The 57,671-nt window shown below is 67.8% G+C and carries 38 protein-coding genes and 1 pseudogene (1 of these 39 cut by a window edge); 20 read left to right on the top strand and 19 right to left on the bottom strand.

Features of this window, described 5'->3' with window-relative positions; translation table 11 throughout:
- On the top strand, window positions 1-15,623 hold the 3' portion of the coding sequence (locus ACWDPV_RS01545; protein WP_449741482.1) for an amino acid adenylation domain-containing protein. 2,011 nt of this gene lie to the left of the window's left edge; the window shows 15,623 of its 17,634 coding nt (coding positions 2,012-17,634); its start codon lies beyond the left edge, outside the window; the stop codon is at window positions 15,621-15,623.
- Window positions 15,620-18,079, top strand: a complete 2,460-nt coding sequence (locus ACWDPV_RS01540) for a DUF4012 domain-containing protein (RefSeq protein ID WP_449741481.1) — start codon at window positions 15,620-15,622, stop codon at window positions 18,077-18,079. The genes ACWDPV_RS01545 and ACWDPV_RS01540 overlap by 4 nt, the downstream gene beginning before the upstream one ends.
- Window positions 18,080-18,726: 647 nt before the next feature.
- Here ACWDPV_RS01540 and ACWDPV_RS01535 read toward each other — a convergent pair.
- Window positions 18,727-18,969, bottom strand: coding sequence for a hypothetical protein (locus ACWDPV_RS01535; protein ID WP_449741480.1), 243 nt, complete (start codon window positions 18,967-18,969; stop codon window positions 18,727-18,729).
- A gap of 224 nt (window positions 18,970-19,193) precedes the next feature.
- On the opposite strand from ACWDPV_RS01535, the gene ACWDPV_RS01530 reads away from it, so the two are divergent.
- From ACWDPV_RS01530 to ACWDPV_RS01520, 3 genes are all read left to right on the top strand, one after another.
- The gene (locus ACWDPV_RS01530) at window positions 19,194-22,559 is read left to right on the top strand and encodes an AMP-binding protein (RefSeq protein ID WP_449741479.1); all 3,366 of its coding nucleotides are present in this window, start codon (window positions 19,194-19,196) and stop codon (window positions 22,557-22,559) included.
- 420 nt (window positions 22,560-22,979) lie between these two features.
- Window positions 22,980-23,426, top strand: a complete 447-nt coding sequence (locus ACWDPV_RS01525) for an Hsp20/alpha crystallin family protein (protein ID WP_449741478.1) — start codon at window positions 22,980-22,982, stop codon at window positions 23,424-23,426.
- 537 nt (window positions 23,427-23,963) lie between these two features.
- Window positions 23,964-24,170, top strand: a complete 207-nt coding sequence (locus ACWDPV_RS01520) for a hypothetical protein (RefSeq protein WP_348805011.1) — start codon at window positions 23,964-23,966, stop codon at window positions 24,168-24,170.
- Between the two features lie 15 nt (window positions 24,171-24,185).
- Here ACWDPV_RS01520 and ACWDPV_RS01515 read toward each other — a convergent pair whose 3' ends face one another.
- From ACWDPV_RS01515 to ACWDPV_RS01505, 3 genes are read right to left on the bottom strand one after another with little or no spacing between them, the layout of a single operon-like run.
- Window positions 24,186-25,106: a metal ABC transporter permease gene (locus tag ACWDPV_RS01515; RefSeq protein WP_348805010.1), complete on the bottom strand. Its 921-nt coding sequence runs from the start codon at window positions 25,104-25,106 to the stop codon at window positions 24,186-24,188.
- Window positions 25,103-25,870, bottom strand: a complete 768-nt coding sequence (locus ACWDPV_RS01510; RefSeq protein WP_449741477.1) for a metal ABC transporter ATP-binding protein — start codon at window positions 25,868-25,870, stop codon at window positions 25,103-25,105. Before ACWDPV_RS01510 ends, ACWDPV_RS01515 begins: the two co-directional genes overlap by 4 nt.
- The gene (locus ACWDPV_RS01505) at window positions 25,867-26,796 is read right to left on the bottom strand and encodes a metal ABC transporter substrate-binding protein (RefSeq protein ID WP_449741476.1); all 930 of its coding nucleotides are present in this window, start codon (window positions 26,794-26,796) and stop codon (window positions 25,867-25,869) included. The genes ACWDPV_RS01510 and ACWDPV_RS01505 overlap by 4 nt, the downstream gene beginning before the upstream one ends.
- A gap of 269 nt (window positions 26,797-27,065) precedes the next feature.
- On the opposite strand from ACWDPV_RS01505, the gene ACWDPV_RS01500 reads away from it, so the two are divergent.
- Together ACWDPV_RS01500 and ACWDPV_RS01495 are read left to right on the top strand one after the other, a co-directional pair.
- Entirely contained in the window at window positions 27,066-27,578 is a 513-nt protein-coding gene (locus ACWDPV_RS01500; RefSeq protein ID WP_449741475.1) for a hypothetical protein, read from the top strand.
- A complete protein-coding gene (locus ACWDPV_RS01495; protein ID WP_449741474.1) occupies window positions 27,467-28,492 on the top strand; it encodes an alpha/beta hydrolase-fold protein in 1,026 nt (341 codons plus the stop codon). Before ACWDPV_RS01500 ends, ACWDPV_RS01495 begins: the two co-directional genes overlap by 112 nt.
- A gap of 11 nt (window positions 28,493-28,503) precedes the next feature.
- On the opposite strand, the gene ACWDPV_RS01490 is transcribed toward ACWDPV_RS01495, so the two are convergent.
- The 8 genes from ACWDPV_RS01490 to ACWDPV_RS01455 form a co-directional block, all read right to left on the bottom strand.
- On the bottom strand, window positions 28,504-28,788 hold the full coding sequence (locus ACWDPV_RS01490; protein ID WP_449741473.1) for a helix-turn-helix domain-containing protein: 285 nt from the start codon (window positions 28,786-28,788) through the stop codon (window positions 28,504-28,506).
- Window positions 28,785-29,156 (bottom strand): type II toxin-antitoxin system RelE/ParE family toxin, encoded by a 372-nt coding sequence (locus tag ACWDPV_RS01485; protein ID WP_449741472.1) that lies wholly within the window; start codon window positions 29,154-29,156, stop codon window positions 28,785-28,787. Before ACWDPV_RS01485 ends, ACWDPV_RS01490 begins: the two co-directional genes overlap by 4 nt.
- Before the next feature lie 225 nt (window positions 29,157-29,381).
- A complete protein-coding gene (locus ACWDPV_RS01480; RefSeq protein ID WP_449741471.1) occupies window positions 29,382-30,245 on the bottom strand; it encodes a DUF559 domain-containing protein in 864 nt (287 codons plus the stop codon).
- A gap of 93 nt (window positions 30,246-30,338) precedes the next feature.
- On the bottom strand, window positions 30,339-31,607 hold the full coding sequence (locus ACWDPV_RS01475) for an AMP-binding protein (protein WP_449741875.1): 1,269 nt from the start codon (window positions 31,605-31,607) through the stop codon (window positions 30,339-30,341).
- A complete protein-coding gene (locus tag ACWDPV_RS01470; protein WP_449741874.1) occupies window positions 31,604-32,263 on the bottom strand; it encodes a DUF3349 domain-containing protein in 660 nt (219 codons plus the stop codon). The genes ACWDPV_RS01475 and ACWDPV_RS01470 overlap by 4 nt, the downstream gene beginning before the upstream one ends.
- Window positions 32,264-32,440: 177 nt before the next feature.
- Window positions 32,441-32,752, bottom strand: a complete 312-nt coding sequence (locus ACWDPV_RS01465) for a DUF3349 domain-containing protein (RefSeq protein WP_449741470.1) — start codon at window positions 32,750-32,752, stop codon at window positions 32,441-32,443.
- 54 nt (window positions 32,753-32,806) lie between these two features.
- A complete protein-coding gene (locus tag ACWDPV_RS01460) occupies window positions 32,807-33,094 on the bottom strand; it encodes a hypothetical protein (RefSeq protein ID WP_348805002.1) in 288 nt (95 codons plus the stop codon).
- A 39-nt stretch (window positions 33,095-33,133) separates the two neighbouring features.
- A complete protein-coding gene (locus ACWDPV_RS01455; RefSeq protein ID WP_449741469.1) occupies window positions 33,134-34,384 on the bottom strand; it encodes an anion permease in 1,251 nt (416 codons plus the stop codon).
- A 213-nt stretch (window positions 34,385-34,597) separates the two neighbouring features.
- Between ACWDPV_RS01455 and ACWDPV_RS01450 the strand changes: the two genes are divergently transcribed.
- The gene (locus ACWDPV_RS01450; protein WP_449741468.1) at window positions 34,598-35,656 is read left to right on the top strand and encodes an LLM class F420-dependent oxidoreductase; all 1,059 of its coding nucleotides are present in this window, start codon (window positions 34,598-34,600) and stop codon (window positions 35,654-35,656) included.
- Window positions 35,657-35,852: 196 nt separating this feature from the next.
- Window positions 35,853-37,058 carry an EAL domain-containing protein gene (locus tag ACWDPV_RS01445; RefSeq protein ID WP_348804999.1) on the top strand — a complete coding sequence of 402 codons (1,206 nt, stop codon included), beginning with the start codon at window positions 35,853-35,855 and terminating at the stop codon, window positions 37,056-37,058.
- A 13-nt stretch (window positions 37,059-37,071) separates the two neighbouring features.
- Here the strand turns inward: ACWDPV_RS01445 and ACWDPV_RS01440 are convergent, their stop codons facing one another.
- Together ACWDPV_RS01440 and ACWDPV_RS01435 are read right to left on the bottom strand one after the other, a co-directional pair.
- Window positions 37,072-37,647: a YdcF family protein gene (locus tag ACWDPV_RS01440; RefSeq protein ID WP_449741467.1), complete on the bottom strand. Its 576-nt coding sequence runs from the start codon at window positions 37,645-37,647 to the stop codon at window positions 37,072-37,074.
- 16 nt (window positions 37,648-37,663) lie between these two features.
- Window positions 37,664-38,626, bottom strand: a complete 963-nt coding sequence (locus ACWDPV_RS01435; RefSeq protein WP_348804997.1) for a 1,4-dihydroxy-2-naphthoyl-CoA synthase — start codon at window positions 38,624-38,626, stop codon at window positions 37,664-37,666.
- A 541-nt stretch (window positions 38,627-39,167) separates the two neighbouring features.
- Here ACWDPV_RS01435 and ACWDPV_RS01430 point away from each other — a divergent pair.
- On the top strand, window positions 39,168-40,790 hold the full coding sequence (locus tag ACWDPV_RS01430; protein ID WP_449741873.1) for a sugar transferase: 1,623 nt from the start codon (window positions 39,168-39,170) through the stop codon (window positions 40,788-40,790).
- Window positions 40,791-40,850: 60 nt separating this feature from the next.
- Here the strand turns inward: ACWDPV_RS01430 and ACWDPV_RS01425 are convergent.
- Both ACWDPV_RS01425 and ACWDPV_RS01420 read right to left on the bottom strand, forming a co-directional pair.
- Window positions 40,851-41,258: pseudogene (locus ACWDPV_RS01425) on the bottom strand (O-antigen ligase family protein); the annotation flags it as partial.
- A gap of 796 nt (window positions 41,259-42,054) precedes the next feature.
- Window positions 42,055-43,587 (bottom strand): hypothetical protein, encoded by a 1,533-nt coding sequence (locus ACWDPV_RS01420; protein ID WP_449741466.1) that lies wholly within the window; start codon window positions 43,585-43,587, stop codon window positions 42,055-42,057.
- A gap of 345 nt (window positions 43,588-43,932) precedes the next feature.
- On the opposite strand from ACWDPV_RS01420, the gene ACWDPV_RS01415 reads away from it, so the two are divergent.
- From ACWDPV_RS01415 to ACWDPV_RS01395, 5 genes are all read left to right on the top strand, one after another.
- Window positions 43,933-45,264: a polysaccharide pyruvyl transferase family protein gene (locus ACWDPV_RS01415; RefSeq protein WP_449741465.1), complete on the top strand. Its 1,332-nt coding sequence runs from the start codon at window positions 43,933-43,935 to the stop codon at window positions 45,262-45,264.
- A gap of 22 nt (window positions 45,265-45,286) precedes the next feature.
- Window positions 45,287-46,819, top strand: coding sequence for an oligosaccharide flippase family protein (locus ACWDPV_RS01410; protein WP_449741464.1), 1,533 nt, complete (start codon window positions 45,287-45,289; stop codon window positions 46,817-46,819).
- The gene (locus ACWDPV_RS01405) at window positions 46,816-48,039 is read left to right on the top strand and encodes a GNAT family N-acetyltransferase (protein ID WP_449741463.1); all 1,224 of its coding nucleotides are present in this window, start codon (window positions 46,816-46,818) and stop codon (window positions 48,037-48,039) included. Before ACWDPV_RS01410 ends, ACWDPV_RS01405 begins: the two co-directional genes overlap by 4 nt.
- Before the next feature lie 74 nt (window positions 48,040-48,113).
- Window positions 48,114-48,293: a hypothetical protein gene (locus ACWDPV_RS01400; protein ID WP_449741462.1), complete on the top strand. Its 180-nt coding sequence runs from the start codon at window positions 48,114-48,116 to the stop codon at window positions 48,291-48,293.
- 44 nt (window positions 48,294-48,337) lie between these two features.
- Window positions 48,338-48,994: a PaaI family thioesterase gene (locus ACWDPV_RS01395; protein WP_449741461.1), complete on the top strand. Its 657-nt coding sequence runs from the start codon at window positions 48,338-48,340 to the stop codon at window positions 48,992-48,994.
- 63 nt (window positions 48,995-49,057) lie between these two features.
- Here ACWDPV_RS01395 and ACWDPV_RS01390 read toward each other — a convergent pair whose 3' ends face one another.
- The 3 genes from ACWDPV_RS01390 to ACWDPV_RS01380 are packed head-to-tail and all read right to left on the bottom strand — an operon-like array spanning window position 49,058 to window position 52,181.
- Entirely contained in the window at window positions 49,058-50,389 is a 1,332-nt protein-coding gene (locus tag ACWDPV_RS01390) for a saccharopine dehydrogenase family protein (protein WP_449741460.1), read from the bottom strand.
- A 31-nt stretch (window positions 50,390-50,420) separates the two neighbouring features.
- The gene (locus tag ACWDPV_RS01385) at window positions 50,421-51,503 is read right to left on the bottom strand and encodes an AbrB family transcriptional regulator (protein WP_449741459.1); all 1,083 of its coding nucleotides are present in this window, start codon (window positions 51,501-51,503) and stop codon (window positions 50,421-50,423) included.
- 54 nt (window positions 51,504-51,557) lie between these two features.
- Window positions 51,558-52,181: a class I SAM-dependent methyltransferase gene (locus ACWDPV_RS01380; RefSeq protein ID WP_449741458.1), complete on the bottom strand. Its 624-nt coding sequence runs from the start codon at window positions 52,179-52,181 to the stop codon at window positions 51,558-51,560.
- A gap of 252 nt (window positions 52,182-52,433) precedes the next feature.
- Here ACWDPV_RS01380 and ACWDPV_RS01375 point away from each other — a divergent pair, with 252 nt between their 5' ends.
- The 5 genes from ACWDPV_RS01375 to ACWDPV_RS01355 all read left to right on the top strand — a co-directional run bounded on the left by ACWDPV_RS01375 (window position 52,434) and on the right by ACWDPV_RS01355 (window position 57,603).
- Window positions 52,434-53,315, top strand: coding sequence for a hypothetical protein (locus ACWDPV_RS01375; protein WP_449741457.1), 882 nt, complete (start codon window positions 52,434-52,436; stop codon window positions 53,313-53,315).
- A 46-nt stretch (window positions 53,316-53,361) separates the two neighbouring features.
- Window positions 53,362-55,020: a 2-succinyl-5-enolpyruvyl-6-hydroxy-3-cyclohexene-1-carboxylic-acid synthase gene (menD, locus tag ACWDPV_RS01370; RefSeq protein WP_449741456.1), complete on the top strand. Its 1,659-nt coding sequence runs from the start codon at window positions 53,362-53,364 to the stop codon at window positions 55,018-55,020.
- A gap of 40 nt (window positions 55,021-55,060) precedes the next feature.
- A complete protein-coding gene (locus ACWDPV_RS01365; RefSeq protein WP_449741455.1) occupies window positions 55,061-55,618 on the top strand; it encodes a hypothetical protein in 558 nt (185 codons plus the stop codon).
- A 112-nt stretch (window positions 55,619-55,730) separates the two neighbouring features.
- Window positions 55,731-56,897 carry a glycosyltransferase family 4 protein gene (locus tag ACWDPV_RS01360; RefSeq protein WP_449741454.1) on the top strand — a complete coding sequence of 389 codons (1,167 nt, stop codon included), beginning with the start codon at window positions 55,731-55,733 and terminating at the stop codon, window positions 56,895-56,897.
- 10 nt (window positions 56,898-56,907) lie between these two features.
- Window positions 56,908-57,603 carry a demethylmenaquinone methyltransferase gene (locus ACWDPV_RS01355; RefSeq protein ID WP_449741453.1) on the top strand — a complete coding sequence of 232 codons (696 nt, stop codon included), beginning with the start codon at window positions 56,908-56,910 and terminating at the stop codon, window positions 57,601-57,603.
- Window positions 57,604-57,671: the final 68 nt, after the last annotated feature.

The following is a 57,671-nucleotide window of genomic DNA, read 5'->3' as shown; positions in this document are numbered from 1 at the left end:
CGTTTGATATCGCTCACTTCGAGATGCTGGTGTGCGCCGGCCTCGGGTACACGCTCGTCCCCATGCCGGAAGTGGGTGCCGGTCTGGGTGATCGCCTCGTTGAGCACAATGTCTCGCATCTGTATGCGACGCCGTCGCTGATTGCGCGCATCCCCACCGAACAGTTGCCGCCGACCGTCTGCACCATCGGTGAGGCACTTCCGCCGCCGGTGGCCAAGCAGGTCGCGGAGGTCAGCACACTCCGCAACACCTACGGGCCTGCCGAAGCGACGCTGTATGCCACGGTCGCCGAGATCGGCGCCGACGTCCTGCAAGACCGGCCTACGTCCATCGGGTTGCCGGTGCAGGGAATGGCGGCGTATGTCCTTGACCACAAGCTGCGGCCACTGCCACCCGGCATTCTCGGCGAGTTGTATCTTGCCGGAGCGCAACTCGCGCTCGGCTATGTCGAGCGCACCGACCTCACCGCATCGCGTTTCGTCGCGTGTCCGTGGAATCCCGGACAACGGATGTACCGCACCGGTGACGTCGTTCGCATCGACCCCACCTCGCGACAGTTGGAGTTCCACGGCCGCAACGACGATCAGATTTCCGTGCACGGCGTCCGAATAGAACCCGCCGAGATCGAACGCCTCGCTGCCGAAGTGGACGGCGTTGACGCCGCGGTGGCCGTTCCCGCCCAGACCGAGCACGGCACCAGCATCGAAGTTGCCCTGACCGCGCAGCCCGGTGCAAATCCAGCGGCCCTGGCCACCGCCGTCCGCCATCATCTCTTCGGCACGCTGCCGTCGGTGATGTGGCCCCGGCGCGTCCTCGTCATCGACTCGCTGCCATTGGGCACCACCGGAAAGCTCGACCGCCGCGCCATCGCCGAACACTTTGCCGCCACCCCCATCGAACCCGTCGCCTACCAAGCACCGAATACCGACACCGAACACACAGTGGCCCAGACTGTCTCGCAGATCCTGAGCATCGACGACCCGTCGATGCTCGCCTCCGTCATCGACCTCGGCGGCACCTCACTGGCGCTCATGGAAATCGTCGGACGCCTTGGCACCGCCACCGGCCGCACGCTACGTATCGCCGACATCACCGTCGCCACCACCCTCGCGGACGTCGCCGCCACCATCGACGCCGCACCCACCATCACGGCATCCGCAGACACGGCACCGGCCGTGTCGCCGACCCCCGTTCTCACCCCCGCCCAACAACAACTCTGGCTGCTCAACCGCCGCGATCCGCGCATCGCCGCCTACCACCTGCCCGCACACCTGACTCTCGACGACGGCATCGACACCGGCACCGTCACTGCAGCACTGACCGACGTCACCGCTCGCCATGACGCCCTACGCATCGTCTTTCCTGCCGCCGCTGACGGAACCGCCACCGCCCGTGTAATTTCCGTCGACTCCACCGATCTGCCCATCACCGTCGGGCCGCTCAGCGACACCGATATTCACGCGGTGGCCACCGCACCGTTCGACCTCACCGTCGAGCCGCCGTGGCGCGCCGCCATCGACGACTCCGCCTCGCAGCTATCCCTGGTGCTGGTGGCCCACCACATCGCTATCGACGCCACCTCCATGCCGATCGTGATCGCCGACTTCCTCACCGCCCTCGCCGCCCGCCGCGAAGGGCGAGCGCCGATGTGGCCCGCGCCCGCGGCAATGGGACTCGAAGTGTCCGACAGCATCGACATGGCTGAGTCGGACGCGTACTGGCGCGAGTACCTTGCCGGTGCGTCCGACCGGTTGGCGCTTCCCGAACCCGCAACCGAGACCACCGGCGGCGTCGTCGGAGCATCGGTGAGCCACCGCCATCGTCGTCTCGACGCCGCTCACCGCGCCGCGTTGGCCGAGACCGCCACCGCATGCGGTGTCACCCCGCACACCCTGCTGCGAGTGGCGCTCGCCGCGGCGCTGGCCGCACACACCGGCACCGATGACACGGTGGTGTCGATACCGACCAGCGGACGATCCGGGACCGATGATCTCGCCCGTGTCGGTATGTTTGTGCGAACGGTCCCATTGCGGCTGAACGGGATTCGCGATCTTCTGCTGAGTGAAGCTGCACACCAGGCTGATGATGCTCTGGCCCAGGCAATCCCGCATGCCGATGCCGCGCCACCCGGATTGGCCGACGTGCTGCTCACACTCGACGTGCCGGTACCGACATCGCTTCCCGGGGTGGTGCACTCCGCGGCGATGCTATCCACCGGATCTGCGCGCGCCGCACTCGAATTCATCGTCACCGACACCGCCGAACACGCTGGCAGCGGCAACCTCGATATCCGAATGACCGTCGCCCACCACCACGTCGACGCCACCGGCGCTGAACGCATCCTCGACACCCTGCTCGCCACCCTGACGCGCATCGCCGCCGCCACCCCCGACACCTTCGTCGATGCCTGCCTCCCGCCAATCCCATCTCCGGCGAGCACGCCACGACACACCCGCGCCATCGATCCCATCCGCGCACTCATCCCGCATACCACCGAGACACCGCACGCCGCGGCCGTTGTCCACGACGACACCACCCTCAGCTACGCCCAACTCGCCGCCCAAGCACGACGCCTCGCCCTCGACCTGCAGAAGCACGGCGTGCGCGACGGTGACCGCGTCGCCCTGCTGATGGGACGCTCCACCGACACCATCGTTGCGATGGTCGCCGTGCTGATGGCCGGCGCCGCCTACGTCCCCATCGACCCCGAGTACCCACCGAGCCGCATCGACACGCTCATCGACGCCACCGCACCCACGGTGATCCTCCGCGACGGCCTGCACATCGGGACGGTTGATGCCACCCACGCTGCGCACCAACGGATTCCGGGAGCCGCGTACCTCATCCACACCTCCGGGTCCACCGGCGACCCCAAGGGGGTGGTGGTCAGCCGAGACAACCTTGCCGCGATGCTTGGGGCCACCCTGACGGAGATCGGCGCCGGGCCTGCCGACGTGTGGAGTTGGGCGCACTCCTACGCCTTCGACTTCTCGGTATGGGAAGTGTTCGGCGCGTTGGCCTCCGGCGGCACCATTGTCGTACTCGACCGAGACACCGTCCGCGACCCGTGGCAACTGGCCACCGCGCTCGACACCCACGCGGTGACCGTGCTCTCCCAGACGCCGACCGCCTTCGCCCGACTCGCCGACCCCACCATCGCGGCGACCCTCCCGAGTGCACTGCCCGCGCTGCGCTGCGTCGTCTTCGGTGGCGAACCACTGCGCCCGCCGACGCTGCGAGATTGGGCCGCAACACATCCCGCTGTGCGATTGATCAACATGTACGGCATCACCGAGACCACCGTGCATCTGACGGCCGGCGACGTGGACGTCGACGATGCACGCAGCATGGTCGGCGCACCACTGGACGGCGTGCAGTACTCCGTACGCGACGCTCGGCTGCGGCGGACACCTGTCGGCGGGCGCGGCGAACTCTACGTGTCCGGGGCGCAGGTCTCCTTGGGCTACCTCGGCGCACCCGCCGGTACGGCCCTGCGCTTTGTGGCCGACCCCGACCATCCGGGCCGACGCATGTACCGCACCGGCGACGTCGTGCGACTGCACTCCGACGATCGGCTGCAGTATCTGGGCCGCGCCGATGATCAGATCCAGTTGCGGGGCCACCGCATCGAACCCGGCGAGATCGCCGCGGTCCTGCGCCGCGCCCCCGGAATACGGGATGCGCGGGTACTGGTGGCGCCCGGCGCCCGAGACGGCGATGAGCAGTTGGTGGCGTTCGTCATCGGAGCCGAGGCAGTGCCCGGCGTCGACGCCGACACCAGCCCTGACAACGACGCCGTCCTGGCGACCTGCGTCGCGCAGCTCCCCGCGCACGCGGTCCCGTCGGTGGTGCGCTCGGTGACGCGATGGCCCACCACCGACACCGGCAAACTCGACCGATCCGCCCTGCTCGCCACCCTGGACGCGACCACCACGCCCGCCGAGCCGCTGAGCACCACCGAACACCGCGTGGCCGCCGTGGTCGGTGAGGTGATCGGCCGCGACGCACTCACGGGCGCGGACGCCAATTTCTTTGCGGTGGGCGGCACCTCGCTGTCGGCGGCGCGGCTGGCCGCCGCGCTGTCCACCTCGCAGCGGTTGGTGTCGGTGGCCGACGTCTTCGCCCACCCGACGGTGAGCGCGTTGGCCCGACTGATCGAAGGGCCGGGTGCCGACACCGTCGAACTCGCGGCAGACGACCTCACCGATGCCCAACGCGCCCTGTGGTTGCTGAATCGGGCCGAACCCGACTCGCCCGCATACCATCTCGCGGTCCGCCTGACCGTGCCCGCCGACGCCGCGACCGTCCGGGCGGGCCTGCTGGACGTGGCTGCCCGCCACGCGGCGCTGCGCACCGTCTATCCCGACGTCAACGGCACCCCCGTCGTGTCCGTACTCCCCACCGCCGAGGTGACCGACGCGATCCTCGTCGACGACGGGCGCGACGTGGTCTCCACACCGTTCGACCTGACCGCCGAAGTCGCGTGGCGAGCGGCGGTGTCCACCGGGCATTCGTCGGCACTCGATGGCCTCGACGTCCCCGACGCGCAGACGACACTGACCCTCGTCGCCCACCACATCGCCATCGACGGATGGTCACTACCGATCCTGCTGGCCGACCTCACCGTCGCCCTCGACGCACGCCGCGCCGGACGCGCCCCGCACTGGCCGGACACACCCACCCGACCACGCCGCCGCGTCACCACCGCCGACCCCACGTTCTGGGACCGCTACCTCGACGGCATCCCCGAGCACCTGGCGCTGCCCGGACCACCCGACCCGCAACCCGCCGGACTCGCCGGCGGACCCGCGCACCGGGTGACCCGCACCGTGATCGCGCCCCTCACCGACGCCCTGAGCCGCCGCGTCGCCGACGCCGGCACCACCCTGTACCCGGCGCTGTGGCTGGCGGTCGGCGCCACCCTCGCCGAGATCACCGACTCCGACGACGTCGTCGCCGGCATCCCCGTCGCCGGCCGCGACGATCCCACCACCCACGGATACGTCGGGATGCTCGCCCACACAATCACGCTGCGGGCCACCGGCATCGGGGATCTCCTCCTCGACGACGACAATCTCGACGACAACAATCTCGATGCCGCCCTCACCCGCGCCCACGACGGCATCACCGACGCCATCGCCCACGCCGACACCGCGCCCGCCACGCTGCCGGAGGTAATCCTCGACTACCAACCCGACCTCTCCGCCATCCTCGGCGCACCCGGGATGCACGTCGAGGAGATCGACACCGGATACGTCCGTGCCGCAACCGAAGTCACCGTGCGCCACGCCGACGGGGGCCTGACCGTGAGCGTCGCCGTCGCCCGCCACCGCGTCGACCCGGCCGCCGCCGACATCATCGCCGACCGCACCCTCGCCTGGCTGCACCGCATCGCCGCGACTGATACCACCGCCACCGTCGACGAGCATCCCGCGTCACCTCACCGCGACGCCACCGATGTGCTGACACGTATCCGGGCCGCCGCACAGCTGGCGCCGAGTGCCGTCGCCGTCTCCGATGATGGCGCCGACCTCACCTACACCGACCTGCTCACCCGCGCCGACGAGCTGGCAACACGATTGCGGGATAACGGGGTTCACGCCGGTGACCGCGTCGCGCTCTACCTCGACCGCGACCCGCGGGCCGTCATCGCGATCGTCGGGGCCCTCATCGCCGACGCCACCTTCGTTCCCCTCGATCCCACACAGCCGACGGCCCGGCACCGCACCATCCTGGACGACACCACCCCCACCGCCATCGTCACCACCGACCTGCAGATACACCCCGGCCCGGCCGATGCCGCCGCATCCCGCGACCCCGACCTCGCGTACCTCATCCACACCTCGGGATCGACCGGAAAACCCAAGGGCGTCATGGTCACCCGCGCCGGACTGGCCGCGATGTACACCGCCACCGCCGACCTCGTCGGCACCGACGCCCACTCCGTCTGGGCGTGGACCCACGCACCCACCTTTGACGCGTCGGTGTGGGAGATCCTCGGCGCGTTGGTCACCGGCGGACGCCTCGCCGTCATCGCTCGCGACGACGTCCTCGACCCGCCCGCCTTCGCCGAAGCCCTGGCGCGGCAGGGGGTCACCATGCTCACTCAGACCCCCACCTCCTTCCTGCGGCTCACCACCGACAGCATCGCCACGGCACACCCGGACGCCTTTGCCGCGCTGCGCTGCCTGATGATCTGCGGTGAACCCGTCGACCCCACCCTGCTGAACGAGTGGGCCACACGCCATCCCGACGTTCGCATCCTCAACGCCTACGGTCCCACCGAGACCACTGTGCAGGTGGCCGGCACCGTCTCCGACCTCACCGACCACCGACCCATATTCGGTACCGCACTCCCCGGCGTCGGGTTGGAGGTCCTGGACCGGCGCCTGCGACCCGTCCCACCCGGGGGCCGCGGTGAACTGTACGTGTCCGGCATCCAGGTGGCGCGCGGATATCTGCGCGACGCCGCCCTCACTGGTGCCCGATTCATCGCCGGGCCCAACGGAATCCGCCGCTACCGCACCGGCGACCTCGTTCGACTGCTACCCGACGGCCGGCTGTGCTACCTCGGCCGCAGCGACGACCAGATTCAACTCCGCGGATTCCGCGTCGAACCCGGCGAGATCACCGCCGTGCTGCAGTCGGTGCCCGGAGTGCGTGACGCGCGGGTCCTCGCCATCGACGGCGCCACCCCCGCCGACCGGCTGCTCGTCGGCGCGGTGCTCACCGACACCGGTGGCCCGGAGAACGCGGGCACGGATGCGGAACTCACCGAAGCCGCGCTGCGGGATGCCTGTGCCGCACAGCTGCCCGCGCATCTGGTGCCGGCCCGCATCACCGTGCTCACCCACTGGCCGCTGACCGCGCACGGCAAACTCGACCACCGAGCACTGCGCGCCCAGCTCGCCACCCCCGACACGTCCGGTCGACCCCGCACCCCCGACGAGGATGCGGTGGCCGCGGCCATGGCGGCCGTCGTCGGCGTCGAGGACACCCAGGGCTGGGGACCAGGGACCAACTTCTTTGCGGTGGGCGGTCATTCACTGTCGGCGGCCCGGCTGGCGGCGACCCTCTCGACTGGCGGACGACGCGTCGCGGTTTCACAGATCTTCGCCCACCCCACCATCGAAGGCCTGACCGCGGCGATCGATGCCGCCGACGGCACTGTGGCCGGCGGTGGCGTGGCACTGCCGGAGCTGGGCTCTCATCTGGGTGACGTCGGACCCCGCTCCGCGCGACTGCCCCTGTCTCCCGAACAAGAAGACCTGTGGCTGCGGTGGCGCGCCCAACCCGACCTGACCGGCTACCTGCTCACCGGTGCCGCACCCGTGACTGACGTGTGGGACGGCACCCTGGACGAGCTGCGGGCCGCTATCCGACGCCTCGCCCTGCGCCACGATGCGCTGCGCACCAGCTTCCCCGACTCCGACACCGGCCCCTACCAACGACTCTGGACCGACGACGAGGTGCTCACCCATCTCGGTGACCTGCCCGTCGAGACGATCGACGGCAGCGTCGCAGACAGTTCCGGCACCGACGCGATGACCGCGTGGCTGCGGACGCCACTGCACCTGGCCGAGTCGCTGCCGTGGCGGGTCCGCCTCGTCGAGCACGACGGCACACCATGGATTCTGGTCACCGCCCACCACATCATCGCCGACGGTGAATCGTTGCCGATCATGCTGCGGCAGTTGACCGCTCCCGCCGACACCGCTCCGGTGATCGGCTACCGCGAGTACACCCGGTGGCGGCTCGCAACGCTCGACGCGCGTCGCACCGAGCTTCGCGAGCACTGGGCAGCGGTGTTCACCGAACCCGTCACGGGCCTGCACCTACCCGAATTAGACTTCGCTGCTGTGGGTTCCGGTGCGTCGCGGGATCACCGCACGGCGCTGACCGTCGCGAACACCGACCGCCTTGACGCGCTGGCCACCGCGCATCGCACCACTCCGTTCATGGTGGCGCACGCGGCGCTGGCCGCGGTGCTCGCCCGCCACGCCGGAACCGACCTCATCACCATCGGCACCGCGGTGTCCGGACGGATCGACCCGTGCCTCGACGAGGTACCCGGCCTGTTCGCACGAGCCGTGCCCCTGCACACCAAGATCGACCTCACTCGGCCGTTCACCGACCTGCTCGCCGACGTCACCGCCGCCGACCTGGCGGCATTCGCGCACGCCGACCTGCCGCTCGCCGAGATCGGCGCCCTCGCCGACCCACAACGAGACCGCGTGGGCCGCCCCCTGTTCGACGTCGTGTTGGGGATGGGCACATCACCGGCCCCGACAGCCGACGGAGTCGCCGCGCGCACGTCCGGGAACGGGGCCGGCAGTCTCTTCGGCCTCGACATCATGACGCACCGCACCGGCGGACAACTCCATCTCACGCTGACCTGCGGGACGCGCGTGGCCGACGCCGACCGGCTGACCGCGTTCGGTGAGTTGCTCGTCGACACACTGGGACGTGTACTCGACCAGCCGGACGCGCCCACCGTCGACCTCATCGTCGGCCGTTCCGATCCTGATGGGTTGCCCGACACCGACCATCCCGATGCACGCCCGGCCGCGGTACCGCAAACTCTTGACGCCCTCCTCCGCCACACCGATGATCCCGATGCGGTGGCCGTCTCCGACGGTGCCACCACCCTGACCCGCGGGCACCTCGACCGCGCCAGCGGCGCGCTGGCCTGGCGTCTCCGAGACCTCGGTGTCGGACCGGGAGACGTCGTGGCACAACAGGTACCGCGTTCGGTGGAGGGCGTGATCGCCACCGTCGCGGTGGCTCGCACCGGTGCCGCATTCGTCAACATCGCCCCCGCCGATCCGCCGTCCCGGCGCGCCGACCTGATCTCCCGCGCCCACGCCCGTGTCGTCGTGACCCGTGACGGCGACACGTCTCGGGCTGTTGGCATCCCGACGGTCGCCGTCGACACGTCCGACCCCGACGGCGGTGATCGTCCCGCGTTCACGCCGGAGGACCGGGCCCGCCCGCTACACCTCGACGACCTCGCCTACCTGACCTTCACCTCCGGCACCACCGGCGCCCCCAAGGGGGTGCACCTCACCCACCGGGGACTGTCGGCCTGGGCCGGCGACGTCGTGAGCCGCCTGCGCGTGTCCGCCGCCGACCGCGTACTGCACACATACGCACCGGGATTCGACGCCCACCTGATGGGTCTGGTACCGGTCCTGATGGCCGGTGCCGCCATCCAGATCTGCCCCGTGGACGTCGTCGGCGGTGCCGAACTCGCCGACGTCGTCACCACCACCGGTGTCACCGTGCTGCTGACCACACCATCGGTGCTCGCGACCCTCGATGCCACCGCGATACCGCAGGTGCGTCACATCGGCGTCGGCGGTGAAGCGCTGGCACCGCGACTCGTCGCCGACTGGTCGGCCGGGCGGACCCTGAGTAACGAGTACGGGCCCACCGAGACGACTGTCGCCGTCAGCAGCGCCGAGTACCGCTCGGCCAGCGGCCCCGTGGTGACCATCGGGGCACCCATGCCGGGTGTCGGCGCCGCGATCCTCGACGACACACTGCACGCGGTGCCCGACTACACCATTGGGGAGCTCTACCTCAGCGGCGACGGCCTGGCCCGCGGCTATTTGGATGATCCGGCGGCCACCGCGTCGGCATTCGTCGCCGGCGGTGACGGCCGACGGCGGTATCGGACCGGCGATCTCGTGCACCGCCGCGCCGACGGCAGTCTCGTCATCCACGGTCGCCGCGACGACCAACTGAAGGTACGTGGCATCCGCATCGAACCCGCCGAGATCGAGTCCGCCCTGGCCGCGGTGCCCGGCGTCGCCGCCGCCGTCAGTGGTGTCCTCACCACCCCGACCGGTGAACACACCCTCGTCGCCTGGGTGACCGCACAGCCCGGCGTCACCCTCGATGGACGCAGTGTGCGGGAACACTCGCGAACTCGGCTGCCCCGCAGCCTCGTTCCCGGGACCGTGACCGTTCTGGATCGACTTCCGTTGGGGCCCAACGGGAAGGTGGATCGACGTGCACTCACGGTGCCGGAGCCGGCGCCGTCGGGGGCCGCGCCGGGTACCGAGATGGAACACGCCGTCGCCGACATCGTCGCCGAGGTGCTGGGCATCGACGCATCCACGCTGACCGCCGATTCCGACTTCTTTGCCCTCGGTGGCACGTCACTGAGTGCGACGCAGGTCAGTTCGCGACTGGCCGAGCGCACCGGACGTGACATCGGGGTGGCTGCCGTCTTTGACACCCGCACCGTCGCGGCGCTGGCCCACCGCATCACCGAGAGCCCCGGCGCCACCACGCGGCCCCGGCCCATCGCCGGACCGCGACCCGCCGTCCTTCCACTGGCATATCCGCAGCGACGCATCTGGATTCACCACCGCATCGACCCCACTTCCACGGCCTACCACGTGCCCGTCGTGGTGCGGTTGACCGGGAATATCGACCTCGACCGGTTGAGTGCGTCGCTCGCCGACGTGCTCGCCCGGCACGACACCCTGCACACCCTGCACCCCGACACCCCGGATGGCCCCGTACAGCGACTCGGTGACCCCGACGACGTGTGGATCGTGCACACCGACGACCCGACCGCCGCCATCCGCGCGGAGATCACCCGACCCTTCGACCTCGACACCGGGCTGCCGGTGCACGCCACCGTGCTCACCACCGACGACGACCAGTCCACGGGTGCGGTGTATCTGGTGCTCACCCTGCATCACATCGCCGTGGACGGATGGTCGGTGCGACTGCTCCTCGACGACCTCGTACAGACCTACCACGGCGTCACCGTCGCGCGGCCGCCGTTCACCTACGCCGACTTCACCCAGTGGCAGGCCGACGTCCTCGGCGACCCCGCCGACGCCGACAGCCTCTTCGCCCGGCAACTGACGCACTGGCGCGGCGTGCTCGACGGTGTGGGCGCACCGGTCCGCCTGCCCGGCGTATCGGCCGTCGACGTCGGCCCGGGCGGTCGGGTATCGACGCAACTGGACAGCCACACCAGTGACGCGATAATCATTGCCGCACAACGACTCTCGGCCACTACCTTCCAGGCAACCCATGCGGCCCTGGCGGCGGTGATCTCTCGCTGGAGTGATCGCGACGACCTCGTCATCGGTGTCCCCGTGCACGGGCGGTCGGCACCCGAGTGGGAATCGGTGGTCGGCATGTTCGTCAACACCGTCGCCCTGCGCACACATCACCGACCCGACACCACCATCCGGCAGGCCATCGTGGCGTCGCGTGATGCCGCACTCGACGCCGACGCCCATGCCGACATCCCGTACGAGGTGGTGGCCCGCGCCGTCCGCCCGGACGCCCGCGGCGCGGGTGACCCGCTGACGTCGATCCTGCTCGTCGGGCAGGACGTGATGCCCGCCGTCACCGAACCGCTGACCCTCGAGGTCGACGGAACAATGCTGACCGCCGAACCCGTTGACCTCGACGGCGATGAGATCGCCGCGAAACTTGATGCGGAACTGGTTCTCTCGACGGTCGAGGGCCAACTACACCTGACCGTCGTGTACTCACGCCGTATGCCGAGAGAGGTGGCCGAGGCCCTACTCGATGGTGTGGTGGCCGCGGTGTCGGCGGTCGGCGGGGACATCGACGTGCCGTTCCCGGTCGGAGTGGGTGTGGGCGTTGCCGATGTGACGTCCGCGGCTCCGTCCGTGGTTGGTGTGGTTGCTGCGCAGGCAGATCCGATGACGGTGAGTCGCGTCGTCGCCGGTATCGCCGCCACCCTGAAGATCGACCCCGCCGACGTGGGGGAGGACGCCGACTTCTTCGACCTCGGTGGTACCTCACTCTCGGCGACACAGCTGGCCGGCACCCTCGGTGAGCGCATCGGGGTGCGGGTGCCCACGCGGATGATCTTCGACCACCCCGCCGTGGCGGACCTGGCCGCGGCCATCACCGCGCTGACGGTGGAATCGGAGGTGGGTGATGCCTCTGTCACCGCGGTGGCGGACAGCGTCGATGATGCCGCGGCGGCGGACAGTGTCGATGATGAGGACGACGGGGTGGACGAGGGCGGCGATCTCCCGCTCGCGCCTACTCAGCGTCGGATGTGGGTGGCCGCACACACCGTGGGCAACACACCCATGTATGTGGTGCCCATCGTCATCGCGGTACCCGACGGCACGACGATGTCGCGGGTGAGTGCCTCGGTCGACGCGCTGATCGCCCGACACGACGCTTTGCGCACCATCTACCCGGCCACCGCCGACGGCCCGCGGCAACACGTCCTGCCCGACTGGCGCCCCGACCTGCACTGGCTCGACGCCGACGCGCTCACCCCCGCGCTGATCGGTTCCCTGATGCGCACACCGTTCGACGTGACCACCGTCCCGCCGGTGCGGGCGTATGCGCTGCTCGGCGACACCGCGGCCGGTCCGGGGAGCCCGCTGGCCGTCGCACTGGTGATCCATCACATCGCCATCGACGGTGACTCGGCCACCTTCCTCGACGCCGACCTCAGCGCGCTGCTCTCCGGGCACGGAACAGGCATCGCCGCACCACAATTCAGTGACGTCACTCGTGAACTACTCGCCGCCGAACGGGCCGCGCGTGCCGACGAGCTCGCGTTCTGGGCTGACACGCTGCGCGGTTACGACGACGATCTCGACCTGGTGGCGAGTCGCCCTACCGTCCGCGACCACACCACCGCAATCGTTCACCGTGACCTCGACGACGGCCTGGCCACCGCGCTCGCCGCCGCCGGACGCCACCACCACGTCACCGGTTTTCACCTCATGCACGCCGCACTCGCCTGGGCGTTGGGCGTGCACACCGGCACCGACGACGTCGCCATCGCCACCACCACCTCGCTGCGGCGCCGTGCCGAATGGCGGGATGCGGTCGGTATGTTGGTGTCGACGGTGGTGTTGCGCAGCAGGATTCGTGGGGGAGTGGCTGTCGACGACTATCTCACCGAGGTGCGGGATGCCGATCTCGCCGCGCTCGACCACGCGCTCGTCGCCTTCGACGACGTCGTCGCACACGTCGGGGCGCGCCGCGAACCCGGCCGCAATCCTCTCGCCCAGGTCGCGCTGACCGTCGACGCGGGCGTTGACTCGGGTGTCGACGGTGCGGCTGCCGACGAGGGCGCCACACCACAGTCCGAGTTCGACATCCGGGTCAGCGTCACCGAGAACGCCGACACGCACACCGTGCGGTTCCTCTATGCCGCAGACCTTTTCGACGCCGCCACCGTGCAGCGGCTCGCCGACCGGATGACGGCGGCCCTGCGGGTGCTCGCCGGTGATCCCACACATCGGCTGGACGGTGCCGACCTGCTCAGCGCCACCGAGACCGCCCTGATCGGCGCGGCAGCCGACGCCCCCGCACCTGCCGAACCGCCGTCGCTCGGCGCACTGTTCGACGCACCCGCACAGCGCACCGGCGGCTGGCTCGCGCTGGACGATGGACGCCGTGCACTCACCTACACCCAACTCGCCGACTGGGTATCCGTCACCGCCCACGCCCTGGTGGACAAGGGAATCCGGCCCGGGGATGCAGTGACCGTGGAGATCCCACGGTCGATCGAATCGATGGTGGCCGTCCGTGCGATCGCGCGTCTGGGTGCGGTGTATGTGCCCGTCGACGTCACGAACCCACCCGAGCGCATCGCGGCGATCCGCGCCGCCACCGGCGCCACCGCCCTTAGAGTCGCGGATATTCCACCGCGACCCGACGCGACCGCCGCACCGGAGCAGGGGATCATCCCGTTCCCACCCGCCGCGGTGCGTCCCGATGATCTGGCGTACATCATCACCACCTCGGGAACCACTGGCCAACCCAACGCGGTGGCGGTGAGTCACTCTGGGCTGCACCGGTTGTCGTCGGTGGCACGCATCGATGCGTTCGACCGGGTCGCTGCGATGGTCAGTCCCGGTTTCGACCCGTCGATCATGGAGATGGTGCTGCCGTTGGACTCCGGTGCGACGTTGGTGGTGGTGCCGCCGGAGATCATCGGTGGTTCCGACCTCACTACGTGGCTCGCGAAGGCGGGTGTCACGGTGTTCATTGCCACGCCGTCGGTGCTGGCCACCCTCGACCCCGAACCGCTTCACCTGCTGCGGATGGTGTTCGTCGGTGGCGAAGCGTTGCCCGCCGATCTGGCCGACCGGTGGGCGTCGCACTGTGCACTGATCAACACTTACGGACCCACCGAGGCCACGGTGGCCGCGACGGCCGGACAGCACCGGTCGGGTCGGCCGGTGACCATCGGTACCCCGGTCGACGGAGTCGGCGTTGTGGTCCTCGACCGCGCATTGCGTCCGGTGCGGCCGGGTGTGACTGGTGAGCTCTACCTGTTCGGAAGTTCGCTGGCCCGAGGCTATCTCGGCGATCCGGCGTTGACGGCGGCACGGTTTGTCGCCGCACCCGACGGCCGTCGGATGTATCGCACCGGTGACCTCGTCCGATGGGTGGACGTCGAGGGCCGGTGGGAACTGGCCTACCGAGGACGGGTCGACCGGCAGGTCAAGATCCGTGGACAACGCGTCGAACCCGCCGAGGTGGATGCGGTCCTTCGACGCTCCGGTGCGCGGCACGCCGCCACCGTGATCGGCGATGGCCCCGGCGGTCCGGTGCTGCTGGCGTACGTCGTCGTCCCCGATGCGGTGAGCGTCGACGACCTCCTCGACGCGTGCCGGCGGACGTTGCCGCGGCACATGGTGCCCGCCCGGATCATTGAGGTCGAGTCCATTGCGCGGACATCGTCGGGCAAGATCGACGAGTCGGCGTTGCCTCGCCCGGACTGGTCGGCGTCGGGGCGCGCCCCGGTTACCCCGATCGAATATGGAGTTGTCGACGCCTTCCGGGCGGTCCTGCACACGCACGTTGGCATGGACGACGACTACTTCGCCGCGGGCGGCAACTCGTTGAGCCTGGTGTGGTTGCGTGACGAGATCGCCGACCGCACCGGATGGCGGCCCGCCATCGCCGACCTGTACGCGCACACCACCCCCGCCGAGGTCGCAGCACTCATCGACACACCGCGAGCCCTCGACGACCGACGGACCGTCGAACTGTCGGCGCCCGCCGCTGACCGACCCATCCTGTGGGTGGTGCACCTGGTGAGCGGGGTGGTCACCCCGTATCGCGCGCTGGCCGCTGCGCTGCCCGGCTATCGGGTTGTGGGACTGCAGCTTCCGGAGCTGATCGACGGCGGCACATTGCCCTCGTCGCTCTCGGAGATCGCGGCACTGCATGTCGCGGCGATGCGCTCGGTCCAACCGACCGGCCCCTACCGGGTGGCCGGCTGGTCGGTCGGTGGTGTCATCGCCCACGAGATCGCCCGGCAGATCGTCGAGGCCGGCGGTAGTGTCGCCGACCTGATCCTGCTCGACCCGCGGACCCCCGACACGATGTCCGACGCACCCGCCGAGGAGGCCGCGGGGGTGGCACCGCAGATCGTGGCGGCGGTCCGCTCGCATCGTGGTGGCACGGTGCCTGTCGGTAAGGTCCTCTACATTGCCGCGTCCGACACACCTGGTCCCATCGGTTGGGACCGATTCATCGACGGTGCCGTCGATGTGATCGCTCTGCCGGATGCGCACCGTGATTTCGGCGATCCCGACGTGATGCGACGGATCGCCCACATTCTCGAGGAGGAGATGTGAGCGAACCGACCGGTCGGCCGTCGACGATCCTGTTTGTCTGCACCGGCAACATCTGCCGGTCGCCGATGGGGGAGCGGATTCTGCGGGCGATGGCGTCGCGCGGCGACGTTGACGTGACCATCACCAGCGCCGGTGTGGGCGCCCAGAACGGGCAGCCCATGCACACGTCGGCGGAGCAGGTCCTCGAAGAGCACGGCTACGACGCAACCGATTTCGCGGCCCGCTACCTGCGCCCACAGATCCTCGAAGGTGCCGACCTCGTCATCACCATGACGCGTGAGCACCGCGCCGCCTGTCAACGGATGCTGCCCGCGCGGTGGAAGCGGATGCTCACGCTCACCGAGCTGGTGCAGCTGCTCGACGTGCTCGGCGACGATGCGTCGATGCAGGATGTCATCGACTCGCGGGGGCGGGTCGACACGAATGCCGAATCCCTCGACATCGTCGACCCGATGGGACAGCCGAAAGAAGCCTTCGAGCGGGTGTTCGGCGAGATCGAGCCGAAGGTGGGGCGCGTCGCGGAGTGGTTGGGGGTGCCCGGCGACTCAGTTCCCCACACCGACCCTCCCCTCGCCGGCACTCCACCTACCGCGGGTCGAGTAGGTCCGAGGGACGAGGGCCGTATCGAGGCCACCCAACCGTCAGACGACACCGCACCCCCACCACCCGACGACCCCGCAGACACCGACAACGATCACCCCCCACACCCCCGCAAATCCCACCGCAAACTCTGGATCACCCTCGCGGTGATCATCACCCTGATCATTCTCGCCATCCTCTGGCTGGCTTTCTCCGCGTTCAAGACCAAAGGCGACTTGGAAGCAGCAAAAACCGATGCCCAACAAGCGAAGACGCTGATCGTCAAGGGCGACGAGAGCGGAGCGAAACGAGCCGCCCAGTCCGCCGCCGACGAGGCGTCGAGCGCCGCCGACCGCACCCACGGCATCATCTGGTCAGCCGCGGCGGCCGTCCCGTGGCTGGGTGACCCGCTGGACTCGGTGCGGCAGATGAGTGACGCCGTGTCGGACTATGCCAACGACGTTCTGCTGCCGTCTGCCGACTTGGCGTCGGTGCTCAGCCCATCGCAACTGCGTTCCGGTGACACCATCAACACCGCCCCGCTGCAGCGGGCGCAACCCCAATTGGCTGCCCTCGCAGCGCGATCCAGCGCCATTAGTGACCAAGCGCGGTCCATCGAACCGTCGTGGCTGGGTACCGTGGCCGACGCCCGCAATCAGCTTGTCGACGTCATCGACCGCGCCGACGCGACCATCAATGGCACCAACGTTGCCGCGCAACTGGTTCCGGGAATGGTCGGTGCCGACGGGGCGCGCAACTACTTCTTGGCGATCCAGACGCCGTCAGAATCACGTGGAACGGGTGGCCTCGTCGGTGGGTTCGCCATCGTCAACGCCACTGACGGGCACGTGACCACACCAACCCTCGGTGCCAACAACGAGTTCCGCAATCCGGCTCGCCCGCAAGTGGACCTCGGTGACGAGTACAACCTTCTCTACTCGCAATTCCATCCGTACACCGATTTTCGTAACGGCAACATCGACGCGGACTTCCGTGACGCCGCCCAGATCTGGCTGGCCAACTGGAAATCCCAGACCGGGCAGCAACTCGACGGGGCGATCGCCGTCGACCCGATCGCGATGAGTTACGTCCTCAAGGTGACCGGTCCGGTGACGCTGCCGAACGGTGAGAAGATCACCGCCGACAACATCGTGCCGATCACCCTGTCGACGTCGTACGAACGGTTCGCGAATAACAACGACGCGCGAAAGGCGTACCTGCAGGTAATTTCGCGGGCTATCGTCGACCAGGTCTCGACGTTCGACGGTGATACCAGCGGTCTGCTCGAGGCGTTGGGTCGGGGAGTGCATGAGCGTCGCATCATGGTGTACAGCACAGACCCGCAGGAGCAGGCGATTCTGGAGACCACCGAACTCGGCCATCAGATCTCGGACACCGACAGTCCGTACCTGCAAGTGGCGTTGGGTAATGCCGGCGGCAACAAGCTCGACTACTACCTGCGTCGCGACATCTCCTACGTGTCCGGGCAGTGCACCGGCGACATCAGGGAGAGCACGGTGGCCGTCACACTCACCAACACCCTCACCGACCTGTCATTGCCGGACTACGTGATCGCGCCCAACGGCACCGACCTCGGTGTCGAACGCGGCACCGACCTCGTCAACGTCGAAATGCTGACCACGAAAGGCGCGACGCTGAAATCGTTGACCGTGGATGGTGAACAGGCCCTGCGCATCGATCAGACGCTGCATGGCCGGCCGTACATGGCGACGATGGTGCAGGTCCCGCCCGGGCAGACTGTCACCGTCGAGATGACGATCGAGGAGCCCACGTCGGCGCACGGGGCTGCGGAGGTACCGATCCAGCCACTCGTCGATGACCCGAATGTCACTGTTGATGTGCCGGTGTGTGGGTGAGGATAGATCGGTGATGCGGAGCGGTCGCCGACGCGCGTTATGCCCCGATCGCTCAGTGCCTAGTCCAGCAGATGTGGGGATGAGCCCCCGCCCATAACGCTACGTATGCGTAGACGCCGCTTCGGGCATGTGGACCGCCCGGCGACAGATACACGCCGTCGCGCAGCGCGTGCCGGAACCTGTCGCATTGATGACCGCCGAGGCCCAGAGTCCACGGTGACGACGATGTAGTAGAACGTTGCGCCCTGGGGTGACGTTCTACTACATTTCTGTTTTGATCGACGGTGACTAGGGCTCGTGGGTTCGCTTGCCGTGAGTCGTTCTGGGACAGCATCATTCCGACATGGCCCGTGGCGGTACGACTCACTCGTGAGGTCGGCGTTGCGCTTCCCGTCCGGGGTGGCTTCTGAGGGGTCCTTCGACGGCGCCTGTTCCAGCCCCGCGGCAATCAACGCCCATCGGGGTGCCGGCTTCTTCGTCATCTTCGTTGCAGCGATGGCGGCCAGCGCCGCGAGGCGTCGTTCTTCCGGATCACTTGCACGTTTGCTGTAGTCGACAGTGACGCGCTGTCCCCTTCGCTGCTGTTTGTCCGTCCGATGCTGCGCCGTCGGTCTCGGTATCAGCGATATCTGCGCCCATCCTCGAGATCAGCTCCCTGCCAACGGCGTCTCGCTCGCCGTCATCAGCCGCGACTCGGCCAAGATGGCGATCACCCGCCACCCATCGCGCCGCTGGTCGCGGTTGGTGCTGTCGGTGGCCTCCATCGTCCACTCGAATCGCGTCCACCACTCGCGACGATTGTCCGCCCGCTGCTTCTGCGTCATCGTCATGATCACACCGATGGCGGCGACCAGTCCGACGATGAGCGTGACCCATGCATGTGCAGGCATGGACGGGTGGTGCCCAGCGTCGCCCGGGTGTTGAGTGCCGGCCGACGCTCGGTGTGCAGAACCATCGGGTACTCCACCGTTACCGGCCACGCCGGCGCACCCGCCCGCCCGACACGCCCATGCCCCGACGACCGGGGTGACATAGGGTTTCTGTGGTCAGAGTGCTCAGAAGTGCGTGGGTCTGGCCCGCAGGGGCCGAGGAAGTGTGAGTGGTGGAGGAATCGGTGACGGGTCCAGCGGAAACGCCGGAAGAGGGCGACGTGGCCGCGTCGCCGGTGACGCCGGTCCGTCGCCCCCCGACACTCGACCCGATCCGCGCCCTCATCCCGCACACGGTGAGCACCCCCGCGGCCACCGCCGTCAGCGACGGGCAGATGGTGTTGTCGTATGCGCAGCTCGCGGCCCGCGCCCGACGCCTGGCCATCGACCTCGGCAAGGGCAGCATCCGATACGGCGACCGCGTCGCCCTGCGCCTACCCCGCAGCGCCGACACCGTCGTCGCCATGGTCGGTGTGCTGATGGCCGGTGCGGCCTACATTCCGCAGGACCGTGACGCCGACGACGACGTTTCGGGTGCGGGTCCGGTCGCGACGATCGGCACCGATCTCGCCATCGACTGGCATCGGGACGACGCGGGTGACCCGCAACCCGGAGACGCCTACCTGCTGCCCGCGGCCGGGTCGGGACGGTGGGTCGGGGTCACCCGCGCCAACCTCACCGCCATGCTCGGCGCCGGCCTCGACGTCGTCGCCGCCGGACCCGCCGACGTGTGGAGTTGGGCGCACCCGCTCACCGCACTGCAGTCGGCCTGGGAAGTGTTCGGTGCGCTTGCCTCCGGTGGTCGGGTGGTGGTGATCGACGACGCCGCCATCGTCGACCCGGCGTTGCTGGTCGCTGCACTGGACACCTACGCCGTCACCATCGTCACCCAGACGCCGTTGGAGATGGCCGGCCTCACCGACCCGGCCGCCGCGGCGACCATCGCCACCGACCTGCCCGCGCTGCGCTGCATCGTCACCGGCGGCGACCCGACACCCATCGCCCACGCCGACTGGTTCACCGCGCACCCCGACCTGCGGCTCGTCGCGCTGCGCGGCCACGCCGAAACCGGCGGATGGTCGGTGGGCGGAGAAGTCGACCCCACCGACGGCGGCGACGTCCACGGATCGGTGCTCGACGGCATCGACTGGTCGGTGCGTGACCCGCACGGCCGCGCCGTACCCCCGGGTGAAGCCGGTGAACTGTATCTCTCGGGAACCCAACTCGCCCGCGGCTATTGGGGTGACCCGGCGGCCACCGCCGCCCACTTTGTTGCCGACCCCGAGCAGGTCGGTGGCCGCATGTTCCGCACCGGCGAGATCGTCGCCGTACGCGCCGACGGGCGGGTCGTGGAGCCTGTGGCGGCGGACCCGGACGCGGTCGATGATGTTGATGTCAGCGCTGTGAACGCTCAGCAGAGCGCTGTCAACGTGACGGAGAGCGCCGTCAGTGTGACGGAGAGCGCTGTCAGTGTGACGGAGAGCGCTGTCAACGGTGCGGTCGCCGATGAGTCTGTCGAGGAGCCGGTCGTCGACGAACCTGACCCTGCTGGCGCTTATGCAGACGACGGCGGTGATGCAGATGACGGCGGTGATGCAGACGACGCTGCTGATGCCGACAGCGATGCCCCCGACACCGACGAACCGACCGAGGACGCCACCGCCGAGCCTGACGCATCCGATGACATCACGGAAGCCGAAGCGCTGCTGCAGTTCTGGGCGCGCACCCTCGACGGATACCCGGGCGACTTCGGCCTCACCGACCGACGACCGGCTGAACGGAAGCCGTCGGCGGGCGTCATCTCCCGGACCGTCGCCGAGGGACTCGTCGGTCTCATCGACCGCACGGCGCGTCGCCATGACGCCACCGTCGTCCATATCTTGCATGCGGCAACCGCTTTCGCGCTCAGTGTGCACACCGGACGGGACGATATCGCCGTCGCCACCCCGATCGGTGCGGGAGACGATGACGCCGATGCGTCGACGGTGGTGTTGCGCACCAGGTTTCCGCGGCCGCTGACCGTCGGCGACATGATCGACGCGGTCCGCGACGCCGACGTCGCCGCTGCCGACCACGCGCAGATCGACCTCGCCGACATCGTCGCCCAGCTGGACTGTCCCGTCGCCGACGGCATGCAACCATTGACGCAGATACAGTTCGCTGTCGGCGACACCGTGCAGGCCGATACACAGGGGTACGACCTGCGGGTCGTCGTCGACCCGAATCCCGAGAGCCGGCAGATCCACCTGGTGTATCCGCTGGACCTGTTCTCCCACAAGCCCATCGAACTGCTTGCCGCCCGCATCGGGCAGGCCTTGCGCATCCTCACCGGTGACCCGGGGGAGCCGGTGCGGTCGCGGATGCTGCTCACCCGTGCCGAACAGGCCTTCATCGCGACCCGCGCCGCCGCCACCCCCGACGACACCGACCCGCCGCTGCTGTCGGACTTGTTCGAGACTGCGGTGCAGCGGTATCCGAACCTCATCGCCGTCGACGACGGCTACCGCACCCTGACGTTCGACGAACTCGACTGGTGGGTGTCGGCCACCGCCCGCCACCTCACCGACAACGGGGTGGGCGCCGGTGATCGGGTGGCGTTGCTGCTCGAACGGTCCACCGAATGGGTGGTCGCCTTCTGGGCCGTGGGGCGCGTCGGGGCGACGTGCGTGATGGTCGACGGTGCCGCGGAGACGGAGGATCTGGCCGGGGTGCTCGAGGCATGCGCGACGCCCTTTGCGCTGACCCACAGCGACATTCCGCCGCTGCCCACCAAACCGATTGCCGCGTCACATGATCCGTGGGTTTCGCCCGATGCGTTGGCATACGTCGTGGTCCGCTCTGCTGACCGTGGTGACGGATTCGCCGCGGAGAGTGTCGGAGTGACCCATCGCGGGTTGCATCGCCTGGCGCGTATCGGTGGCGTCGACGTCCTCGACCGGGTGGCGTTGACCACCGGCCCTGACTCGGACCTGTCGGTGCTGAGCCTGATCCTCGCCGCGGTCGGCGGTGCGCCCGTCGTCGTCGCTCCGGCCGCCCGCGACGACAGTGAACTCGCCGACTGGCTGCGCGGTGCGCACGCCTCGGTGATCATCGCCAATGCCGCTGTGCTGCAGACGCTTCAGCCCGTCGAGCTGCCCGCGGTGCGGCATGTGCTCGTCACCGGCGATGCGCTGCCCGCCGAGCTGGCCGACGCGTGGTCGGCGACGGCGGTCCTCGACCACATCCGCGGCCCGGAGGAGGCCACCGTCATCGGGACAGTGGTGCGGTATCGGCGTGGCGTCGACCCCGATCTGATCGGAAATCCGTTGGCGGGTATGGGTGCTGTGGTGTTGGGTAGTTCGTTGGAGCCGGGCGCGCCGGGCGCGGTGGGCGAACTGTACTTGGTGGGGACCGGACTGGCCCGCGGGTACATCGGCGATCCGGCGCTCACCGCATCACGCTTCGTGGCCGGACCGGGTGGCGGGCGACTGTTCCGGACGGGGCGGCGGGTGCGGTGGGATGTCACCGACGACGGCCCGGGCGGGTTGATCGGGGTTCGGGCATCCGAATGACGACGCCCGACGTCGGTGATATCTCTGGCCGGGTGAGCCCGTCCGTGCCATTCCCTCCGCGACAGGACCGACTGATGCCGCGCAGTTCCACCGCGGTGGTCTCGACTCGCCGCTCGCCCTGGGGGTTCGCGGCGGCTCGACCGACGAGGGGGTGCTCGACCGACGAGGGTCGGCTCGACGACGGTTCGGTCTACCGGACCGGCGGGGTCGGACTCGGCCGACGGAAACCACAGCATGACTGCCGGAGATGATCCGGGTTGGCTCCGACGAGTCATGCTGCACGCGTGCGTAGTTGGGCGAATTTTGCTCCGGAAAGGTCTTGGCACTCGTCACGTGGGAGTGCTAATCTGTCGGCACGCAGTGATGGTGAGTGTGGTGCCGTCAACCTGGCGGCATCCCTGGACATAGGAGGTGTTTGCTGTGCTGCGTGTCGATCCTTTTGCTGCTGTTGATGACTGGGCAAGGGTCCTGTTGGCCGGGGAGCCGGTTGCTACCCGGCGTACTCCCCGGTTCATGCCCATCGACGTGTTCAAGGTCGATGATCACTATTCGCTGGTCGCGGACCTACCCGGTGCAGATCCCGGTTCGATCGACCTGAGTGTGGACAACGGAGTGCTCACGTTGTCGGCACACCGCAGTGCTCGGTCCGACGACGGGGTGCAATGGCTGGCCAGCGAACGATTCTCGGGTACCTACCGCCGTCAGATCACCCTCGGTGACGGCGTCGACCCGGCCAGGATTTCGGCCGCCTACGACAATGGTGTGCTGACCGTGACCATTCCGGTGGCCGAGCAGGCCAAACCCCGCAAGATCGAGATCGGCCATTCCGGGGCAGGGCGCCAGGAGATCACCGCCGGGGCGGGCTGAGGGCCCATCGACTTCCGTTTCTATGGGACGTGAGTTGATCAGTAGAGGTGATGGACATGACGGATTGCCTCGATGTGGTTGTCACGCAAGGACTTCCTGAGATTCTGGAGCCGGAGGAGGCCTGGCTGGCCGCCGAGATCGACGCACTGTTTGCCGCTGCCCACCAACGCCGATGCCGTTGCGTCGCACGGTCCAGAACGACAACAGCGTTCGGTCGTGCGGCTCGGCGGCGGATCGGTGGCACCGAGAATCCCGACGGTGATGGCGGCGGACGGCGGCCGTCGTCGCGCGGTGGTCGGCAGCGCGCACCGCCTAGTCGGTGGTGGATGCCGGACGCCCAAGCCCGTGGAATCGACCGATAGTGGGAGGAGGTGATCGGTGTCGCCGCGTGAAAGCCGGTGACACAGGAAGATTCCGATCGCACAGTGATATCTCGAAGGTCAGGTGAGGTGGTTCCGGGTCGTCGGGACCCGAGAACCCCTCCCTGCCAGAGGTATTCGTTAACGAGTACGGCCTTAGTCGAAAGGTGGGATTCATATGCCAGTCGATCGCTTGCGTGCCTCCGTTGATGCCGACGTGGCGGACGTTGTGGAGCAATGTCTGTCGGTCGATCCGGCCGATGCCGACATCAGCGAGCCCGACATCGACAGCGTGACCGTCGAAGCCGCCGACGCCGACCTGGCCGAACAGGCTCTGCCGGTCGGGTCCGACGACCCGGACGAGTACCGGGACCGCCGTGGATAGTCGATGGTGCGGTTGTCACTGACCAGGGATGCGCGCGGGGGATGTCCCGCGCTCGGGCCGGCGGATACGCCCCCCGTGCCTTGCGGCGGCTCGACTGGCGGAATGAGTGAACCAGCCGGTCACGATCCCGTACTTCGGGCTGAACAGATAGACGAGGGTGAACAAGATGCCCTGTGTCAGAACGACCATGCCGCCGGGTGAGGTGTCCTGATAGTAGGAGATGTAGAGGCCGACGACGCCGCTGACGACTGCGGCGGCTGGGGCGACGATCAGCATCCGGGGGAGCCGGTCGGTCAGCAGATGTGCGGTGGCGCCGGGGATGATGAGCATGGCCACCACCAGGACGATGCCGACCACCTGCAGCGCGGTGACGGCGGTCAGGGCCAGCAGCCCGAGAAGTGTGGCGCCCAGGACTCGTGGGCTCAGGCCGATGGCGAAGGCGTGCGTGGAATCGAAGGCGTACAAGGTGAAGTCGCGTCGTTTGGCGAGCAGGACGACCGCGACGATGCCGCCGAGGATCGCGATCTGCAGCAGGTCGCTTCGGGAGACGCCGAGGAGGTTGCCGAAGATGATGTGGTTGAGATCGGTCTGACTCGGAGTCACCGAGATCAGCACCAGGCCCAACGCGAACAGCGTCGTGAACACGATGCCGATCGCGGCGTCCTCCTTGACACGGCCACGGTCGCGGACCGCGCCGATCAACCCGACGGCGAGGAATCCGAAGATGATGGCGCCCAACGCGAAGGGGGCGCCGAGGATGTAGGCGAGGACGACGCCGGGCAGCACCGCGTGCGAGACCGCGTCGCCCATCAGCGACCAGCCGATGAGCACCAACCAGCACGACAGCAGTGCACACACCACCGATGCGATGATCGTCGCGGACAGCGCGCGGGTCATGAATCCGTAGGCGAACGGGTCGACGAGCAGGTCGATCATCGTCGCTCCCCGGTGACCGGCGCGTCGTCCAGCGGATCGTGTCCGAAAGCGCGAATGAGGTTGTCCGGGGCGATGACTCGCTCCGGCGTGTCATGCACCAGCACCCGGCGCATCAGCAACACGGCCTGATCGGCCAACTGCGGCAGCGCCTGCAGGTCATGGGTGGACACCAGCACGGTGGCGCCGTCGTCGGCGAGTTCCCGCAGGAGCGCGATGATGGTGGCCTCGGTGCGTTTGTCGACACCGGCAAACGGCTCATCGAGGAGCAGAATGGACGCGCCTTGCGCGATACCGCGGGCGACGAACGCCCGTTTGCGTTGCCCACCGGACAATTGGCCAATCTGTCGGTCGGCGAACTCGGTGAGCTCGACGCGGCGCAGCGCCTCGTCGACCGCCTCGTGATCGCGCCGGCGGGGACGACGGGTGAGACCGAGATGCCCGTAACGGCCGGTCATCACCACCTCACGCACCGAGATGGGAAAGCTCCAGTCGATGTCCTCGGATTGCGGTACGTAACTGACGGTTCCGCCGCGGCGGGCCCGCGCCGGGGTGCGACCGTCGATGAGCACGCCACCGGATTGCGGGGTGATCAGACCCATGATCGTCTTGAACAGGGTGGATTTGCCGGAGCCGTTCATCCCGACGAGACCGCATACGGTGCCGGCGTGAAGCCGCAGGGTGGTGTCGTGCAGGGCGAGGACGTCGCCGTAGCGGACGGTCACATCGTCGACGTCGATGGCGTACCCGGCATCCGGCGCGGTCATGACGCGGGCGCCGTTCCGGTGAGGCCGGTGACGATGGTGGTGACGTCGTGGCGGATGAGGTCGAGGTAGGTGGGTACCGGGCCGTCGGCCTCGGACAACGAGTCGACGTAGAGGGTGCCCCCGAAGCGGGCACCGGTGGCCGAGACCACCTGCTGCATCGGCTTGTCGGACACCGTCGACTCGCAGAACACCGCCGGAATACGTTGCTCGCGAACGACATCGATGACACCGGCGACCTGTTGCGGGGTGGCCTGGGATTCGGCGTTGACCGGCCACAGGTAGTGCTCGGTGAGTCCGGCGTCGCGGGCGAGGTAGGAGAAGGCACCCTCGCAGGTCACCAGGGCGCGCTCGTTGGCGGGCAGCTCCTGCAGCGCGGTGACGAGGTCGCCCTGGACGGCGTCGAGTTGTTCCTTGTAGGCGGCGGCGTTGGCCCGGTACGTCTCGGCGCCGTCGGGATCGAGGTCGGTGAACGCGGTGACCAGGTTGTCGACGTAGATCCCCACGTTCACCGGACTCATCCAGGCGTGCGGATTCGGCTTGCCCGCATAGGCGTCGGAGGCGATGGGGATCGGGTCGACGCCGTCGCTGACCACAACGTGCGGGACGTCGAGATCCTCGACGAACTGGCCGAACCACGCCTCGAGGTTGAGACCGTTGTCGACGATCAGCGAGGCCGTCGACGCCGTGCGGATGTCGGCGGGGGTGGGTTCATACCCGTGGATCTCCGCACCCGGTTTGGTGATGGACTCCACCTGCAGGCGATCGCCGGCGACGTTGGCGGCGATGTCGGCGAGCACGGTGAACGTGGTCAGGACGACGGGCTTGTCGCCGTCGGCGCGTGAGCTGCCCGAGCATCCGGTCACCGTCCACACGGCCATCACTCCGGCGGCCAGGAGTGTCATCAAGCGAAGTCGATGTTTGGGCATGCCTACATTATAAGTTCGGGTACCCGTATTCGTGCAAGCCCGACGAAACCGGCGGGCGTGACGGCTTTGCTCGACCAATCATTCGCGTTGCGAAATCAAATGCGGGAGTTGTGCTGCAGGGGCGCGCAGGTGCCCGTAATGTCCCTTGCGGCAACAGAGTTGCCTTCGTGCGTGTCGAGGTGGCGCGTCGCAGCTGAGTTGGGGGAAACTGGAAAGGGTCCTCCATCATAGCAATTCGCTGGTCTCGTCGTGTCCGGCGTCGGGTGCTGGTGTCGTCGATCGCGGCGTGCACCGCGGCGGCGATGGCGGTCGGCGTGACGAGTCATGCGTGGGCCGTCGACCCCGACCGACTGCGTGACGGCTGCGAGTGGCGCACCCCGGAGGAGGAGGCCCAGCGCGTCCAGACCTGCACCTTCTACTCAGAATCGTTGGGGCGCAACGTCGTCGTGCAGGTCCGTGCCTCCGACAACAAGGCCGGTGAGACCGAACAGGCCGTGTACTTCCTCGACGGACTCGGCGCGAACCCGGAGTACAGCACGTGGTCGACCGTCGACGCGGGTGCGGTTGCGTCGTATTCCACCGGCACGAATCTGGTGATGCCCGCCGGTGGTGCCGGTGAGTGGATGACCGACTGGCAGCAGGCGCCCACCGGCGGTGACACCGCGCTGCAGTGGGACGGGTTCGTCGGTTCGGAACTCCCGCATACCTGGCGACGAACTTCGACGTCTCGACGTCGAACAACGCGATCGTCGGGGTGTCGATGTCGGGGGCGCCCGCGGTGATCCTCGGCCTCAACCATCCCGAGGTGTTCACCGTCATCCGCTCCTACTCCGGCTACTACCAGACCGCCAATCCCATTGGCTGGATTGCGATTCCCCTGATCCAGATCGCCCGCGCCGACATCACCAACGGGGTCTGGGCGATGTGGGGACTCCCGCTGGCGTCCGGCAACACCTGGGACGACAACGATGTGCCGCAACGGATCGCCGAGGCCAAGGCCAACGGACAGACCGTCATCATCTCCACCGGCACCGGTATCCCGACCGAACGCGAACTGTCCACGGCATGGACGTTGATCCAGCAGGTCGCGCAGGAGACGCCGGAACTGCTGCCGGTCCTGCTGCCGGCAGCGGTGCAGGGCCTGGCGTTGGGGATCGTGCTGGAGGTCGGGGCGCTCGTGTCGACGGCGCTCCTGCAAGGCTTCGCCATCCTCCAGGAACTGCCGATCTCGTTCAGCTACGCAAACGGCGGTCACAACTGGATCGCCTGGGCCGCCGACGAGGACAACGACGCCCAGGAGATCGAGGAGGCGATGGCGGCGTCGGCGTCGGCATCGACGAAGACTTCGGCTGTGGCGGCTTCGGCTGTGACGTCGGCTCCGGCATCGGTGGCCGCGCGCAGTGTCGTGGCCGACGATGACGAGGTGGCCGGTGACGAGATGACCGGTAGTGCTTCGGTTTCCGAGCCCACGACCTCGGTCTCACCCTCGACCACCGCGGTACCGGCCGTGCCCACCTCCGAGGCGGCCACGACGACGAGCGCGGCGAGTACGACCAGCGAGGAAGCGGTCGAGCCCAGTGACGAGGCGGCCGAACCGGCGACGGTCACCGAGTCGTCCGGGGCCGGTGCGTCGACCTCAGAGGAGGCCGCTACATCGGCAGAGTTCGGTGTGCCCGCCGTCGAGGCGTCGGAGTGATTGTGGACAGCTCAGGACTGTGCGGCTGTTGATTCGGGGTCAGCGTCGAGCACGATCGCGACGTGTACACCGACCTTGTCGGCGAGGGTGACCAGGGCGTCGAGGCTGAACTTGGAGACGCGTCCATTCATGAGTTCGGAAACGCGAGGTTGGGTGATACCGAGGTTGGTGGCGGTGACGGTCTGCGACCAGCCGAAGGTGGTGATGCGTTCACGCACGGCCCGCATCAGCGCGGCGCGGACGCGCATGTTCTCGGCCTCGGCGGGGGTGTCCATGATGTCGTCCCAGACGCTCATTGGTTCTCCTGGGGGTTACGGTGACGGGCGATTTCACGAGCCTCGGCGTAGCGCCGTTTGCCGGTGTCGAGATCGCGTTGCGTGGTGGTTTGGGTCTTCTTGGTAAACACGTGCAGCACGTAGACGTAGTCATCGAGTTTGGTCACGTAAAACGCCCGGTAGGCACCGTCAGTGGTTCGGACGCGAATCTCACGGCATCCGGCGCCGACACCGGGCATGGGGCGCCAGTTGTCGGGGTCGGAGCCGAACTGAATCTGTTCGAGTTGGTACCCGAGGTCTTGTTTCGCTGGTAACGGTAGGTCACGCAGATCGGCCAGCGAAGACCCGACCCATTCAATGGGTGCTTCGGATTTCTGGTTTCGCGACACGCCACGATCGTATATCGATACCAGTATATCCGTCGACGAGGCTACCACTCGCCAGGCTTATTGCGCAGGCGGTCGCGGCCCGTCGGCGACGAGGCAGTCGGTGATGCTTCGTCTTCCGCCCGACCACCAGGCTGCTGACCCGACAGGTACACAGCCCGTTGAAGTGATCGCGGAACGTCACGCCATGGAGTGACGTTCCGCGACGTTCTCGGTGATGTGGTGGGCTCAGGCGGCGGTAGCGGCCAAAGCCTTGGTGACGGTATCGATGACGTAGTCGGGTCTCTCGATGAGGTCCTTCCAGGTGAAATGCAGGACCTTCCAGTCACCGGAGAGTTCGTTGTTGCGATGCCGGTCGTGCTGGAACTGATGGGCGTCGTTGGCGTGATAGGCGATGCCGTCGATCTCGACGGCGACCTTCGCTGCGGGAAACGCGAAGTCGATGATGTAGCCCTTGGAGGGGTGGTTTGCGATCCACCCGGTGATCCCGGCGCTCGTAAAGATGCGCACTGTTTCGCGCTCGGCAGCCGACCGTGCCCCGGATCCGATTCCGAGCAGGATCTTTCGCAGGTGATCGACGTCGCGGGAGCCTCGTCGTCGATCAACCGCGGCGCGGAGCTGCTCCTCGGTCACTTTCTCCCGGAGAAGTGCTGAGTCGACGACCTCCATGCCGGCTTCCAGCACCGACAACGCCAGCGACGTCACCCTGAGGCCGCAATTGATGACCACGTCGTCGGCGGGGAGCTGACGATGACGGATGATCGCGCCAGGGACGCTGGCCTGATAGCGAGGGGGTACGGAGATCGCAATCTGGCTGGGGCACTTGTCCGTTGCGCCCCACCACCACGCGGCGGCGTGACCGCATACGACGGCCTTTCCGCCGGCGCGATGCGCGGTCATCCGGACACGTGTACGCATGGTGAGTGGATGCGCAGCGACGCGGTGGATGCCACGACCTACGGGCAGGAGGTCGCCGGTGCGGACGAGTCGGTGGACGGCGGCGCGGTTGATTCCGCGGGAACGGAAGTCGGCGGCGACAAGGACACCGTCGTGTTCGAGGGCGAGGCTGCGCAGGGGAGCGGGGAGAGTCATGCGAAGTTGGACGCGGGGGGAGTGCCTCGCGGTTCCATCGACTAGTTGGGGTGTTCACAGACGTCGTGGAAGGTCACGCCATAGGGTGACGTTCTACGACGTTTGGCCGAACCGCTCGCGCAGTGCCCGTCGATCAACCTTGCCCGGGCCGCGGACCGGGAGTTCATCGACGACGAAGATCTCACGCGGTGCGGCGTAGCGGTCGAGGCGGGTTGCGACGAGATCGTGGATGCGTTGGATGTCAACGGTTTCCGATGCGACGATCACCGCGGCCACCTTCTCGCCCAGGCGGTCATCGGGGAGGCCGACGACGGCGCATTCGCTTACTGCCGGGTCGGTGACGATGATGGCCTCGACGACCTGCGGGACGATGGTCAGCCCGCCGGAGGAGATAGCCTCGTCGGCGCGGCCGATGATGCGGAGGGTGTTGTCGTCGATGCGGCCGAGGTCGTCGGTGCGGAAGGTGGCCTCCCGCTGGGCTGTCGGGTTGCGATGGTCTCGACTCGCGGCTCGCCCTGGGGGGCTCGCCGCGGCTCGACCGGCGGGGGGAGCGGCTCGACCGGCGGGAGGAGCGGGAGATGCTGGAAACGCCGCATGCTCCGGCAACTGGCGGTACCCGTGGGCCACCATCGGGCCGGTGATGACGACGCGGCCGACACCGTCGGGGTTCTCGTCGAGGAGTGAAAGGTGCACGCCGTCAAGGGGAATGCCGTCGTAGACGCAGCCTCCGGCGGTCTCGCTCATGCCGTAGGTGCGGATGATCGGGATGCCGGCATCGAGGGCCCTGCGTAGCAACGGTTCCGGCGTCGCGGCACCGCCGACGAGGAGCGCGTCGACCTTGGCGAGAGCTGTTGTGGCGCGCGGATGTTCGAGGACCTTCACCAGCTGGGTGGGCACCAGCGAGGTGTACCGCCGCGGACCGTCGAAGCGTTCGAGGGCATCGGCGAAGGCGTCAGGGTCGAAGCCGTGGCTCAGGTCGAGGACGTCAGGGGTGAAGCCGGCGGCCAGTGCGCGTAACAGCACCTGCAGCCCGGCGATGTGGTGCGGCGGCAGGGCGAGCAGCCAATTACCTTCTCCGCCCAGGTGCGTGGCGGTCGCGGCGGCCGAGGCGGCGAGCGTGGCGGGCGTGTGCTGCGACCCCTTGGGCGTGCCGGTGCTGCCGGAGGTGGCGATCACCAGCGACACCTCGTCGTCGATCGGGGTGCCGATGGCGAACGCGTCGTGCAGGAGTTGCGTGGCGCGCGGGTCGTCGGCGGGGACCGGTGCGAACGCCGACGACCCGTCGAGGATGGCGCGCAGGTCGTCGAGGCGGTCGAGGACTGCGGGGCCCGGTGGGAGCGGGAGGGGCTGCAGGGGCCTCAGGGTTGGTCCTCTTCGGACTCGTCGGTGGGTGGGTTGGGTTCTCCGCTGCGGTGGTCTCGAGGCTCGTCGCTAGCGCTCCTCGCACCTCGACCGGCGGGAGGGGCGCCTCGACCAGCGGAGGGGGAGGGGTCTCGAGGCTCGTCGCTAGCGCTCCTCGCACCTCGACCAGCGGGAGGGGCGCCTCGACCATCGGGAGGGGCGCCTCGACCAGCGGAGGGGGAGGGGTCTCGAGGCTCGTCGCTAGCGCTCCTCGCACCTCGACCATCGGGGGACGGCGGACCATCGGAAGGGGCACCTTGACCAGCGGGAGGTGAGCCGGCGGAGGGATCGGCGGGCGGGGAAGGTTCGGCGGGGGGAGACGGAGGCGCCAACGGGGCGTCGTCGAAGGGGAAGCCGTGCTCTTCGAGATAGCGCTGCACGCGGGAGACGTCGTCGTCGTGGGGGAGTTCGTGGGTGACGGCGGTGATCTTGACGCCGGCGTCGATCTTGGAGATCGGTTCGGGGGGCGGCGCGGCCTCGGAGATCAGCTCGCCGGAGACGTGCTCGACCTCCTCTTCGGACAGTTGCCTGCGCAGGATGGCGAGCAGCGGGTTGTAGTCGCGTTCGGGGACACCGTGGGGATACCCGGCACGCAGCCAGTCGATGATCCGCCCCACCAACGGTCGATCGGCCACGAGTGACCACCTCTCTTCATCGGACGAGTCCCGACTGCCCCCTGTCGCGATTGTAGGGGCCACGACGGTGATCGCCACGTTTGGTTCACATGGCCGAACCCGGCCGCCTCGATGCGAGGTCGGCCGGGTTCGGGCGCTTCGGAATGTCGGGCGAGGCGCTCAGACGTTCGCGGTCGGTTGCGACAGCGGCCACCCGGCGGCGGCCAGACGACCGGCCACCTGATTGATCTCGTCGTCGGTCGGAACCTCCGAGGTGACCTTGGCGATCGCGTCGGCGATGTCGGTCTCCGACAACGGCCGATCGAGATTGTGTTCACGGGCCAGGCGCAGCGCGACGTCGGTGACCTGCTCCTCATTCAGCGTGCGGATGAGCAAGGCCAGCAGCGGCGGGAACTCGGTGGGCGAGATGCCTTCCGGGTACCCCTTGCGAATCCAGTTGACGGCGGATTCGAAAAGCGAGGTGTTACTCATCAAGTCCTCTTTCGGATCAGTCGATGACTCGGGCGGACGACGTGGACGGTCGAACTACTTCTTGTAGGCCCACTCGGGGAAGATCTTGATGTCGAAGTAGTAGTTGAGCGTCTGCCGGGTGATCCACAGGATGCCGAACACGATGGCGGCGATCACGATGGCGAAGAACAGGTAACCGACCGCCTTGAGGAACGGGTTGGGGGCGGTGACGGAGCCGTCGGCGTTGGCGTCACCCATGCCGGCGGCGTGCACGCGTAGTCCCACCGCGAACAGGGCCGGCAGTCCCGCACCGAAGATCAATCCGACGATCAGGACCTTGCCGATCGCTTCGAGAGTTGTCATGGGATTCCAGTGTCCTTACTGGTCAGGAGATGACGGGGTTCAGGCGACCGGAGTCGAGCCGGGCTTGGTGGTGTCGACGGACTCGGTGTTCATCTCGGCCGGGATGATCGAGTTGGTGCTCTCGTCCCATTCGGCGTTGACGTTGTTCGAGTCGACCTTGTTCTGCTGCGCGCGGTACCACATGAACACCGACAGGGCGATCAGGATGGCGAAGATGACCAGCGCGCCGAGCACGTTGCCCAGCAGGTGCGCGATGCCGAAGCAGACGGCGCCGACGATGCCGGCGGCCGGCAGGGTGGTGACCCAGGCGACGGCCATGCGGCCGGCGACGGCCCAGCGGACCTGGGCGCCCTTCTTGCCGACACCCGAACCGAGGATCGAACCCGTGGCGACCTGCGTCGTCGACAGCGCCATACCGGCGGCCGAGCTGGTCAGGATGATCGCGGCGGAGCTGGCCTCGGCGGCCATACCCTGCGGCGAGGTGATCTCCACGAGGCCCTTGCCCAGGGTGCGGATGATGCGCCAGCCGCCGAGGTAGGTGCCCAGCGCGATGGCGCCGGCGCAGGTGAACACGATCCAGAACGGCAGGCCGTGGCTGACGCTGGAGGCCTCGAGGTGGCCGGTGGCGATCAGGGCCATCGCGATGACACCCATCGTCTTCTGGGCGTCTCCGGTGCCGTGGGCCAGGGAGACCAGCGACGCCGAGGCGATCTGGCCGTACCGGAAACCGGCTTCCTTGTGGGATTCGGCGATCTTCTTGGTGATGGCGAAGATCAACCAGGTGCCGCAGGTGGCGACGATGCAGGCGATCACCGGCGCCATCAGGCCGGGCAGGATGATCTTGGTCCACACGCCGCTCCAGTTGATGCCCGAAAGGCCGAGGGCGGCGATGCCGGAGCCGATGAGGCCACCGAACAGGGCGTGCGAGGAGCTTGACGGAAGGCCGAACAGCCAGGTGAACAGGTTCCACAGGATGCCGCCGATGAGGCCGGCGAAGATGATCAACAGTGCTGTCGTGGCACTGATCCCCGCGACCAGCTCGCCGCTGTCGGCGCCCTTGGTCTGTTGCAGGTTCAGAATGCCCTTGGTGATGGTGGCAGCGACCTCAACCGACAGGAACGCACCCACCAGGTTCAAAATGGCCGAAATCCCGACGGCGACCTTGGGCTTGAGTGCACCGGTGGCGATGGAAGTCGCCATGGCATTACCCGTGTCGTGGAAGCCGTTCGTGAAGTCGAAGCCGAGTGCCGTGATGACCAGCAGCACAAGTATCAGCATCTCTCCGCTCATGCGGATTATCATGCGACTCTCGGTGTCGTTCCGCCTAAAAATCGGGTCATCTGGATCGGGTCGTGATAGCGGTGTGACCTGCGAGTTCATGCCGTAAGCGCACGTGTTCACCAACTGTTCATCTAATTGCCCCCATGGGTATACCGGAAGCGGCACGACCGAGCGATCGCACGGGCGCGTCGTCGTCGGAAAAGGGTGTGGAAGAATCCGGGCATGACGCTGAAGCTGGGTATGCCGATCAACTACGCGGGCGACTTCCGCGAGACCATCAACAACCTCGTCGACTTCGAGAATGCCGGTGTCGGGCGGATTGCGGTACCCGAGGCCTACAGCTTCGACGCGGTCAGCCAGCTCGGCTACATCGCCGCCAAGACCGAGAAGATGGAACTGCAGACCGGCATCCTGCCGATGTACTCCCGCACGCCGACCAATCTCGCGATGACTGCGGCCGGCATGGACTACATCAGTGGTGGACGGTTCATCCTCGGTATCGGCGCGTCGGGGCCGCAGGTGATCGAGGGCTTCCACGGCGTCAAGTACGACTACCCCGTCGGGCGGGCTCGGGAGAACGCCGAGATCGCTCGCAAGATCTGGCGCCGGGAAAAGTCGGACTATCAGGGCGAGTACTACACGCTGCCGCTGACCAAAGAGGACGGCGGCACCGGTCTCGGCAAGCCGCTGAAGATCATCAATCACCCTGTGCGCGATCGTATTCCGATGTTGCTGGCAGCTATCGGGCCGAAGAACACCGAGCTGGCGGCAGAGATGTTCGAGGAGTTCCAGCCGTTCCTCTTCCATCCCGAGTACGTCGACCTGGCCTTCGGTGAGCCCCTCGCGGCGGGCAAGGCCAAGCGGGATCCGTCGCTGCCCGACCTCGGCATCGTCGTCGGCGCCAGCGCCCGGATTTCCGAGGATGCCGACGAGATCGAACGCGCCATGCAGCATGTGCGCAATCACGCCGCTCTCTACATCGGTGGCATGGGTGCGCGCGGCAAGAACTTCTACAACACTCTCGCGGTGCGCTACGGCTACGCCGACGCGGCCAAGGAGATCCAGGACCTCTACCTCGACGGCAAGAAGGCCGAGGCCGCCGCGGCGGTGCCCGACGAGCTCGTCCGGGCGATGAGCCTCATCGGCCCGAAGTCGTTGGTGACCGAGCGGGTCGAGGCGTTCCGCAAGGCCGGGGTCACCGTCGTGCTGGCCGGGCCGTTGGCGCCCACCCATGCCGAGCGGGTTTCCGACATGGAGCAGCTCGCCGAGATCTTCGGCTGACGGTGGGCCGTCGGATGGATCGCCTGACCCATTTCGCCACGGCCCCGAGCGGTGAACCACATTGCGGCTTTCTGACTTTGCGAAATCGGTGGTCAATCGGGTAGTCGGTTGTGCGAAGCGTTCTGCGGCGTGGAATCATTCGGGTTTAGCGTCGTGGCGCGCGGCGGCGGCCGGAACACAGGGGGCAGGCGGAGTCATGGAGCGTGAGCGGGTCGTCGGTGAGCCGACGCCCGACGCGGTGGTGGCGGTCATCAAGGTCGACCCCATGTATCGGCTGGCGTCCACGCTGGGGCATTCCGCTGCCGTTGCCGTGGCGCGTCGGCACATCGACGAGACCGTGTCGGCGATCGATGCGGAGGTGACCGTCGTCGAACTGTCGACGACGAGGTTCGCGCTGCTGATCCCGCACGGCGGACCGGGTGCACTGGATGCGCTGCGGAGTCGCTTCGAGGCGGGGGCAATTCTCATCGACACGGGCGAGCGGCCAAACTATGTCGACGTCCGCCTCGGTGTGGTCGGTGCCTGGATGCTGACAGAAGCCGTGAGTTGGGGCGAGCTCGTGCGCTTCGGGCATCGAGGGCTGTCGCGGACGTTGAGGTCGGCGTCGCGGGTCGTGGTGGTCGACGACGCACTCATCGCGGTCACCGACGACGAGGCCGCCCAGATGAAGCTGCTCGCCCGCGCCACGCCGAGCGACTTCCGGGTGCACTACCAGCCGATCGTCTCCCTCGGCGACGGTGAGGTGGCCGGGTATGAAGCCCTGTTGCGGTGGTACGGCTCGGGCGGGCAATTGTACGGCCCGTCGGCCTTCTTCCCGTTTCTGGAGGAGACGGCGCTGCTGCGTCCGGTGACGCGGGACTCGTTGGCGACCGCGGTGTCGGCGCTCGCCTCGGGCGCCATCGCCAACCACTGCCCCAAGGCCTTCGTCGCGATCAATCTGTCGGAGCGTCAGCTCCTGGACCCGCGATGTGTGGACGCGATCGTCGATGCGGCCGCCGAGAAGGGGATCGCCCTCGACCGGATCTGGGTCGAGGTGCGTGAGGACGAGATCATCCGCCGGCCGAGTCAGGCGGGCCGCACCATCGAGCAGCTCGGCGCGGTCGGCTGCACCGTGTGCATCGACGACCTCGGTGCCGGATACTCCGCCCTGAGCTACATCAAGGATCTGCCGATCGCGGTGCTCAAGGTCGATATCGCGTTGGTGTGCAAGCTACTCGTCGATCCGGTCGCGGTGGCGATCACCCGTACCATTTGCGACCTCGCGCAGGCCACCGGACTGCGGACCGTCGCCGAGGGAGTGGAATCGCCCGAGTTGATCCCGATCCTCAATACGCTGGGTTTCGATTACGCCCAGGGCTATCTGTTCGGGCGGCCGGCGGCGTTGGGGTCGTTGAAGGGGTGAGTGTTCTGCTGCGTCAGTCGCAGCCGAGGATCGCGGCCTTGCCCAGTGCGGTGTACTGGTAGGCGAATTCCTTGGTCCAGAAACCGAAATTGCTTGTGTATGAACGTGGGACGGGTTTCATGACGGTCTGACCGTCGAAGCACTGGCCGAAGATGTAGCGGGCGCGCACCATGTGGTAGCGCCAGCTGATGACCATCACCGAGTGCCAATTGCGTTCGGCGGCAATTCGCTGCACCTCCATCGCCTCGCCGCGCGTCGTCGACGGGTTGGGTGCGAAGCAGATCACCTCGATTTGCGCTGTGCTGGAGGAACATACGCGTTGCATCAACTGATACGTGCCTTCGAGGTACTCCGGCGGGATGGCCAGTTCCGGGTTGGAGATAACCACCGTGTTCGCGTAACCCTCACGCGCCAGCTGGATTCCGTAGTCCTCGCGACCGTCGTGCTCGCCGCCGAGCACGACGATCGCGTCGACGTGACGCAGCTGATCGGAGTGATCCCGGTAGAACAGTTGGTAGCCCAGGCCGTAGAAGGCGGTGAGCCCTCCGACGACGATGACGATCAGGGTGATCAGGAGTCGGCGCAGCATACGTGGTCGGCGTGGGTCAGTAGTAGTAGGGGAACGCGTCCCAGTCCGGAGAACGCTTCTCCAGGAAGGCATCTCGGCCCTCGACCGCTTCGTCGGTCATGTAGGCCAGGCGGGTGGCCTCACCGGCGAACACCTGCTGACCCATCAGTCCGTCGTCGGCGAGGTTGAACGCGAACTTCAACATGCGTTGTGCGGTGGGCGATTTGCCGTTGATGGCGCGCGCCCACTCGATGGCGGTGGTCTCCAGCTCGGCGTGGTCGGCGACGCGGTTGACCGCCCCCATCCGGTGCATCGTCTCCGCGTCGTAGGACTCGCCGAGGAAGAAGATCTCGCGGGCGAACTTCTGGCCGACCTGCTTGGCGAGGTAGGCGCTGCCGTACCCGGCGTCGAAGGAGCCGACGTCGGCGTCGGTCTGCTTGAACCGGGCGTGTTCGCGGGAGGCGAGGGTGAGGTCGCAGACGACGTGCAGGGAGTGACCGCCGCCGGCCGCCCATCCGTTGACGACGGCGATGACCACCTTGGGCATGGTGCGGATCAGGCGCTGCACCTCGAGGATGTGCAGCCGACCGCCCTCGGCTTTGACGCGGGCCTCGTCGACGGTGTGCGCCCCGGCGGCGGTGACGTCGCTGTCGTGGCTGGTGGCGTACTGGTAGCCGGAGCGACCCCGAATTCGCTGGTCACCGCCGCTGCAGAAGGCCCAACCGCCGTCCTTGGGACTCGGCCCGTTGCCGGTGAGCAGGATGGTGCCGACGTCGGGGCTGCGGCGCGCATGATCGAGGGTGCGATAGAGCTCGTCTACGGTGTGGGGCCGGAACGCGTTGCGCACCTCCGGGCGGTCGAACGCGATCCGCACGATGCCGTTCGCTCGACCCGCACCGACGTGCCGGTGATAGGTGATGTCGGTGAGGTCGTCGAATCCGGGGACGGTTGCCCACTGGGTCGGGTCGAACGGTTGCGACTGCGCCGCTGCGGTGCTCATGCAGACAGGTTATCGGGGACGGATGGGGTGGCGTTGACGGCGCTCTCTTCTCCGTTGACGGCGGACGCACACGAATCTCGCAGGTCGAGCACACCCCGTGCCCATTTCTAGACATTCGCCGAGTACACCCACCCCCGCGACCTGGGCTTTTGCCGAATCTCTACTCGCAGAATGTCTAGAAATGGGCAGACGGGCCGGAGGACCAACGTGAATTCCCTCGTGCCCCGCGGATTCTCGAGACAGCGCTGTCAGTGGGCGCGGCGGCCGGTGCGAGCTGTCGGTTCTATTGCCTCGGGCCGTTCAAAGGAGTACATTTCTGCTTGGCTTTTCTCATCACGGTGGGGACGCGGCTGGGGGGCTGCGAAGTGATGATGACGGGCCGGGACAAGTGATTCTTCTTGAGGGGGAGATCTATAGTGACGCCTACGGCGTCGTCTTCTGCGCGGGAGACGACGGGGGGAAGACGCGCGCACAGCACCTGCGGTGGTTGAATTCGTCTGCTGCACAGTCAGTTTCGGCGGACGTGTTACGGCGTTATGCGATGGCGCTCGGCTGGACGGATTTCATCGCGATCACCGCGGTGGTGTTCGTGGCGCAGTCGGTGCGGTTCGGTTTCGACACCGAGCCGTCGGGTTCGGCGGGATTGCCGGTTACGGCGATCTCGATCTGCTTGATCGTGGCCTGGATGGTGGCACTGCGGGTGTACCAGACGCTGGATCGACGCGTAATCGGTTCTGGTTCTGTGGAATACAGTCGCGTGGTCTCGGCGTCGCTGTCGGTGTTCGGAGTGCTGGCGATACTGGCGCTCGCCCTGCAACTCGACGTCTCGCGCGGATTCTTCGCGATGGCGCTGCCCGTCGGCACGGTGGCCCTGCTGGTATCGCGCTGGCTGTGGCGAAAGTGGCTGGCGCGCCGACGATCCGACGGTGACTTCATCGAGCGAGTCCTCGTCGTCGGCGAAACCCGCTCCGCCACACACCTCATCAGTCATCTGGTTGCCCGCCCCGAACTCGGTCTGCACGTCGCCGGGGCGTGCCTGCCGACCGCGCGTATGCGGCCGGCCGAGACCGCTCTGATCGTTGACGACGCCGAGGTCGGCGTCTTCGGAGACTTCGACGACGTCGGTGCTGCCGTGCAGGCGTGTGGCGCCTCCGTGGTCGCGGTGACCTCGGCGGAAGCCCTCGGACATGCCGGAATGCGGGAGCTGTCCTGGGACCTGGAGAAGGTCGGTGTCTCGATGATGGTGTCGCCGGGCATCACCGACATCGCCGGCCCACGCATGATGGTGCGCCCGGTCGCCGGATTGCCGTTGCTGCACATCGACAAACCGCAGTACGAGGCCGCCACCCGGTTCCGGAAAGCCCTCGTCGACCGGGGCGGCGCCACCGTCATGATGCTGCTGATCGCGCCGGTGCTGGCACTGATCGCGCTGCTGATCAAACTCGACTCGCCCGGACCGGTGTTCTACCGTGCGACACGCGTCGGCATGGGCAACGCACCGTTCCGGATGTGGAAGTTCCGGTCGATGTACCGCGATGCGGAACTGCGCAAGCAGGAACTCCTCGATCAGAACGAGGGCTCCGGTGTGCTGTTCAAGATCCACGACGACCCGCGCGTCACCCGCTTCGGGAAACTGCTGCGCCGCTACAGCATCGACGAGCTACCCCAGTTACTCAATGTGCTCGGTGGGACGATGAGTCTGGTCGGTCCGCGGCCGCCGCTGCCCGAGGAAGTCGAACTCTACGACGGTCGCGTCGCGAGGCGCATGCTTGTCAAGCCCGGAATGACCGGACTGTGGCAGGTATCGGGACGCTCCAACCTGTCGTGGGAGGAGTCGGTTCACCTCGACCTGTCCTACGTGGAGAACTGGTCGATCATGGGCGACGCCGCAATCCTGTCAGTGGACGGCGACATGGGAGACCTTCTCGGCGTGGGGAACCTTTCCGGGGGTGCCGATCGCAGCGGCACCGACCTGGGCGGCACCGACACCCGGCCCGCGGCTTCGTTCGTACCAGCCGATCGCGATGCCGGCGAGCAGGAATGCCAACGCGTTGGGGAAGTCGAAGAACCGCAGGTCCACGGTGGTGCCGGCGATGACGAGGGTGAGCATCGTCATTGCGGCGAGCAACGCCAGGTTTCGGCCGCAGACTCCGGCGTCGGGTAGGGCACGGACGGCGCGAACCAGGGCGAGAGCCAACAGGATCAGGACGGCGAGCCACAGCCCGACACCGACGATCCCGAGTTCGACGAAGATCCCGGACTCGTTCTGGTGAGAGGAGATGCCGAAACCGCGCATCCACGGGATGTCCTCGGAAAACCGTTGATGGTGCACCGTATTGAGCGCGGTGAAACGTCCGATACCCCAGCCGAACAGTGGTTTCTCCTGGATGGCCCACCAGGAGGTGGCCAGTGAGTTGAGCCGGTCGTCGACCTCGTTGACCGACGCGACACCGCCGGCCGACCGGTCACTGCTGGTCAGCCGACTCCACGTGGCCATCACGCCGACGATGACCACCAGCAACGAGATCACATATGGTGTGCGGGGTTTGGCGAGAACGGCCCCCACGATGATCATGATGACGAAGGCCAACCACACCACGCGCGTGTAGGTGAGGTACACGCCGTAGGCCATCGCCCCGGCCGCCACATACAGCAGCACCCGAATCCACACCGACCGCAGACGTGGATCGGTGGCGACGGTGATGACGGCGAGGAACCCGGCGATCAGGCAGATCCCGTTGGCGACCGGCTGATTGAAGATGCCGTTGGCGCGCCCGGCCCAGTTCGGAGCGGTCACGATGTACCGCGGGAACACCAGCGCGGGTGCGTGGAACTGGCAGGTGTTCATCAGTGCGGAGTACGCACCGAAGGCGCCGGTCATCCAGATGATCACCCGGACGGACTTCTCACTGCGATAGACCATCCGGCCGACGAGGTACATCGTGAACGGGATCGCGGTGCCGGTCAGGATGAAACGGTAGACCGACAGGTCGGTGTCGGTCAGCGGATAGTTGACCGACAGATCGTGTGGCGCGCACCAGGAGTAGATGTTCCACAGCAGGTAGCCGACCATCATCGCGTCGAGCCAGGTGGGTCGTGGCAGCGCGCCGTGGCGTGCGGACAGCCACAGCAGCATCGCGAGCAGCACTCCGGCGAAGGCGGGGACGAACGGATCGACCGGGGCGACCGCACTCAGGGCGATGCGGCCGAACATGGCCACCATCAGGTAGGCGACCGCGATCTGCGGATTGACCAAACCGGCAGCGGCAGCTGCGATCGCGATCACCCCGAGGGCCGCCAAGAGCGGGAACTGTGCCGGAGCGACCAGCACACCGACGGTGACGACGACCGCCACCGAGGCAGCGACGATGACCCGGATCGCCCGCGATCTGTTGTGCGCGAGCGGGATCGGAACCGGTGTCACCGGATCAGCGTGTGCCGGCGGACTGCATGGCGGGTTCGCTGCGCCCGTATGCGTCCGCATCCGATCCGCGGGACTCACGCCAGGTCGGGTGGGTGGCCACGTCCGGATCCTCCGGTGTGTCGGCGGTGTCGGCGGTGTCGGTGTTCTCCGCGTCGACATCGGTTGCCGGCGAGTCGATGTCGTCCGTCGGTGATGTCACGCCGTCCGCGGTGTCCGACGTGGCCGTGGCCTCACCGCCGGTACGGAACCGGGGAAGTCGCCCGACGACGGGGATCGGATGCTCGACGAACACGGTGCCGAGGATCGTGGCGTCAACCTGTCGGAGCAGGGCGACGGTCGAACCGACCGTGGCGTTGGTGGATCGTGACTGGTCGACCACCAGCACGCACTCGCGTGCGACGCTGCAGAGTACCTGCGCGTCACTGGATTCGGTGATGGGCGGCAGGATGAGCAGGATGCGATCGTAGCGGCCGCCGGCCCCGTCGAGCAGGGTGCGCAGCGCCGCGGCCGGCGGAGGTGCGTCGTCGGAGAGTTCGAGGGCCAGGAAGTCCTCGGACTCATCGGCGAGGAAGGTCTCCGTGGTCGGGTCGCCCTCATCACGGCCGTGGGCGGCGTCGATGATCGCCACCCGCAGTCCGGAGCGGCGCCAGCTGCGCGCAACCACTTCTGCGGCGTGTGCGGCGGAATCGTCGGAACTGGTGCCGCACAGCGCGATCAGCGGGGAGGTGGGTTCGGCGCGGTGATCGAGTGCGACGGCGAGATGTTGCAGACTGCGCGTGCCGGCCGGTTCGGCGGTGGGTACCGTCGCCAGCGACTCGAGCCCGGTCATCGCGTGCAGGTCGTGTGCGGAATCCGTCCGGCGGGTGAAGATGCCGCAGGCCAGTGCGACACCGGCGCCGACCACCAGGCCGGCGAGCAATGCCAACGCAATGGTGATCATGCTGGGTCCACCCGAGGAAGACACCTCCGACCGCAGGCCGAGTGTGGTGACCTGGTTGGTGGAATCGCCGGTGATCTGACTGATGCGGTCCTCCAACTGCGCCAGGGATTGCTGCGGGATCACCCCGCTGGCACTGCGGATGTCGTCAAATGGTTTGCGGATGGCGGCAACCGAACGATCCTGCTCTGCCCGTATTGCGTCGTTCACGGTGTTCTGCAATGCCGTGGCCATCTGCCCGGCCGCGGCCTCGACCTGCGCGGAGTCGGTGGACGTGGCGGTGATGTAGATCAACGGACTCGGCCCGGCCAACGACGCGGCGAAAGTGACATCCGCGGGTACCGCGGCGATGCTGCGCAGGGTGGCCTGGTAGGCGGGATCGTTGAAGAAGTTGATGTATCCCTGCGCAAGGTATGAATCCTGTTCCGGCGCACGGATTTGTGACGCAACCGACAGGGTGGCCTTGCTGGAATAGGTCGTCGCGGTGGTCAGCGACGACACCGTCCCGATCAGTGTGATGATGATCGCGATGGCGGCGACGAGATAGCGTCGCCGCCAGATGCGATCCCAATGGATCGCAGCAAAGCTGCTCGTATTCACGATGTTTCCCTTCGCGTTTGTACGCGGAGGCCCCCCCAAATTGGGCATCCTATGTCTTCGCTTGTAGCGTCCCCCCGGACGTGTGGACAGCGTCGGTGCCTCCCTGATGTGACATCCGCAGACGGGTGTCGCACGCTCACCGAGAACTGTCCTTGGACAAGTGAACCATCTTTTGTGCATTACAGTAAAGTGGGCGCGGGGGAAACGGCGTGGCCATTCCGTCATGCCGGGGGAGCGCTGGGGTGCATCGACACAGGTAGGCCGGTGTCTCCGGGGCAGAAGAGTTCGGAGAATTTCATGGGGGAAGTTGCGGCATCTGTGGTTGTGGGGGGAACCAGACCACGGGTGCTCATCGAGAACAGCGAGTACTGGCTCCGTAATCACGGGGACATGGCGATGATGCAGATGACCATCGAGCGCATCCGTCGCCGGTGGCCCCATGCGCGGGTGGCGGTGCTCACTGACTCGCCAATGTTGTTGCGCGCGTTGTTTGGTGACGTCGAGGCGGTCACCGTCGGCGACGCCGACCCGTGGGGGCCGCCGACGTGGTGGGAGAATCTCGCGCAGCACGTCGGCCCACAATTGGTGGGGCCCATCGTCATTGCCGCGTTGTGTGCGCGGGTGTGGTTGCCGCAGCGGGCGCGTGGTGCACGCAACCGGTTGCGCCGGGCGTGGCTGGTGCTCATCGGTCGCCCCGAGGAGATCGTGCCTCCGCCGCCGCGGGTGGCGGTCACCCGCGGATCGTTCGCGGCGGCCGAAGAGGCCACGGTGATCGTCGCGTTGGGCGGTGGCTACCTCACCGACGCCGACAGCGCGCAGTCGAATCGGGTGTTCGGTCTGATGGAACATGCGGTGGCGCACGGTGTTCCGGTGGCCTTGGTCGGCCAAGGGCTCGGCCCGCTGGACGATCCCGCGCTGCGGGAACGGGCGGCGGGCGCGCTCGGGGCGGCATCGGTCATCGCGTTGCGCGAGGGCCGTCGGGGTCCGGCTCTCCTCGAGTCGCTGGGTGTGCCACGTGACCGGGTGGTGGTGACCGGCGACGACGCCATCGAACTGGCCTACCGTGCGCGGACCGACGAGGTCGGCAGCGACGTCGGCCTGTGTCTGCGGGTGGCCGACTACTCGCCGGTGGCGCTTGCGGCCCAGGAGTGCGTCGGTCGGGTCGTCCGTACCGTCGCCGCCGGACACGATGCAACGATCGCGCCACTGGCCATCGCCGAATACCAGTCACAGGACCGGATCTCGACGCTGCCACTGGTCGACGGGTATCCGAAGGTGCGGGCGATGCCGCACCGGTATGCGCATCCGTCGGCGGTGATCGAGCGCGTCGGAGCGTGTCGGGTGGTGGTGACCGGGGCCTACCACCTTGCGGTTTTCGCTCTGTCGCAGGGTATTCCGGTGATCGCGCTGACCTCCACCGCCTACTACGACGACAAGTTCTACGGTCTGGCCGAGATGTTCGGTACCGGTGTCACGGTGGTTCACCTCGACGACCCCGACCTCGAGACCGTCCTGACCGGTGCGCTGACCGACGCGTGGGATTCGGCCGACGATGTGCGAGAGCCGTTGCGGTCCAGAGCGGCCGAGCAGATCGCGGCGAGCACCGACACGCTCTACGGGTTCCTCGACTCGGTGGCGGCGGGACACGCCGCGGCGGCCGGGCGGACCGACGCATGAGCATCGACGGTCCGGTGATCCGATGAGCACCGACTCGAAGGACCGCGTATCCGAAGAAGACGAGACACGCGACGGACGGTCGATGTCGAGTGTCGTCGGCAACGTCGCCGCGGCGTCGGCGGCGGCACTGGTGTTCGGCGAGATCGTCACCTTGGCCCAGACCATCGCCCTGGCCCGGTTGCTGACGCCGACGGAGGTCGGGTTGTTCATCTCCGGCACCGTCGTCGCCGCATTCCTCGGCAACTTCGTCGAGGGCGGCTTGCGTTCGGGACTCATTCACCGCGACAACGAACTCGAGGATGCCGCGGAGACCGTGTTCTGGGTGACGGCAATCGCCGGGCTCGGCATGAGCCTGCTCACCCTGGCCGCGAGCCCGCTCATCGGGTGGGCGTTCCACAGCAGCGAGGTCGGGCTGATTGCCGCCGCCACCTCGGGTGTGTTGTTCCTGTATTCGTTCACCAATGTGCCGGAAGCGTTGCTGCAGCGAGAGTTCAGCGTCAAGCGGCGTCTGATCGTCGGGCCCACCGTTGCGGTGGTGTATGCCGCGGTGGCCGTCGGAACCGCCGTCGCCGGGTGGGGTGTGTGGGCGATGGTGGCCGGATTCTATGCGTCCTACGTGGCGTGGGTTGCGACGTTGTGGGTGATCACCGATTGGCGGCCCCGCCGTGGCCGCGCCTCGGTACGACTGTGGCGGGAACTGGCACGGTACGGAATGCCGTTGGTACTGGGCATGATCGGCGCCCGAGTGCAATCGGTGGTGGAGTCGGTGGTGGTGGGCCGCGGTCTGAGCCAAGCCGACCTCGGCAATTTCCGCTACGGGCAACGGGTCTCGGCGATGCCGGAACGCGCGATCATCGAAGTGGGTGCCATCGCACTGTTTCCGGCGTTCTCACGGCTCAAATCCGACCCGGAGCGACTCAAACCGGCCTTCCTGCGAGCCCTGCAGTGGGCGATGCTGGGAGCGGCGGCCCTGTCGGGCATGATGATCGCCTTCGGCGAGCCTGCGGTGGTGGTGGTCTTCGGTGAGCAGTGGCGGGATGCGGGCGTCGTCGTCGTCGCGATGGCGGGACTCGGCGTCGGCAAGGCCCTGATCTCGGTGAGCGAGGAGGCCATCAAGGGAACCGGGCGTACCCAACTTCTGAACTGGTACACCGCGGTTGAGGTCACACTGGGTATCGGCCTGCTGCTGGCGCTGATCGGTCCGTTCGGATTGTGGGGTGCGGCGCTGTCGGCGTCGGTGACCGCGATCGTGGTGGGTATGACCTGTGTGTTCCTCGCACGCCCGATGGTCGGCTTCGCCTGGCGTGAGGTGATCGCCGCCACGGTGCCGTCCCTGCTGTGTGCCACGCTGGCCACCGTGGCCGCGTGGACGCTCGAACATGGCGTGCTGCATTCGGATTCGCGTGGCGTCATCGGCGGTGTCGCGTTCCTGGCCGTGGGCGGTGTGTTCTTCGTGACGGTGTACGCCGCCGCGTTGCTGGTGGCGATGCCCACGCAGATGCGTGCCGTGTTGCGTCTCATCGGGACACGCATCCGGATCGGGGCGCGGCAATGACGCTGATCAGAGGTAGGTCCGGACCCGATCTGTCGCATCTGCAACTGGGGCCGTGGCCGATGGGGGAGCATCGCGTGGTGCTGCGTCCGCCACGCCTCGACGACGTCGACGCCTGGCGTGGCATCCGGGTGCGCGACCGGCACTTGATCGAACCGTTCTGGGCGTACTCGCCACTGCGGTGGGAGCAGCGTCACTCCGACCGCGCGTGGCTGCGGGAATGCCTGCGCAGCCGCCGTGAGGCGCGGGCCGGCCGATCGGTGGGTTTCGTCATCGACGTCGACGGGGAACTGCGTGGCCAGTGCGCACTGACCGACATCGACCGGCGAGGCCGGTCGGCGGAGTTGGGGATCTGGGTCGACTCGACGCTCGCATCGTCAGGTCTGGCGATCCTCGCGGGTTCCCTGCTGTCGGATTTCGCGTTCGCCACGCTCGGAGCGGAGCGGGTGACGGCGCCGGTGTGCGTCGACAACGTCCGCGCCGCCGGTGCCTGCCGTAAGAGTGGTTTCGCGGAGGAGGCGCTCATGCGGAATTACTTCCGGGTGGGGGCCGACGGCGTCGAACGGGACCATCTGCAGCTGACTCTGCGTCTGTCGACGGTGCCCGCCGAAGGCGTCACACGGAGCCTGAGCCGGTACTTCGATCCCGGCGGCAACGCCGTGGGACGGCACCTGTCGCGGGCCGCGCGGCCGCGTTACTGGCGGTTGTCGACCGTCGGTGACGGCCTGCGTTACGTGCTCGGCGTACTCTGTGGCGGCGTGTGCGGCGTCGTGGGCAGGATCGGCCGGCACCGCGTCGTCCGTCGGCCCGTGCACGAGGGCGGCGTCGTCCTGACCGCGCGTCCCGGACGCGACGTCACGTTTACGGTGACGGTTGACGGCGGGCCGGCCGGCGTGTGCGGACTGCGGGGTCTCGATGAGCTCTCGTCGCATGTGACCGCGTGGTTCGACCTGCGCCCCGGTACCGACGAGTCGCTGGCGGCGGTGGTGAATGCGCTGGTCAGTAGTGCTTTCGCGGTGCGGGGGCTGCGTCGGGTGGCGGTGGTCTGCATGCCGAAGTCCTCATTGTCGGATGTGCTCGCCGACGTAGGGTTCGAGCGGGAGGGATTGCTGGTCGAGCACACCGATGCGGTGGGCCGACGTGGTGATCACGAGCTCTGGGGCGTGACCGTGGCGCTGTGGAATCGCGCGGTGCAACCTGAGAGCCGCCGAGCCGCAAGCTGAGGGACTGCTGACAATTCCGCGCGTGTCCCTCGGATCGGGGACACTTTCGGTCGTTTCTTTGGCACCCTGGGGTGGTGAAGGTGTGGGAAATTGTGCTGCTCGTCGCCCTGGCGTGGGTGGCGTTGTCGGTGGGGGCCGCCCTTCTCATCGGTGCGATGATCCGGCTGCGTGATCGCCGGGAGGCCACCCGGACGCAGTACACCACGGGGCCGCATGCCGTCGTCGGCGCCGGTCGGGTGCGCCGCCGCGAGTGACGCCGCCGACGTGGCCTGTGTGGCCCGCCGATACGGTGTGAGGCATGACCTCCGCGCCACAGAACGATTGGGCTCAGCCCGCCGACAACGATTCCCCCCACGAGGGCGGGTTCCGGGCGCGCATCGACATCACCACCGAGCGGGGTGGGCCGCGGTACGGCGAACTCAACGAGGAGATCCGTCGAATGATGGATCTGGCGCGGTATGCGTGCCCGCCCGACGACATGGTCGCCGATTTCATCGATCAGATGCGCGGGTTGAATGCGCGCCTGGAACAGGTGCAGATCGACGAGTGGCAGACACCGGCGGGTACCCGCATCGACCTGCCGGCCCGCGGCAACATCACGCTGCCGCCCTTTGAGATCACCGAGGGCGGGCCCGACGGTGTGGTCGCCGCGGTCACCTTCCGGCCCTTTCATCTCGGCGGCAACAAGGCCGCCCACGGCGGGCACGTCGCCGTCGCATTCGACGACCTCGGTGGCATGGCATCGGCGTTGAAGGTCCAGGGCATCACCCGCACCGCCTATCTGACGGTGAACTACCGGTCGCTGACGCCACTGGAGATCCCGCTGCGGATGCACACCTGGGTGGAGGAACTCGACGGGCGCAAGGCCTTCGTGAAAGGCACGCTGCACGACGGCGATCGGCTGTGTGCCGAGCTCGACGCATTGTTCATCGCGTTGAAGCCGGGGCAGCCGTAGCCGGTGCTCGTGGACTCGTGCTCGTGTTCTCGCGACGGTCTCGCCGGGCGGCAACGATGCGGCTCAGGTCAGCTCTTCGGCTTCCAGCGTCATACCGGCCTCGCGGAGGCGATCGATGAGGGCGTCGCCCATGGCGGCGGCAGGGGTGAGGACGCCGGTGAGCTTGGGTAGTTTGTCGCGGTTGAGGGCCAGCGTCAGTGCGCATTCGCCGAGCATGACGGCTGTGGCCTTGTAGCCCGGGTCGCCGGTGGCTCGGATCGTCGAACGGTAGCGTCGGCCGGTGCTGGTGCGCGTAAAGGTTTCGGTGACGAAGTAGCCGTTGTCCCTGGCCTTTTCGCTCGGTCCCTCGCCGGGTTCGGGGAGGACCTTGTCGAGAAGGCGGCGCGTCGGGCCGAAGCTCATCAGGCCGAGGAAGGCGCCCACCCCCACGCCGACAGCGCTGGCGGCCAGCGTGGAGACACCAGGGATGGAGCCGACGTTCATCGTTTCGGCGTAGTGGAAGTCAGGGCCGTAGCCGTTGTCCAGCAACGCGTTCGAGCGTCGTACCACGCGAGTGTTGTGCGAGGACATGAAGAACGGTGCGAGTGTGCCGCGCAGGGACGGGTCGACGTTGCGGGCCCGGACGATCGCGATGTCGCTTGGCTCGGAGGACATCGCCGCCTTGGGGGTGTTCCCGGGAGTGCCCGACAACGCCTGCGGGTTGAGGAGCAGACGTCGGGTCTGGGAGTCCTTGGCCTGCTCGGCGATCACCCGCATCGAGTCGATGGTGCCGCCGGACACACCGCCGCGGAACGACTTCAGGATGAGGGTGGTGTCGGTGAGGGTGCCCGCGTCGTCGTCGCCGACCTTGCGGTAGAGCAGGTAGGTGCCGAGATCTGAAGGGACCGAATCGAATCCGCAGGAGTTGACGATGCGGGCGCCGCTGGCCTGGGCGGTCTCGTGGGCCTTGTCGATGGCGAAGTGCACGAAGGGGACCTCGCCGGTGAGGTCGACGTAATCGGTGCCGGCCGAGGCGGCCGCGATGACCAGCGACTCACCGTACTTCAGATACGGGCCGACCGTCGTGCAGATGACGCGGGTGCGCGCGACCATCGCGTCCAGCGAACTCGGTGACGACGAGTCGGCGACGATCAACGGCCAGTGCGCGGCGTGGCCGCCGAGGCGGCGTCGGACGTCGGCGAGTTTGGTTTCCGACCGCCCGGCCAGGGCGACCTTCGTGCCGGCGGGCGCGTGCTCGGCGAGGTACTTCGCGGTCAGCGCGCCGACGAATCCGGTGGCGCCGAAGACGACGACGTCGAACTCGCGGTCGGACTGCTCGGCACTCTCGGCCACCGTGGGTTCCTCGGTGACGTCGTCGTCGGTGAAGTCTGCGCTGACACTTTCCCCGCTAGTCATGGTGGCGAGCCTAGTCGTCGTGCGAGCCCGATCACAGTGGGGTGGCGCGTCGTGCCACCCACCGGGCGGCGAAGGGTGCGACGAACAGCATCAACAGGACCCGCAGGATCTGGGCGGCGACGACGAACGCCACGTTCCCGCCGGCCGCGGTGGCGGCGGCGAGCACCGCGTAGATGCCGCCGGGGGTGGTGGCGAGGTAGCAGTCGAACATCGACTCCCCGGTCCACGCCGACAGCAGCACGCCGAGGAGTGCACAGCCGACGCCGATGCCGAGGATCAACACGATGGCGAACGGCAGCACGCGGCCGATGGCACGCAGGCGGTCGAGGGTGAAACCGAGGCCGGCCTGCCAGCCGATTACCGCGTAGGCAAGGCCGAGGAGGATGCCGGAGACGGCGGCGTCGCCGGCGATCCCGGTGAGTTCGATGATTGTCGCGATGGCCATCGGGCCGAGGAGGCCGGCGGCCGGGAGGTGGATGAGGCGGCCGAGGGGCAGGCCGATCCCGATGCACACGGCGAGTAGGAGAAGACCCCAACCCTGGTCGCCGGCCGACGGGGATTCCACCACCACGCCATCCGCGCTGGCATGGAACACCACGGTCGCGATCAGCGGGATGGTGATGGTGACCAACGCGACGCGGACGTACTGGATGACGGCGACCATCCGTTCGTCGCCGCCGAGTTCCCTTGTGAGCGCGACCAATCCGGAGGCGCCGCCCGCGACGAGGGCCAGGGCGCCGGTCAGGGTGTCGACCTGTTTGTGCAGGCCGAGCAGCATGCCGCCGACTACCGACAGCGCCAGCGTGCCCAGGCCGACGACGAGCACCGGCAGCCACGCCGAGCCGAGTCCGGACAGGGTGTCGGGGTCGGCCATCGTTCCGATGAACACGCCGAGCACGCCCTGCGAGGCCAGGAACAGGGGCCGCGGGATGACGGGGGCGTCCGGGTTGTCGGCGGTGGCGCGGGGAGCGATCCCGGCGATGGCGAGTACCGCGGCCACCACCAAGCCGGCGAACAGGGCGGCGGCGTCGACGTCGAGGAGTTGCAGGAGCGCCGTGGTGATCGCGGTGAGGAGGGCCAACCCGATCCAGCGGAGGAGGGTGTGGCGGCGCATTGGGTCCAGGGTAGGCGCGGAGCCCTCAGGGTGCGTGGGGTCAGGGGGCGTGGGTCAGGGGGCGTGGGCGGTGCCGAGCGACATGGCGCCGAAGGTGCGGGGCGTACCGCGCTGGTAGAAGCGGTCAAGGTCGGTGATCGTGAAGCCGGCGTCGGTGAGGGCGGCGGGGATGTCGCGGGTGAGGTGGCAGCCGCCGGCGACGCGGCGCTGGATCGGTTCGAGGCGGTGCTGCCAGCGGTGGACGCGGGAGTCGGGGGCGTCGCCGTGTTCCAGGAAACACAGCGGGGCGCCGGGTTTGAGGACGCGGCGCAATTCGGACAGCGCGGCGGACAGATCCGGGATGGTGCACATCGTGAACGTGGACAGCGCGGAGTCGAAGGTGTTGTCGGCGAAGGGGAGTGACTGGCCGTCGAGGCCGGCGCGGGTGATCGGGACGGTGGCCGTGCTGACGCGTTCGGCGGCCAGGGCCCAGCCGTCGTCGGAGGGTTCGACGGCGACGACCTCGGTGACCGTGTCGGGATAGGCGACGATGTTGAGTCCGGAACCGAACCCGATCTCGACGACGCGGCCGGTCAGTGGGGCGCAGGTGGTGGTTCGCAGCGGTCGGATGAGCGACGAACCGCAGGTCAGATTGATCAGACGGGGCAAAATGTGGCGATCATAGAAGCCGGGGGCCATGGAAGTGAGGGTAGGCCGAACCCTCTGCCCATTTCTAGACATCCCGCTCAGTAGCAGATCGCTCTGACCTGGGGTTTTGCGGCGAGGCTACTCCGAGAATGTCTAGAAATGGGCACAGGGTCGGGCGCCCGGGGATCCTCCGTGACACGGATGTGGCAGATGAGACACTAGTGTCTGATGGGATTGATGTGAAGCGGGTCCGGGTGGAGCGCACGCGGTTCGAAGATCGTCTTCTCCCCAAGCTGGAACTCGATGGAGCCACACGGGGTCCTGCTGCGTCCAATGGCCATGGACAACACGAACAACATCGACAAGATCGTGACATTGGGCGTCAGCACCCGACCGGAGCTGCTCGCGGCGGGAGTGACCGATACCGACATCAAGCGAATGGTGCGGCGCAAAGAACTCGAGCAGATCCGGCGCGGATGGTTTGCCGCCCCGGGAGCCGACCTTGAGGCCATCGCCGCAGCGCGACGGTATGGCGCAGTGAGCGGGCCGACCGCGTTGACGAAGTACGGGATCTGGGTGCCGCCCGGCTATGACCAACTGCATGTCCGGACGGGGAAGGCGGCGACTCGTCAATGGGCAGGATGCTGCCGGCCACCTGGGTCACTGACCCCGGTGACGACGATCCTCGATCCGCTGATGGTGGCGCTGGCAGCAGCGGCGCACTGCATGACCGACGAGCACTGGATCGTGGTCTGCGATTCGGTGATGAACATGCACGGCCTGGACGTGGAGTGGCTGATCGCCATGCTGCCGGGCGTCGACGAGTACATGAGGATGCTCCTCGAAGAGTGCGATCCGGCGTCGATGTCGGGGACCGAGACCATCGTCCGGGTGCGGTTGCGGCGGCTCGGTTACGTGGTGATCGTGCAACCGCCCATCAGCAGGGTCGGATTGGTCGACCTCCGGGTGGAGAACCTGCTCATCGAATGCGACAGCGAGCTTCACCACACCAGCCTGGAGAGTTACCGCAAGGACCGCCGACGGGATCGTAAGGCTCTCACCAAAGGACTCGATCCGTTGCGCCTGACCTACGACGACGTCCTGTATGGGTGGAAGGAGACCGTCGAGGACATCGAGCAGATCCTGCAGAACGAGCGGCACCATCGTCGGCTGACCGATGACTGACCGCCGCGACCGGGGCCCTCGTGCGGGCACTACTACGCTGGATCGCATGAATCCCTCGACCCTGCAGGCGCATGTGATCGTCGACGAGATGGTGCGCGGCGGTGTTCGGGAAGCGGTGCTGTGCCCCGGGTCGCGGAACGCGCCGCTGGCGTTCGCCTTGCATGCCGCGGACGTGGCCGGGTCGTTGCGGTTGCATGTGCGGATCGACGAGCGGTCGGCGGGATATCTGGCGGTGGGATTGGCGGCGTCGTCGGGGCGGCCGGTGCCGATCGTGATGACCAGCGGTACCGCGGTGGCCAACATGAGTCCGGCGGTCTTCGAGGCGAACTATGCGCGGGTGCCGCTGGTGGTGGTCAGCGCGAACAGGCCCTACGAGCTGCTCGGGTCGGGGGCCAATCAGACCGTCGAACAGTTCGGCATCTTCGGCACGCAGGTGCGGGCGGCGATCAGTCTGGGACTGGCCGAGGCCGACGTCGACACGAACAGTCAGTGGCGTTCGGCGGTCGGGCGTGTGTTGGCCGCGGCGCGCGGTGCGCGCACCGGCAATGCCGGGCCGGTGCAGTTCGACATCCCGCTGCGTGAACCCCTCGTCCCGGGGCCGGGGTCCGAACCCGACGACGCGTTCGGCGAATTCGCCGGCCGACCGGGCGGGTTGCCGTGGACGCAGGCGCCGGTCGGCAAACTCGACATCCCGTTGCCGATCGATCTATCCGTCGACACCGTCGTCGTCGCAGGTCACGGTGCCGGGTGGTATCCGGAGCTGGCCGGTGTGCCGACGGTGGCCGAGCCGACCGCACCGCATCCGTCGACGCCGCTGCATCCCCTCGCGCTCGACACGCTCACACCCAGGCAGGCCATCATCTGCGGCCGGCCGACGCTGCACCGCGGGGTGTCACGCCTGCTGGCCGACCCGGACGTGCAGGTGTACGCGGTGACCACCGGCCCGCGGTGGCCGGATGTGTCGGGCAATGTGTACGCGACGGGCACGCGGGTGGAGGCCGTCGGCGAACCGCGTGAGGAGTGGCTCAAGGAGTGTGAGCAGATCCATCAGCGGACGCTCGGGGCGGTCGACGCCGAACTCGACGCGGGTGGCGCGCCGACCGGACTGCATGTGGCGCGGGCGGTGAGCGCGGCGATGGCGCCCGGCGATCAGCTGGTGGTGGGTGCGAGCAACCCGATTCGCGACATCGCCCTGGCCGGGCGGGTCCCGGCGGGTGTGCGGGTGCTGTCGAACCGGGGTGTCGCCGGGATCGACGGCACCAACTCGACGGCGATCGGTGCGGCGTTGGCGCACGACATCGACCATCCGGGTGCGCGGACCGTCGCCCTGATGGGTGATCTGACGTTCCTGCACGATGCGACCGGCCTGATCGTCGGACCGGGGGAGCCGAGGCCGACATCGTTGCGGATCGTCGTCGCCAATGATGACGGGGGTGGCATCTTCGGGCTGCTCGAGCAGGGAGATCCGCGGTTCAACACCGGCCCGTATGCGGGGGCGTATGAGCGGGTGTTCGGCACGCCGCACCGGACGGACCTGGCGTCGCTGTGCGCGGGTTTCCATCTGCCGCATCGTCGGGTCGAGGTGGGTGAGGTGTCGGCGGTGCTGGCCGAGCCGGGTGGTGAGGGCATCGAGGTGATCGAGGTGGTCACCGACCGGGAGCGATTGCGGGCGGTGCACGCGGGCATCGTGGCGCGGCTGCGGTAGCGGCGCGGGGTCGGTGGGGTGGCGACGTATCCTGTCTGTCATGAATCCGACGATCCTGCGGCGCGTGCAGAAGACGCTGCTGGTGCTCGGGTTGATCGTGACGGTGATGGCCGGGGCGATCGTGGTGGCCGCCTACCGCAATGACGCCGCCATCGACCGCAACAAGGGCACCGTGATGGCCGACATCGTGTCGGCGAACCGGCTGCATGCGGTGGCGTATTTCCAGACCCCGGACGGGCAGATCTACAGTCCGCGGCTGGGCCTGCTGTATCCGACCGAACTCGGTACCGGGCAGCGGATCAGCGTCGAATACGACACCACCAATCCTGACCTGGCGAAACCGGCCGGGCGGACGGCGGCGTTATCAATCATCCCGGCCGCGTCGGTGGCGGCGGTGGCGTGGCTCATCGTCATCGGATTGATGTTGCTGATCGCCGAGGTGAACCGGCAATGGCGGCGTCGACGTGGTGGGGCCGAGAGCAATGCCGAGCGTGGCGATGCCGGGCCGGACGAGGTTGCGTCGGATGATGACGGGTCGGGTAATGCGGGATCGGATGGTTCCGGTCCGTCCGGCGAGCGGGTTTCGGTGCAGGCGTGAGGATGTCGATCTAAGGATCGCTTTCGGCCGCGGTCGGAGATTTTGCGGGGAGTTCGCGTGAACGTCACGTCGCGCCTTCTCGCGGGTCATCGGCGACGGTGACGATGACGCCATGCGCGTTGCGATTGTGACGGAGAGTTTTCTCCCGCAGGTCAACGGGGTGGTCAACTCGGTGCTGCGGGTGGTCGACCATCTGGAGCGGACCGGCCATTGCGCGGTCGTCATCGCTCCGGATTCGGAACGTGAGGGGCGGCGGGCGCCACGCTTGGTGGGTCGTCGGACGCCGGTGCACACGGTGCCGTCGATGAATTTCCCCGGTGTGACGTCGTTGCCGGTCGGGGTGCCGACCCCGGCGTTGTACCGGACGTTGCGCGACGTGGCGCCGGATGTGGTGCACCTGGCGTCGCCGTTCGTGGTGGGCGGGGCGGGTGCCGCTGCCGCGAAGTGGTTGCAGGTGCCGTCGGTGGCAGTGTTTCAGACCGACGTCGCGGGGTTCGCTAAGGCGTATCGGATGCAGATGGCGGGCAAGGCGGCGTGGCGTTACACCAAGCGGGTTCACATGGCGTGTGACCGGACCCTGGCGCCGTCGACGTCGACAATGGATGACCTTGCTGCACATGGTATTCCGAGGTTGCATCGCTGGGCGCGAGGGGTTGATACGGCGCAGTTCTCGGCGTCGCGCCGCGATGAGGGGCTGCGGGCGTCGTGGGATGTGGATGGTCGGCTGGTGGTCGGCTTTGTCGGACGGTTGGCGCCGGAGAAGCATGTGGAGCGGTTGGCCGGGCTCGACGATGACGACTCGATCCGGTTGGTGATCGTGGGCGACGGGCCGGAGCGGGCACGGTTGTCGCGGATGTGCCCGAATGCGGTGTTCACCGGCGAGCTTCGTGGCGAGGAGTTGGCGCGGGCGTATGCCTCGCTCGATGTGTTCGCCCATCCCGGCGAGCATGAGACGTTCTGCCAGGCCATTCAGGAGGCGATGGCCAGCGGGTTGCCGGTGATCGGGCCGGATGCCGGTGGGCCGCGGGATCTGGTGACGCCGATGTCGACGGGATTTCTGCTGGATCCGCGGACGTATGCCGATCGGGTCGGCGAGGCGGTCGAGGCGTTGCGTGATCCGGTGCAGCGGGCGGCGATGGGGCGGGCCGGGTTGTCGGCGGTGCGGGCGCGGACCTGGCCGGCGCTGTGCGAGGAGTTGGTGGGGCATTATCGCGCGGTGATCGCCGAGCGCGATGGGCGTGGTGGGATCGCGTCGGAGGGGCAGCGGCTGGCCGGGTAGCGTGGTCGCCATGGCTACCACCGATCGTGCGAGTCTGGACAAGGATCCGTCCGAGGTCGCGGCGATGTTCGACGGCGTCGCGAAACGCTACGACATCACCAACACCGTGCTGTCGTTTGCGCAGGATCGACGCTGGCGCAAGGCGACCCGCAAGGCGTTGGCGTTGACGCCCGACGACGTGGTGCTCGACCTCGCGGCCGGTACCGCGGTGTCGACGGTCGAGTTGGCGACGTCGGGTGCGAAGTGTGTGGCCGCGGACTTTTCGCTCGGCATGCTCAAGGCGGGAGCCGACCGGGATGTACCGAAGGTGGCCGCCGACGCGATGCGGTTGCCGTTCGCCGACGAGTCGTTCGACGCGGCGACGATCTCCTTCGGGTTGCGCAACGTACACGATGTGCCGACCGCGCTGGGTGAACTGAGTCGCGTGTTGAAACCTGGTGGGCGCCTGGTGATCTGCGAGTTCTCGACGCCGACGTTCCGGCCGTTCCGGACCGTGTACATGGAGTATCTGATGAAGGCGCTGCCCGCCGTGGCGACCAAGGTGTCGAGCAACCCGGCCGCGTATGTGTATCTCGCAGAATCGATTCGGGCCTGGCCCGACCAGTTCGGCCTCGGTGACCTGATCCGCGACGCCGGCTTCACCAACGTCCGCTGGCAGAACATGACCGGCGGGATCGCGGCCATTCATTCGGGGATTCGGGTGTAGGGGTCACCAAAGTTGGGTGGTGTCGGAGAATCTGGGTGCTACAGCACACAGATTCTCGGATTGGACCC

Source organism: Gordonia sp. NPDC003504 (genome assembly GCF_053587995.1).
This window is presented reverse-complemented; position numbering and strand designations above follow the sequence as displayed.

What these genes read in the sequence shown, in the direction of transcription:
- ACWDPV_RS01465 (WP_449741470.1), bottom strand. Translation starts at nt 32,752, where the DNA reads ATGAGTAACACCTCGCTTTTCGAATCCGCCGTCAACTGGATTCGCAAG.
- ACWDPV_RS01460 (WP_348805002.1), bottom strand. Translation starts at nt 33,094, where the DNA reads ATGACAACTCTCGAAGCGATCGGCAAGGTCCTGATCGTCGGATTGATC.
- ACWDPV_RS01480 (WP_449741471.1), bottom strand. Translation starts at nt 30,245, where the DNA reads ATGACTCTCCCCGCTCCCCTGCGCAGCCTCGCCCTCGAACACGACGGT.
- ACWDPV_RS01455 (WP_449741469.1), bottom strand. Translation starts at nt 34,384, where the DNA reads ATGAGCGGAGAGATGCTGATACTTGTGCTGCTGGTCATCACGGCACTC.
- ACWDPV_RS01365 (WP_449741455.1), top strand. Translation starts at nt 55,061, where the DNA reads ATGAATCCGACGATCCTGCGGCGCGTGCAGAAGACGCTGCTGGTGCTC.
- ACWDPV_RS01405 (WP_449741463.1), top strand. Translation starts at nt 46,816, where the DNA reads ATGACGCTGATCAGAGGTAGGTCCGGACCCGATCTGTCGCATCTGCAA.
- ACWDPV_RS01430 (WP_449741873.1), top strand. Translation starts at nt 39,168, where the DNA reads ATGGCGCTCGGCTGGACGGATTTCATCGCGATCACCGCGGTGGTGTTC.
- ACWDPV_RS01505 (WP_449741476.1), bottom strand. Translation starts at nt 26,796, where the DNA reads ATGCCCAAACATCGACTTCGCTTGATGACACTCCTGGCCGCCGGAGTG.
- ACWDPV_RS01535 (WP_449741480.1), bottom strand. Translation starts at nt 18,969, where the DNA reads ATGCCTGCACATGCATGGGTCACGCTCATCGTCGGACTGGTCGCCGCC.
- ACWDPV_RS01355 (WP_449741453.1), top strand. Translation starts at nt 56,908, where the DNA reads ATGGCTACCACCGATCGTGCGAGTCTGGACAAGGATCCGTCCGAGGTC.
- ACWDPV_RS01515 (WP_348805010.1), bottom strand. Translation starts at nt 25,106, where the DNA reads ATGATCGACCTGCTCGTCGACCCGTTCGCCTACGGATTCATGACCCGC.
- ACWDPV_RS01410 (WP_449741464.1), top strand. Translation starts at nt 45,287, where the DNA reads ATGAGCACCGACTCGAAGGACCGCGTATCCGAAGAAGACGAGACACGC.
- ACWDPV_RS01450 (WP_449741468.1), top strand. Translation starts at nt 34,598, where the DNA reads ATGACGCTGAAGCTGGGTATGCCGATCAACTACGCGGGCGACTTCCGC.
- ACWDPV_RS01445 (WP_348804999.1), top strand. Translation starts at nt 35,853, where the DNA reads ATGGAGCGTGAGCGGGTCGTCGGTGAGCCGACGCCCGACGCGGTGGTG.
- ACWDPV_RS01375 (WP_449741457.1), top strand. Translation starts at nt 52,434, where the DNA reads ATGGAGCCACACGGGGTCCTGCTGCGTCCAATGGCCATGGACAACACG.
- ACWDPV_RS01385 (WP_449741459.1), bottom strand. Translation starts at nt 51,503, where the DNA reads ATGCGCCGCCACACCCTCCTCCGCTGGATCGGGTTGGCCCTCCTCACC.
- ACWDPV_RS01395 (WP_449741461.1), top strand. Translation starts at nt 48,338, where the DNA reads ATGACCTCCGCGCCACAGAACGATTGGGCTCAGCCCGCCGACAACGAT.
- ACWDPV_RS01520 (WP_348805011.1), top strand. Translation starts at nt 23,964, where the DNA reads ATGCCAGTCGATCGCTTGCGTGCCTCCGTTGATGCCGACGTGGCGGAC.
- ACWDPV_RS01440 (WP_449741467.1), bottom strand. Translation starts at nt 37,647, where the DNA reads ATGCTGCGCCGACTCCTGATCACCCTGATCGTCATCGTCGTCGGAGGG.
- ACWDPV_RS01380 (WP_449741458.1), bottom strand. Translation starts at nt 52,181, where the DNA reads ATGGCCCCCGGCTTCTATGATCGCCACATTTTGCCCCGTCTGATCAAT.
- ACWDPV_RS01435 (WP_348804997.1), bottom strand. Translation starts at nt 38,626, where the DNA reads ATGAGCACCGCAGCGGCGCAGTCGCAACCGTTCGACCCGACCCAGTGG.
- menD (WP_449741456.1), top strand. Translation starts at nt 53,362, where the DNA reads ATGAATCCCTCGACCCTGCAGGCGCATGTGATCGTCGACGAGATGGTG.
- ACWDPV_RS01510 (WP_449741477.1), bottom strand. Translation starts at nt 25,870, where the DNA reads ATGACCGCGCCGGATGCCGGGTACGCCATCGACGTCGACGATGTGACC.
- ACWDPV_RS01490 (WP_449741473.1), bottom strand. Translation starts at nt 28,788, where the DNA reads ATGAGCGTCTGGGACGACATCATGGACACCCCCGCCGAGGCCGAGAAC.
- ACWDPV_RS01360 (WP_449741454.1), top strand. Translation starts at nt 55,731, where the DNA reads ATGCGCGTTGCGATTGTGACGGAGAGTTTTCTCCCGCAGGTCAACGGG.
- ACWDPV_RS01390 (WP_449741460.1), bottom strand. Translation starts at nt 50,389, where the DNA reads ATGACTAGCGGGGAAAGTGTCAGCGCAGACTTCACCGACGACGACGTC.